General features: G+C 65.9%; 64 protein-coding genes and 2 tRNA genes (2 of these 66 cut by a window edge). 28 read left to right on the top strand and 38 right to left on the bottom strand.

Translation table 11 applies throughout. The features are described from left to right. On the top strand, positions 1-2,959 hold the 3' portion of the coding sequence (pyc, locus tag AC1DWU_RS00620; RefSeq protein ID WP_477148015.1) for a pyruvate carboxylase. The gene continues 482 nt to the left of window position 1, outside the view; the window shows 2,959 of its 3,441 coding nt (coding positions 483-3,441); its start codon lies off the left edge, out of view; it ends in the stop codon at positions 2,957-2,959. Between the two features lies 1 nt (position 2,960). On the opposite strand, the gene AC1DWU_RS00615 is transcribed toward pyc, so the two are convergent. The 3 genes from AC1DWU_RS00615 to AC1DWU_RS00605 form a co-directional block, all read right to left on the bottom strand. After that, positions 2,961-3,380, bottom strand: coding sequence for an EVE domain-containing protein (locus AC1DWU_RS00615; protein WP_477148014.1), 420 nt, complete (start codon positions 3,378-3,380; stop codon positions 2,961-2,963). A gap of 61 nt (positions 3,381-3,441) precedes the next feature. After that, a complete protein-coding gene (locus AC1DWU_RS00610) occupies positions 3,442-3,741 on the bottom strand; it encodes a YkvA family protein (protein WP_477148013.1) in 300 nt (99 codons plus the stop codon). Between the two features lie 69 nt (positions 3,742-3,810). Then, positions 3,811-4,020, bottom strand: a complete 210-nt coding sequence (locus tag AC1DWU_RS00605) for a DUF4287 domain-containing protein (protein ID WP_477148012.1) — start codon at positions 4,018-4,020, stop codon at positions 3,811-3,813. Positions 4,021-4,104: 84 nt separating this feature from the next. Here AC1DWU_RS00605 and ispG point away from each other — a divergent pair, with 84 nt between their 5' ends. The 3 genes from ispG to AC1DWU_RS00590 all read left to right on the top strand — a co-directional run bounded on the left by ispG (position 4,105) and on the right by AC1DWU_RS00590 (position 6,159). Beyond that, on the top strand, positions 4,105-5,346 hold the full coding sequence (ispG, locus tag AC1DWU_RS00600) for a flavodoxin-dependent (E)-4-hydroxy-3-methylbut-2-enyl-diphosphate synthase (protein ID WP_477148011.1): 1,242 nt from the start codon (positions 4,105-4,107) through the stop codon (positions 5,344-5,346). Further along, entirely contained in the window at positions 5,343-5,741 is a 399-nt protein-coding gene (locus AC1DWU_RS00595; protein WP_477148010.1) for an NUDIX domain-containing protein, read from the top strand. The genes ispG and AC1DWU_RS00595 overlap by 4 nt, the downstream gene beginning before the upstream one ends. Before the next feature lie 70 nt (positions 5,742-5,811). Then, positions 5,812-6,159 carry an antibiotic biosynthesis monooxygenase family protein gene (locus AC1DWU_RS00590; RefSeq protein ID WP_477148009.1) on the top strand — a complete coding sequence of 116 codons (348 nt, stop codon included), beginning with the start codon at positions 5,812-5,814 and terminating at the stop codon, positions 6,157-6,159. Here the strand turns inward: AC1DWU_RS00590 and AC1DWU_RS00585 are convergent. Then, positions 6,156-7,061, bottom strand: a complete 906-nt coding sequence (locus AC1DWU_RS00585; RefSeq protein WP_477148008.1) for a polyprenyl synthetase family protein — start codon at positions 7,059-7,061, stop codon at positions 6,156-6,158. The genes AC1DWU_RS00590 and AC1DWU_RS00585 overlap by 4 nt on opposite strands. 254 nt (positions 7,062-7,315) lie before the next feature. Here AC1DWU_RS00585 and rpmF point away from each other — a divergent pair, with 254 nt between their 5' ends. The 3 genes from rpmF (at position 7,316) to AC1DWU_RS00570 (ending at position 9,506) form a co-directional block, all read left to right on the top strand. After that, positions 7,316-7,498, top strand: a complete 183-nt coding sequence (rpmF, locus tag AC1DWU_RS00580; RefSeq protein ID WP_477148007.1) for a 50S ribosomal protein L32 — start codon at positions 7,316-7,318, stop codon at positions 7,496-7,498. Positions 7,499-7,562: 64 nt separating this feature from the next. Then, the gene (fumC, locus tag AC1DWU_RS00575) at positions 7,563-8,957 is read left to right on the top strand and encodes a class II fumarate hydratase (protein ID WP_477148006.1); all 1,395 of its coding nucleotides are present in this window, start codon (positions 7,563-7,565) and stop codon (positions 8,955-8,957) included. Positions 8,958-9,050: 93 nt separating this feature from the next. Beyond that, a complete protein-coding gene (locus AC1DWU_RS00570) occupies positions 9,051-9,506 on the top strand; it encodes a hypothetical protein (RefSeq protein WP_477148005.1) in 456 nt (151 codons plus the stop codon). A 24-nt stretch (positions 9,507-9,530) separates the two neighbouring features. Here the strand turns inward: AC1DWU_RS00570 and AC1DWU_RS00565 are convergent, their stop codons facing one another. Together AC1DWU_RS00565 and gloB are read right to left on the bottom strand one after the other, a co-directional pair. After that, the gene (locus AC1DWU_RS00565; protein ID WP_477148004.1) at positions 9,531-9,788 is read right to left on the bottom strand and encodes a hypothetical protein; all 258 of its coding nucleotides are present in this window, start codon (positions 9,786-9,788) and stop codon (positions 9,531-9,533) included. 241 nt (positions 9,789-10,029) lie between these two features. Continuing rightward, the gene (gene gloB / locus AC1DWU_RS00560) at positions 10,030-10,806 is read right to left on the bottom strand and encodes a hydroxyacylglutathione hydrolase (RefSeq protein WP_477148003.1); all 777 of its coding nucleotides are present in this window, start codon (positions 10,804-10,806) and stop codon (positions 10,030-10,032) included. A 91-nt stretch (positions 10,807-10,897) separates the two neighbouring features. Between gloB and AC1DWU_RS00555 the strand changes: the two genes are divergently transcribed. After that, the gene (locus AC1DWU_RS00555) at positions 10,898-11,641 is read left to right on the top strand and encodes a class I SAM-dependent methyltransferase (protein ID WP_477148002.1); all 744 of its coding nucleotides are present in this window, start codon (positions 10,898-10,900) and stop codon (positions 11,639-11,641) included. Between the two features lie 15 nt (positions 11,642-11,656). On the opposite strand, the gene AC1DWU_RS00550 is transcribed toward AC1DWU_RS00555, so the two are convergent. Further along, a complete protein-coding gene (locus AC1DWU_RS00550; RefSeq protein WP_477148001.1) occupies positions 11,657-11,983 on the bottom strand; it encodes a DUF718 domain-containing protein in 327 nt (108 codons plus the stop codon). Positions 11,984-12,119: 136 nt separating this feature from the next. Here AC1DWU_RS00550 and AC1DWU_RS00545 point away from each other — a divergent pair, with 136 nt between their 5' ends. Together AC1DWU_RS00545 and AC1DWU_RS00540 are read left to right on the top strand one after the other, a co-directional pair. After that, positions 12,120-13,226, top strand: coding sequence for a pyridoxal phosphate-dependent aminotransferase (locus AC1DWU_RS00545; RefSeq protein WP_477148000.1), 1,107 nt, complete (start codon positions 12,120-12,122; stop codon positions 13,224-13,226). Then, a complete protein-coding gene (locus AC1DWU_RS00540; protein ID WP_477147999.1) occupies positions 13,226-14,206 on the top strand; it encodes a prephenate/arogenate dehydrogenase family protein in 981 nt (326 codons plus the stop codon). The genes AC1DWU_RS00545 and AC1DWU_RS00540 overlap by 1 nt, the downstream gene beginning before the upstream one ends. A 46-nt stretch (positions 14,207-14,252) precedes the next feature. Here the strand turns inward: AC1DWU_RS00540 and AC1DWU_RS00535 are convergent, their stop codons facing one another. Beyond that, on the bottom strand, positions 14,253-15,260 hold the full coding sequence (locus tag AC1DWU_RS00535; protein ID WP_477147998.1) for a DUF2125 domain-containing protein: 1,008 nt from the start codon (positions 15,258-15,260) through the stop codon (positions 14,253-14,255). Positions 15,261-15,346: 86 nt separating this feature from the next. Here AC1DWU_RS00535 and AC1DWU_RS00530 point away from each other — a divergent pair, with 86 nt between their 5' ends. Beyond that, a complete protein-coding gene (locus AC1DWU_RS00530) occupies positions 15,347-15,901 on the top strand; it encodes a gamma-glutamylcyclotransferase (RefSeq protein WP_477147997.1) in 555 nt (184 codons plus the stop codon). Positions 15,902-15,963: 62 nt separating this feature from the next. Here AC1DWU_RS00530 and AC1DWU_RS00525 read toward each other — a convergent pair whose 3' ends face one another. The 4 genes from AC1DWU_RS00525 to ftsE all read right to left on the bottom strand — a co-directional run bounded on the left by AC1DWU_RS00525 (position 15,964) and on the right by ftsE (position 18,934). Next, positions 15,964-16,308 (bottom strand): hypothetical protein, encoded by a 345-nt coding sequence (locus tag AC1DWU_RS00525; protein WP_477147996.1) that lies wholly within the window; start codon positions 16,306-16,308, stop codon positions 15,964-15,966. 115 nt (positions 16,309-16,423) lie between these two features. Then, positions 16,424-17,248: a lysophospholipid acyltransferase family protein gene (locus AC1DWU_RS00520; RefSeq protein WP_477147995.1), complete on the bottom strand. Its 825-nt coding sequence runs from the start codon at positions 17,246-17,248 to the stop codon at positions 16,424-16,426. Positions 17,249-17,343: 95 nt separating this feature from the next. Beyond that, positions 17,344-18,285: a cell division protein FtsX gene (locus AC1DWU_RS00515; protein WP_477147994.1), complete on the bottom strand. Its 942-nt coding sequence runs from the start codon at positions 18,283-18,285 to the stop codon at positions 17,344-17,346. Further along, positions 18,275-18,934 (bottom strand): cell division ATP-binding protein FtsE, encoded by a 660-nt coding sequence (gene ftsE, locus AC1DWU_RS00510; protein ID WP_477147993.1) that lies wholly within the window; start codon positions 18,932-18,934, stop codon positions 18,275-18,277. Before ftsE ends, AC1DWU_RS00515 begins: the two co-directional genes overlap by 11 nt. A 170-nt stretch (positions 18,935-19,104) precedes the next feature. Here ftsE and AC1DWU_RS00505 point away from each other — a divergent pair, with 170 nt between their 5' ends. Together AC1DWU_RS00505 and AC1DWU_RS00500 are read left to right on the top strand one after the other, a co-directional pair. Next, positions 19,105-20,049, top strand: a complete 945-nt coding sequence (locus AC1DWU_RS00505) for a zinc-ribbon domain-containing protein (RefSeq protein WP_477147992.1) — start codon at positions 19,105-19,107, stop codon at positions 20,047-20,049. Further along, entirely contained in the window at positions 20,049-20,459 is a 411-nt protein-coding gene (locus tag AC1DWU_RS00500) for a response regulator (protein ID WP_477147991.1), read from the top strand. The genes AC1DWU_RS00505 and AC1DWU_RS00500 overlap by 1 nt, the downstream gene beginning before the upstream one ends. Before the next feature lie 4 nt (positions 20,460-20,463). Here AC1DWU_RS00500 and AC1DWU_RS00495 read toward each other — a convergent pair whose 3' ends face one another. The 4 genes from AC1DWU_RS00495 to argH all read right to left on the bottom strand — a co-directional run bounded on the left by AC1DWU_RS00495 (position 20,464) and on the right by argH (position 25,340). Next, positions 20,464-21,567, bottom strand: a complete 1,104-nt coding sequence (locus tag AC1DWU_RS00495) for a winged helix DNA-binding domain-containing protein (protein ID WP_477147990.1) — start codon at positions 21,565-21,567, stop codon at positions 20,464-20,466. Positions 21,568-21,856: 289 nt separating this feature from the next. Next, positions 21,857-23,113: a diaminopimelate decarboxylase gene (lysA, locus tag AC1DWU_RS00490; protein ID WP_477148495.1), complete on the bottom strand. Its 1,257-nt coding sequence runs from the start codon at positions 23,111-23,113 to the stop codon at positions 21,857-21,859. A 61-nt stretch (positions 23,114-23,174) separates the two neighbouring features. Next, a complete protein-coding gene (locus AC1DWU_RS00485; protein ID WP_477147989.1) occupies positions 23,175-23,888 on the bottom strand; it encodes a gamma-glutamylcyclotransferase in 714 nt (237 codons plus the stop codon). Positions 23,889-23,897: 9 nt separating this feature from the next. After that, a complete protein-coding gene (argH, locus tag AC1DWU_RS00480) occupies positions 23,898-25,340 on the bottom strand; it encodes an argininosuccinate lyase (RefSeq protein WP_477147988.1) in 1,443 nt (480 codons plus the stop codon). 21 nt (positions 25,341-25,361) lie between these two features. Here argH and AC1DWU_RS00475 point away from each other — a divergent pair, with 21 nt between their 5' ends. Continuing rightward, a complete protein-coding gene (locus AC1DWU_RS00475) occupies positions 25,362-26,021 on the top strand; it encodes a TlpA disulfide reductase family protein (RefSeq protein WP_477147987.1) in 660 nt (219 codons plus the stop codon). Between the two features lie 3 nt (positions 26,022-26,024). Beyond that, positions 26,025-26,912 carry a PfkB family carbohydrate kinase gene (locus AC1DWU_RS00470; RefSeq protein ID WP_477147986.1) on the top strand — a complete coding sequence of 296 codons (888 nt, stop codon included), beginning with the start codon at positions 26,025-26,027 and terminating at the stop codon, positions 26,910-26,912. Here AC1DWU_RS00470 and AC1DWU_RS00465 read toward each other — a convergent pair. The 7 genes from AC1DWU_RS00465 to AC1DWU_RS00435 form a co-directional block, all read right to left on the bottom strand. Further along, the gene (locus AC1DWU_RS00465; protein ID WP_477147985.1) at positions 26,909-27,526 is read right to left on the bottom strand and encodes a sugar O-acetyltransferase; all 618 of its coding nucleotides are present in this window, start codon (positions 27,524-27,526) and stop codon (positions 26,909-26,911) included. The two genes, AC1DWU_RS00470 and AC1DWU_RS00465, sit on opposite strands and share 4 nt — an antisense overlap. Before the next feature lie 153 nt (positions 27,527-27,679). Continuing rightward, entirely contained in the window at positions 27,680-27,907 is a 228-nt protein-coding gene (locus AC1DWU_RS00460; RefSeq protein ID WP_477147984.1) for a hypothetical protein, read from the bottom strand. 15 nt (positions 27,908-27,922) lie between these two features. Next, a complete protein-coding gene (locus AC1DWU_RS00455) occupies positions 27,923-28,099 on the bottom strand; it encodes a hypothetical protein (protein WP_477147983.1) in 177 nt (58 codons plus the stop codon). Between the two features lie 147 nt (positions 28,100-28,246). Beyond that, entirely contained in the window at positions 28,247-28,936 is a 690-nt protein-coding gene (locus AC1DWU_RS00450) for a rhomboid family intramembrane serine protease (RefSeq protein WP_477147982.1), read from the bottom strand. Beyond that, positions 28,936-29,532 (bottom strand): cob(I)yrinic acid a,c-diamide adenosyltransferase, encoded by a 597-nt coding sequence (locus AC1DWU_RS00445; protein WP_477147981.1) that lies wholly within the window; start codon positions 29,530-29,532, stop codon positions 28,936-28,938. The genes AC1DWU_RS00450 and AC1DWU_RS00445 overlap by 1 nt, the downstream gene beginning before the upstream one ends. A gap of 88 nt (positions 29,533-29,620) precedes the next feature. Continuing rightward, positions 29,621-29,815 (bottom strand): twin transmembrane helix small protein, encoded by a 195-nt coding sequence (locus tag AC1DWU_RS00440; protein WP_477147980.1) that lies wholly within the window; start codon positions 29,813-29,815, stop codon positions 29,621-29,623. Then, positions 29,812-30,708, bottom strand: coding sequence for a LysR family transcriptional regulator (locus tag AC1DWU_RS00435; RefSeq protein WP_477147979.1), 897 nt, complete (start codon positions 30,706-30,708; stop codon positions 29,812-29,814). Before AC1DWU_RS00435 ends, AC1DWU_RS00440 begins: the two co-directional genes overlap by 4 nt. A 111-nt stretch (positions 30,709-30,819) precedes the next feature. Here AC1DWU_RS00435 and AC1DWU_RS00430 point away from each other — a divergent pair, with 111 nt between their 5' ends. Then, entirely contained in the window at positions 30,820-31,770 is a 951-nt protein-coding gene (locus tag AC1DWU_RS00430; protein ID WP_477147978.1) for an NAD-dependent epimerase/dehydratase family protein, read from the top strand. A gap of 153 nt (positions 31,771-31,923) precedes the next feature. Here the strand turns inward: AC1DWU_RS00430 and gluQRS are convergent, their stop codons facing one another. Beyond that, positions 31,924-32,769, bottom strand: coding sequence for a tRNA glutamyl-Q(34) synthetase GluQRS (gluQRS, locus tag AC1DWU_RS00425; protein ID WP_477147977.1), 846 nt, complete (start codon positions 32,767-32,769; stop codon positions 31,924-31,926). A gap of 30 nt (positions 32,770-32,799) precedes the next feature. Here gluQRS and AC1DWU_RS00420 point away from each other — a divergent pair, with 30 nt between their 5' ends. The 3 genes from AC1DWU_RS00420 to AC1DWU_RS00410 all read left to right on the top strand — a co-directional run bounded on the left by AC1DWU_RS00420 (position 32,800) and on the right by AC1DWU_RS00410 (position 34,741). Beyond that, a complete protein-coding gene (locus AC1DWU_RS00420; protein ID WP_477147976.1) occupies positions 32,800-33,444 on the top strand; it encodes a DNA-3-methyladenine glycosylase family protein in 645 nt (214 codons plus the stop codon). Next, positions 33,444-34,088, top strand: a complete 645-nt coding sequence (locus AC1DWU_RS00415; RefSeq protein ID WP_477147975.1) for an alpha/beta hydrolase — start codon at positions 33,444-33,446, stop codon at positions 34,086-34,088. The genes AC1DWU_RS00420 and AC1DWU_RS00415 overlap by 1 nt, the downstream gene beginning before the upstream one ends. A gap of 95 nt (positions 34,089-34,183) precedes the next feature. Next, positions 34,184-34,741 carry an HNH endonuclease gene (locus tag AC1DWU_RS00410; RefSeq protein WP_477147974.1) on the top strand — a complete coding sequence of 186 codons (558 nt, stop codon included), beginning with the start codon at positions 34,184-34,186 and terminating at the stop codon, positions 34,739-34,741. A gap of 3 nt (positions 34,742-34,744) precedes the next feature. On the opposite strand, the gene AC1DWU_RS00405 is transcribed toward AC1DWU_RS00410, so the two are convergent. Both AC1DWU_RS00405 and AC1DWU_RS00400 read right to left on the bottom strand, forming a co-directional pair. Next, entirely contained in the window at positions 34,745-35,254 is a 510-nt protein-coding gene (locus AC1DWU_RS00405) for a disulfide bond formation protein B (protein WP_477147973.1), read from the bottom strand. An 88-nt stretch (positions 35,255-35,342) separates the two neighbouring features. Beyond that, on the bottom strand, positions 35,343-36,215 hold the full coding sequence (locus AC1DWU_RS00400) for a DUF72 domain-containing protein (protein ID WP_477147972.1): 873 nt from the start codon (positions 36,213-36,215) through the stop codon (positions 35,343-35,345). Positions 36,216-36,322: 107 nt separating this feature from the next. On the opposite strand from AC1DWU_RS00400, the gene AC1DWU_RS00395 reads away from it, so the two are divergent. Beyond that, positions 36,323-36,679: a hypothetical protein gene (locus AC1DWU_RS00395; protein ID WP_477147971.1), complete on the top strand. Its 357-nt coding sequence runs from the start codon at positions 36,323-36,325 to the stop codon at positions 36,677-36,679. A 35-nt stretch (positions 36,680-36,714) separates the two neighbouring features. Here the strand turns inward: AC1DWU_RS00395 and AC1DWU_RS00390 are convergent. The 5 genes from AC1DWU_RS00390 to AC1DWU_RS00370 all read right to left on the bottom strand — a co-directional run bounded on the left by AC1DWU_RS00390 (position 36,715) and on the right by AC1DWU_RS00370 (position 39,327). Then, a tRNA-Leu gene (locus AC1DWU_RS00390) sits at positions 36,715-36,799 on the bottom strand. 96 nt (positions 36,800-36,895) lie between these two features. Beyond that, positions 36,896-37,483, bottom strand: a complete 588-nt coding sequence (locus AC1DWU_RS00385) for a hypothetical protein (protein WP_477147970.1) — start codon at positions 37,481-37,483, stop codon at positions 36,896-36,898. A gap of 47 nt (positions 37,484-37,530) precedes the next feature. Beyond that, a complete protein-coding gene (locus AC1DWU_RS00380; RefSeq protein ID WP_477147969.1) occupies positions 37,531-37,839 on the bottom strand; it encodes an AzlD family protein in 309 nt (102 codons plus the stop codon). Next, entirely contained in the window at positions 37,823-38,494 is a 672-nt protein-coding gene (locus AC1DWU_RS00375) for an AzlC family ABC transporter permease (protein ID WP_477147968.1), read from the bottom strand. The genes AC1DWU_RS00380 and AC1DWU_RS00375 overlap by 17 nt, the downstream gene beginning before the upstream one ends. 131 nt (positions 38,495-38,625) lie before the next feature. Beyond that, complete coding sequence (locus tag AC1DWU_RS00370) at positions 38,626-39,327, bottom strand: SDR family oxidoreductase (RefSeq protein ID WP_477147967.1); 702 nt, start codon at positions 39,325-39,327, stop codon at positions 38,626-38,628. Between the two features lie 313 nt (positions 39,328-39,640). Here AC1DWU_RS00370 and AC1DWU_RS00365 point away from each other — a divergent pair, with 313 nt between their 5' ends. The 3 genes from AC1DWU_RS00365 to AC1DWU_RS00355 all read left to right on the top strand — a co-directional run bounded on the left by AC1DWU_RS00365 (position 39,641) and on the right by AC1DWU_RS00355 (position 42,510). Beyond that, positions 39,641-40,993, top strand: coding sequence for an MATE family efflux transporter (locus AC1DWU_RS00365; protein ID WP_477147966.1), 1,353 nt, complete (start codon positions 39,641-39,643; stop codon positions 40,991-40,993). Between the two features lie 73 nt (positions 40,994-41,066). After that, the gene (locus AC1DWU_RS00360; RefSeq protein WP_477147965.1) at positions 41,067-41,498 is read left to right on the top strand and encodes a MerR family transcriptional regulator; all 432 of its coding nucleotides are present in this window, start codon (positions 41,067-41,069) and stop codon (positions 41,496-41,498) included. 16 nt (positions 41,499-41,514) lie between these two features. Further along, positions 41,515-42,510, top strand: coding sequence for an aldo/keto reductase (locus AC1DWU_RS00355; RefSeq protein ID WP_477148494.1), 996 nt, complete (start codon positions 41,515-41,517; stop codon positions 42,508-42,510). Position 42,511: 1 nt separating this feature from the next. Here AC1DWU_RS00355 and AC1DWU_RS00350 read toward each other — a convergent pair whose 3' ends face one another. Next, the gene (locus AC1DWU_RS00350) at positions 42,512-43,105 is read right to left on the bottom strand and encodes a TetR/AcrR family transcriptional regulator (protein ID WP_477147964.1); all 594 of its coding nucleotides are present in this window, start codon (positions 43,103-43,105) and stop codon (positions 42,512-42,514) included. 107 nt (positions 43,106-43,212) lie between these two features. On the opposite strand from AC1DWU_RS00350, the gene AC1DWU_RS00345 reads away from it, so the two are divergent. Continuing rightward, positions 43,213-43,959: an SDR family NAD(P)-dependent oxidoreductase gene (locus AC1DWU_RS00345; protein ID WP_477147963.1), complete on the top strand. Its 747-nt coding sequence runs from the start codon at positions 43,213-43,215 to the stop codon at positions 43,957-43,959. Here the strand turns inward: AC1DWU_RS00345 and aac(3) are convergent. Both aac(3) and AC1DWU_RS00335 read right to left on the bottom strand, forming a co-directional pair. Beyond that, positions 43,949-44,743 (bottom strand): aminoglycoside 3-N-acetyltransferase, encoded by a 795-nt coding sequence (aac(3), locus tag AC1DWU_RS00340; RefSeq protein ID WP_477147962.1) that lies wholly within the window; start codon positions 44,741-44,743, stop codon positions 43,949-43,951. The genes AC1DWU_RS00345 and aac(3) overlap by 11 nt on opposite strands. Then, the gene (locus AC1DWU_RS00335) at positions 44,740-45,159 is read right to left on the bottom strand and encodes a winged helix-turn-helix transcriptional regulator (RefSeq protein ID WP_477147961.1); all 420 of its coding nucleotides are present in this window, start codon (positions 45,157-45,159) and stop codon (positions 44,740-44,742) included. The genes aac(3) and AC1DWU_RS00335 overlap by 4 nt, the downstream gene beginning before the upstream one ends. Positions 45,160-45,259: 100 nt before the next feature. Here AC1DWU_RS00335 and AC1DWU_RS00330 point away from each other — a divergent pair, with 100 nt between their 5' ends. Continuing rightward, positions 45,260-47,719: a beta-glucosidase H gene (locus AC1DWU_RS00330; RefSeq protein WP_477147960.1), complete on the top strand. Its 2,460-nt coding sequence runs from the start codon at positions 45,260-45,262 to the stop codon at positions 47,717-47,719. Between the two features lie 159 nt (positions 47,720-47,878). Here AC1DWU_RS00330 and AC1DWU_RS00325 read toward each other — a convergent pair whose 3' ends face one another. Continuing rightward, positions 47,879-48,451 (bottom strand): DJ-1/PfpI family protein, encoded by a 573-nt coding sequence (locus tag AC1DWU_RS00325; RefSeq protein ID WP_477147959.1) that lies wholly within the window; start codon positions 48,449-48,451, stop codon positions 47,879-47,881. Between the two features lie 76 nt (positions 48,452-48,527). Here AC1DWU_RS00325 and AC1DWU_RS00320 point away from each other — a divergent pair, with 76 nt between their 5' ends. Together AC1DWU_RS00320 and AC1DWU_RS00315 are read left to right on the top strand one after the other, a co-directional pair. Beyond that, complete coding sequence (locus tag AC1DWU_RS00320) at positions 48,528-49,220, top strand: helix-turn-helix transcriptional regulator (RefSeq protein WP_477147958.1); 693 nt, start codon at positions 48,528-48,530, stop codon at positions 49,218-49,220. Between the two features lie 115 nt (positions 49,221-49,335). Beyond that, the gene (locus AC1DWU_RS00315; protein ID WP_477147957.1) at positions 49,336-50,412 is read left to right on the top strand and encodes a D-alanyl-D-alanine carboxypeptidase family protein; all 1,077 of its coding nucleotides are present in this window, start codon (positions 49,336-49,338) and stop codon (positions 50,410-50,412) included. Positions 50,413-50,420: 8 nt separating this feature from the next. On the opposite strand, the gene AC1DWU_RS00310 is transcribed toward AC1DWU_RS00315, so the two are convergent. The 3 genes from AC1DWU_RS00310 to AC1DWU_RS00300 form a co-directional block, all read right to left on the bottom strand. Further along, on the bottom strand, positions 50,421-50,648 hold the full coding sequence (locus AC1DWU_RS00310; protein ID WP_477147956.1) for a sulfurtransferase TusA family protein: 228 nt from the start codon (positions 50,646-50,648) through the stop codon (positions 50,421-50,423). Beyond that, a complete protein-coding gene (locus AC1DWU_RS00305) occupies positions 50,638-51,117 on the bottom strand; it encodes a CAP domain-containing protein (RefSeq protein WP_477147955.1) in 480 nt (159 codons plus the stop codon). Before AC1DWU_RS00305 ends, AC1DWU_RS00310 begins: the two co-directional genes overlap by 11 nt. A gap of 51 nt (positions 51,118-51,168) precedes the next feature. Next, positions 51,169-51,245 (bottom strand) — tRNA-Arg (locus tag AC1DWU_RS00300). 184 nt (positions 51,246-51,429) lie between these two features. Between AC1DWU_RS00300 and AC1DWU_RS00295 the strand changes: the two genes are divergently transcribed. Further along, a protein-coding gene (locus AC1DWU_RS00295; protein WP_477147954.1) for an alpha-L-fucosidase crosses the window boundary here: on the top strand, positions 51,430-52,035 show its start. The gene runs 702 nt beyond the window's last position; only the first 606 of its 1,308 coding nucleotides appear in the window; its start codon is at positions 51,430-51,432; the stop codon falls past the right edge of the window.

Below are 52,035 nucleotides of genomic sequence, written 5' to 3'. Positions count from 1 at the left end.
GAGCTGGGGCGGCGGTGGCCGCGGCATGCGCCGGATCATGGACGAGTCGACGCTGATCTCCGAGGTCTCGGAGGGTAAGCGCGAGGCGAAGGCGGCGTTCGGCAAGGACGAGATGTATCTCGAAAAGCTGATCGAGCGGGCGCGCCATGTCGAGGTGCAGCTGATCGGCGACGACCACGGCAACCTCGTGCATCTGTTCGAGCGCGATTGCTCGGTGCAGCGGCGCAACCAGAAGGTGGTGGAGCGGGCTCCAGCGCCGTATCTTAGCCAGGAAGTACGCGACGATCTCACCGGCGCTGCGATCCGGCTTGGCAATGCGGCGCGCTATCGCGGCGCCGGCACGGTCGAGTTCCTGCTCGATGCCGATACGAACAAGTTCTACTTCATCGAAGTGAATCCGCGCATCCAGGTGGAGCACACGGTGACCGAAGTGGTCACCGGCATCGACATCGTGAAGGCGCAGATCCGCCTGCTCGAGGGTGCGGTGATCGGCACGCCCGAGTCCGGTGTGCCGCTGCAGCAGGATATCCGGCTCAACGGCAACGCCATCCAGTGCCGCGTCACTACCGAGGATCCGGAGCAGAACTTCATCCCGGACTATGGCCGCATCACTGCCTATCGCGAGGCCACCGGTTTCGGCGTGCGCCTCGATGGCGGTACGGCCTATGCCGGCGCGGTGATCACCCGGTTCTATGATCCGCTGCTCGAAAAGATCACCTGCTGGGCGCCGACCGCCGACGAGGCGATCGCCCGCATGCACCGCGCGCTGCGCGAGTTCCGTATTCGCGGCGTGTCGACCAACCTGGCGTTCCTCGAGAACATCATCACGCATCCGGATTTCGTCGAGAACCGCTACACCACGCGCTTCATCGATACGACGCCGGCGCTGTTCGACTTCAAGCGGCGGCAGGACCGAGCGACGAAGCTCCTCACCTATATCGCCGATGTGACCGTGAACGGGCACCCGGAAGTGCGTGACCGGCCGCGGCCGCCTGCCGACGCGGCGGCGCCGGTGGTGCCGGAGTATGAACCGCTGATCGTCGTCGAAGGCTCGAAGCAGATCCTCGATCGCGATGGGCCGAAGGGGCTGGCGCGGTGGATGAAGGCGCGCACCGAGGTGCTGTTCACCGACACGACGATGCGCGATGCGCACCAGTCGCTGCTGGCGACGCGCATGCGCTCGTTCGACATCACCCGCATCGCGCAGGCCTATAGCCGCGGGCTGCCGAACCTGTTCTCGCTCGAATGCTGGGGCGGGGCGACGTTCGACGTGTCGATGCGCTTCCTCAACGAGGATCCGTGGGAGCGGCTGGCCGCGGTGCGCGAAGGTGCGCCGAACATCCTGACGCAGATGCTGCTGCGCGGCTCGAACGGCGTCGGCTACACCAACTATCCGGATAACGTGGTGAAGTTCTTCGTGCGCGAGGCGGCGAAGGGCGGGGTCGACGTGTTCCGCGTGTTCGATTGCCTCAACTGGGTCGAGAACATGCGCGTCTCGATCGACGCGGTGATTGAGGCCGACAAGGTGGCCGAAGGCGCCATCTGCTACACCGGCGATGTGCTCGACCCGAACCGGGCGAAGTACGACCTCAAGTACTATGTCGGGCTGGCTAAGGAACTGGAAGCTGCCGGCGCGCATGTGCTGGGGCTGAAGGACATGGCGGGGCTGCTGAAGCCGGCTGCCGCGAAGAAGCTGATCGAGACGCTGAAGTCGGAAGTCGGGCTGCCGATCCATCTGCATACGCACGACACGTCGGGCGCGGCTTCCGCGACGATCATGGCGGCGGTGGACGCCGGGGTCGATGCGGTCGATGCGGCGATGGATGCGCTGTCGGGCACCACCTCGCAGCCGACGCTCGGCTCGCTGGTGGCAGCGCTGAAGGATGGGTCGCGCGATCCCAAGCTCGATCAGAAGGTGATCCGCGAGATCTCGTTCTACTGGGAAGCGGTGCGCAACCAGTACCGCGCCTTCGAGAGCGACCTGAAGGGCGGGGCCTCGGAAGTGTACCTGCACGAAATGCCGGGCGGGCAGTTCACCAACCTCAAGGAGCAGGCGCGTTCGCTCGGGCTCGAGAGCCGATGGCATCAGGTGGCGCAGACCTATGCTGACGTGAACCAGATGTTCGGCGACATCGTAAAGGTGACGCCGAGCTCGAAGGTAGTGGGCGACATGGCGCTGGCGATGGTGTCCGCCGGGCTGACCCGGGCGGATGTCGAGGATCCTTCGCGCGATATCGCGTTCCCCGACTCGGTGGTCGGGTTCTTTGCCGGTGATCTCGGCCAGCCGCCGGGCGGCTTCCCGCCGGCCTTGCAGAAGAAGGTGCTGAAGGGCAAGAAGCCGCTCACCGAGCGGCCTGGCTCCTATCTCAAGGACGTCGATCTCGAGACCGAGCGGGCGAAGATCGCCAAGGAAGCCGGCGAGGAGATCGACGACAAGCGCCTCGCCTCGTACCTGATGTACCCCAAGGTGTTCTCGGACTTCCTGAAGACCCAGGACAAGTACGGCCCGACGGCGGCGCTTTCGACGCCGGTCTACTTCTACGGGTTGAAGGAGGGTGAGGAGCTCTTCATCGACATCGAGAAGGGCAAGACGCTGGTCCTCACCTACCAGGGTCGCGCCGAGACCAACGAGAAGGGCGAGGTGCGGGTGTTCTTCGACCTCAACGGTCAGCCGCGCACCATCATCGTGCCGGACCGGCTGAAGGTCGGCGACATCAAGGTCCGCGCCAAGGCGGCATTGGGCGACGCCAAGCAGATCGGCGCGCCGATGCCGGGGGTGATTTCGGGGCTGGGCGTCAAGGTCGGCGACAAGGTGTTTGCCGGCGACGTGCTGCTGTCGATCGAAGCGATGAAGATGGAAACCGCCATCCACGCGGAATCCGACGGCGTCGTCGCCGAGGTGACGGTGAAGCCCGGCGACCAGATCGACGCCAAGGATTTGCTGGTCCGGTTCGAGTAGCTCAGATTTCCGCGCCCATCGCTTTCGCGATGGTGCGGAAATCCGCTTCACTGATTTCGAACAGGCCGAAGCGCATCTGGTAGCCCCAGTTGGCCTTTCCGCGGGAGAACTCGAGCTTGTCGAGCAGTGGCGCGATCGGAGCGTCCTGGCTCTCGGCATAGTCGACGTTGCGGCGCCACGGGGTGAAGTCGCCGCCCATGACGCCCTGGTAGAGCTCTTCGTCCCGCACCCGGCCAATCGTGGTGAAGCTTTGCAGGCGATCCTTGCCGCCGATCGTCTCGGCGGGGGAATAGTAGGCCACGCCGTCGCCGGTGCGGATACGCTGCAGCGGGGCCTTCTTGCCGTGGTTCACCTGCATGAAGCCGTCACGCCCGCGGCGGGCGTGCTCGGCCGAGGCAACTGCGATCCAGTACTTGGTCATGTTCAGTCTCCGTTTCGTGCGGAGACCAATGTCACGGCGGACTGTCAGAAACCGGCAGTGGTCAGCGCCGGCGGTAGTGGCCGTCGATCACCTTGTTGCCCTGGGCGTCGCGATAGACCTTCACCGGCTGCGGTAGCAGGCGGACGATGAACGCGACCAGCATCGGGATAACGACGAAATCGTCGACCCAGCCAAGCAGCGGGATGAAATCGGGGATCAGGTCGATCGGACTCAGGAGGTAAGCCGGGACCAGCAGCATCAGCGCCTTCAGGTGCACCGGCGTGTGCGGCGACAAGAACGCCTGCCACAGAGTTGCGAGTTCCTTGCGGAAGGTGAGGAAGCGAAGGAGGAACCTGTTCATGCTGGGTGACATGGTTCGGACCGGGTCGTGGTTCAAGACCGCTGGTGCATTGTGCCGCAGCTTCTGGCCCTATTTCAGCCCGGCGCGGTCCTTCAGCAGCTTCACGATCGCCATGGCGTGGCCGTGGCCGAGCTTGTAGTCGGCCTTCAGCCAGTCGGTGATCTGGGTCGCCTTGGTTCCCGGCTTGGTAAAACCCTTCTCGGTTGCGAGCTTGATGAATTCGTCGGGGGTTACGCCGGTCTGCTTCTGGATGTTGTCGAGATAGGCCTGAAAGGTCATGAGCGGCTCGCTTCAATCGGTCACGCAATCGTAACATTGCGCCGCCAACGTCAAAGGCCTATTTGCTCGGCAACGAGGTGAGCAATGAGCATTTTCCCGCGCCGGCAGGCGGTTGGCGTCAATGTTGGTGGCGTGATGGTCGGCGGCGGTGCGCCGATCGTCGTGCAGTCGATGACCAACACCGATACCGCCGACATCGATGCGACAGTGAAGCAGGTGGCGCAGCTGTGGCGCGCTGGGTCCGAACTGGTGCGCATCACCGTCGACCGCGACGAAGCGGCGGCGGCGGTGCCGCACATCCGCGACAAGCTGCGGGCGCGCGGCGTCACCGTGCCGCTGATCGGCGATTTCCACTATATCGGCCATAAGCTGCTGACGGATCATCCGGCGGCGGCCGAGGCGCTCGACAAGTACCGGATCAATCCGGGCAATGTCGGCTTCAAGGCGAAGCGCGATACGCAGTTCGCAACGCTGATCGAGCTGGCCATCAGGTACGGCAAGCCGGTACGCATCGGGGTGAACTGGGGTTCGCTCGATGAGGAACTGCTGACCCGGCTGATGGACGAGAACTCGGCTTCGGCGGCGCCGGTTTCGGCAGCGGCGGTGCAGCGCGAGGCGATCATCCAGTCGGCGCTGCTGTCGGCGCAGCGGGCCGAAGAGATCGGGCTGGGGCGCGACCGGATCATCCTGTCCACCAAGGTTTCGGACGTGCAGCACCTGATCGGGGTGTACCAGGATCTGGCGGCACGCTGCGATTATGCGCTGCACCTTGGCCTCACCGAGGCGGGCATGGGCTCGAAGGGCATCGTCGCGTCTTCCGCGGCGATGGGCATCCTGCTGCAGCAGGGGATCGGCGACACGGTGCGCGTCTCGCTCACGCCGGAGCCGGGCGGCGACCGCACGCAGGAAGTGCGGGTGGCGCAGGAACTGCTGCAGACCATGGGCTTTAGGCAGTTCCTGCCAGTGGTCGCGGCCTGCCCGGGCTGCGGGCGCACCACATCGCAGACGTTCCAGGTGCTGGCCAAGGAAATCCAGGATCACCTCAGCTCCTCGATGCCGGAGTGGAAAGAACGGTATCCGGGCGTCGAGGCGCTGTCAGTGGCGGTGATGGGCTGCATCGTCAACGGCCCGGGGGAGAGCAAGCACGCCGATATCGGCATCTCGCTGCCCGGTACCGGCGAAACGCCGGCCGCGCCGGTGTTCATCGAAGGCCAGAAGGTCGCGACGCTGCGCGGTGCGGATGTCGCCGACCAGTTCAAGGTGATGGTGGCGGATTACATCGAGAAGCGGTTCGGCACAGCCGAGAAGGCGACAGCGGCGGAATGATCGAGAAGGCTTGCCCCGTGGTGCTGCGCCAGCGGGGCGGCATCGAGGTTCTGGCGTTTCGTCATCCGCTGGCCGGACTGCAACTGGTCAAGGGGACCATCGAATCCCGAGAGGCGCCGGCTGCCGCGGCGCTGCGCGAACTTGCCGAAGAAGCCGGCATTACCGACGCAAGGATTTCGGGCCGGTACGGTGCGACCCTGCTCGCTACCGATGAATACTGGCACTTCTTCCGCGTGAGCGTTCCTGAACTGCCCGACAGTTGGACCCACCATGCGCCGGACGATGGCGGGTATGACTTCCAGTTCTTCTGGCACCCACTCGGCACACCCGCGGATGATGAGTGGCATCCTAACTTCAGGGCGGCGCTAGCCTATATTCGCGATCTCGCGGCATAGGCAGCCACTGGCTTTCGAAGGCTCACTGACTTGCTAAGGTGAGTGATCGAAACACCGCTGAAGGTTGCCGATGCCGAGCCCAAACCTGCCTGAGCCGCCGTATTACATGGTCAGCTTCGCCTCGCAGCGAACGCCCGGCGATAACGGGCACAGCGAGATGGGCGCCGCAATGCTCGAGATGGCGCGCCGGCAGCCGGGCTTTCTCGGCTTCGAGAGCTGCCGCGACGCCAGCGGCTTCGGCATCCTCAATTCGTTCTGGGCCGACGAGGAGAGTATCCGCAACTGGAAGGCGGTCGCCGAGCACGTCGAGGCGCAGCGGCGCGGGCGGGCCGAATGGTACGCTGGCTACCACATCCGCATCGCGCTGGTGCAGCGGGCCTATGGGTTTGAGGGAGCGGCCGGCAACTCTCAGTCCTAGCGCTCGCGTTCGGCGAAGAAGCGGGCGGTGGCGCGGAGGCCGTCGGCGCGGTGGTCGAAGGGGAGCAGGGCGGTCAGCGCGTCGTGGATGACTTCGCCGAGCTGGCGCTGGGCGGCTTCGACGCCGATGCGGGAGACGATCGTCTGCTTGCCCTTGCCGGCGTCCTTGCCGGTGGCCTTGCCCAGTGTTTCGGTGGAGGCCGTGACGTCGAGGATATCGTCGGCGAGCTGGAAGGCGCGGCCGGCGGCCTCGGCGTAGTCGGTGAGGTGGGCGAGGTCGGTGTCGGAGGCGTTGCCGAGGATGGCGCCGATGCGGACGGCGGCGCGGATCAGGGCGCCGGTTTTCATCGCCTGCATCTGGGCGATGGCGCGTTCGGTCAGGAAGCTCGTTTCGCCCTCGATGTCGCGCATCTGGCCGCCGACCATGCCGCCGGCGCCGGCACCGGCCGCGAGTTCGGCAACGAGGCGGACGCGGATAGCGGGGTCGGGGTGGGCACTATCGCCGGCGAGGAGGCCGAAGGCGTGGGTCAGCAGGGCGTCGCCCGCAAGGATGGCGGTGGCGTCGTCATAGGCCTTGTGGACGGTGGGCTGGCCGCGGCGCAGGTCGTCGTCGTCCATGGCGGGCAGGTCGTCGTGCACCAGCGAGTAGCAGTGGATCATCTCGACGGCGAGGCCGGCGGTTACGGTCGCGGCAGGCGCCACGCCGAAGACGCCGGCGGCTTGGCGGACGAGCAGCGGCCGGAGGCGCTTGCCGCCGTTGAGGCTGCCGTGGCGCATGGCAGCGATGAGGCGCTCGGGCGGGATGCCGGGGGTGGTCAGAGGTTTGGCGGCGAGCAGCGCGTCAAGGGCGCGCTCGGTGTCGGAAGCGGTGCTGGCGAGTTCGTCGGGGAAGGAGTAGGTCACGGGGTGGTCCGAGCCGGGATTGACAGGTTCTTACTCGAAACAACTGAGCGTGTGGACCCCCACCCTTGATCCCTCCCCACAAGGGGGAGGGTGACGACTGAGAGACCCGAGCAATGGAACCCGCAGATGGGCCAATTTCGCCCCTTCCCATCGGGCCAATTGTGCTCTATAGACGCCCCCAATTCCCGACAGACCCTGTCTGTTAGACGCCGGAACGCTTTCGGCGAAACGCTATTGAACCAGGAGTAACAACCATGGCAGTGCCAAAGCGCAAGACCTCGCCGATGAAGCGCGGGTTCCGCCGCTCCGCCGATGCGCTCGCAATTCCGGCTTATGTCGAGGACAAGGATTCGGGCGAGCTCCGTCGTCCGCACCACGTGGATCTGAAGACCGGCATGTATCGCGGCCGGCAGATTCTGCAGCCCAAGAGCTCGTAAGCCTTCGGGCCGGCTCCCGAACTGGGAGCCGGCCGTTTCCATTTGTTTCAGAGGCATCCCGGCTATGGGCACGCGCGTCGAATCGGATTCCATGGGCACGATCAACGTGCCATCGGAAAAGTACTACGGGGCGCAGACCGCCCGCTCGCTGGCGAATTTCGACATCGGCGGCGAGAAGATGCCGACCGAGATCATCCGGGCCTTCGGCATCCTCAAGAAAGCGGCGGCGCTCGCCAACCACAAGCTGGGGCTGATGGACCTGGCGACGCGCGACCTGGTGGTTGCGGCGGCCGATGAAGTGATCGCCGGCAAGCTCGCTGACCATTTCCCGCTGGTGGTGTGGCAGACCGGGTCGGGCACCCAGTCCAACATGAACGTCAACGAGGTGATCTCGAACCGCGCCATCGAGATGGCCGGCGGTACGATGGGCTCGAAGAAGCCCGTGCACCCGAACGATCACGTCAACATGAGCCAGTCCTCGAACGACACCTATCCGACGGCGATGCACATCGCGGCGGTCGAGGCGATCGAGAACTACTTGGTCGACCGTGTGATGCTGCTGCGCAATACGCTCGACGCCAAGGCCAACGAGTTTATGGGCGTAGTCAAGATCGGCCGCACGCATCTGCAGGACGCGACGCCGCTGACGCTCGGGCAGGAGATTTCCGGCTGGGTGGCGCAGCTCGACCTGGCGCTGAAGGCGATCCGCGCGACGCTACCGCAGCTTTATGAGCTGGCGTTGGGCGGCACGGCGGTGGGCACCGGGCTCAATGCGCATCCGAAGTATGGCGAGACGGTTGCGGCGGAAATCGCGGCGCTGACCGGGCAGCCGTTCATCACGGCGCCGAACAAGTTCGCGGTGATGGCCGGGCACGATGCGTTCGTCGGCTCGTCCGGCGCGCTGAAGCAGCTGGCGGTGGCGCTGATGAAGATCGCCAACGACGTGCGCTGGCTGGCTTCCGGGCCGCGCTCGGGCCTTGGCGAGATCACCATTCCCGAGAACGAGCCGGGCTCGTCGATCATGCCGGGCAAGGTCAACCCGACGCAGGCCGAGGCGACCACGATGGTCGCGGTGCAGGTGATGGGCAATGATACGGCGATCGGCATTGCGGCGAGCCAGGGCAATTTCGAGCTCAACGTGTTCAAGCCGGTGATCGCGTACAATTTCCTGCAGTCGGTACGGCTGCTGGCCGATGCATCGAAGAGCTTCAACGACCACTGCGCGGTGGGGATCGAGCCCGATCGCGACCGGATCAAGCAGCTGGTCGACCAGTCGCTGATGCTGGTGACGGCGCTTAACCGCAAGATCGGCTACGACAATGCGGCCAAGATCGCTAAGCACGCGCACAAGAAGCGCTCGACGCTGCGCGAGAGCGCGATCGAGCTGGGGCTGCTCACTGGCGAGGAGTTCGACGCGGAGGTGAAGCCCGAGCAAATGGTCGGCCCGCTAAAGGTCTGATGATTCTGCCATCGGTGCGAAATCGTACCGCAGGGCTGGCGGTGGGGGCCCGGCTTTGGCATTGTTCCCCGCACAACTTTCGCGGAGCGCGCCATGTCCGACAACACTGTATTCATCCCGCAGGGTGGTCGCGCCGCGCGTCACGGCGCGTTTATTCCGCCGCTGCTGCTGATCCCGCTGATCGCCTACAACTTCTTTGCCTTCCTTTTCATGGGCGGCAGTCCAGTCGGCTGGAGCCAGCAGCTCCTGACCATTCCGATGGTATCGGGCGTGCAGTGGTCGCTGACGGCGGGCGACCTGATGCTGGTCGTCGGGTTGATCTGCCTGTTCTTCGAGGTGCTGAAATCCACCAATACCGGGCGCAACTCGGTGGTCGAGCATATGCTCTCGGTGGTGGTGTTCGTGATCTTCCTCGTCGAGTTCCTGCTCGTCGGGGCGGCCGCCAGCTCGGTGTTCTTCATCCTGATGATGATGGCGATCGTCGACGTTGTGGCGGGCTTCACTGTCTCGATCACCGGCGCGGGCCGGGACGTCTCGATGGGCGGCTGAGGCCCACCCAACTGCCCAGCCGCGTCAGGTAACGATGGTCGTCCGGTAGCCCGCGGGCATGCGCCGGACGGCGATCTTACTGCCATTGGCATAAGCGTCGACGGCCTGCCCCACCGGGGCGCGACGGCGTTCGCGCTGCGGCGCGAGGTGCTGGCGTTCGGCGATCAGCTGGCTGAGGAAGTCGGCATGGGCGGGCGTGTGAACCAGTGTCAGCCGTCCACGCGGGGCGTCGAGCGCCACCGGTAGCCTGAAGACCTTCTTATCCGTCCCGTTTTCGTCCATCGCCTCGGCCTGGTTGTGCCGATCCGGAGCGACTGTTTCATTCTGGGACAGCCTGATCCGGACCTATGCGAGTAACGTCGCAATGGCCATGCCAGGTTGCAATGTTTCGTTAGGACTTTCCCGTCTTATGCGAAGTGAGGGTTAACCGCGTGGGGTGTCGGCGCGTACCGGCTTTCCCCACCTCGACGGAGGTCAAACCCTCGAAGGCGGGGGTGATTGGAGGCCGGTTTTGGGCGGCCAGCTACCCTTTGAACTCGTCCTTTGCCTTGCGCAGAGCGCCAAACACCTTGGCGGGCTCGGCGCCCGGCGCGAAGCCCATGGCCTGGGCGAGCACCGGCTGATCGGCGCGGAGGAAGGGGTTGCTCGCTTTCTCCATGCCGAGCGTCACCGGGATGGTGTACTTGCCGGCCTCGACCATGCGCTTGACCTCGGCGGCACGGATGTTGAGCGCCGGGTTCTTGGGGTCGACGCTCAGGGCGAACGCGGCATTTGCCGCAGTGTATTCGTGGCCCGGATAGACCAGGGTGTCGTCGGGCAGGGCCCGGAGCTCCTCGAGCCCTGCCCACATCGGACCCGGCTTGCCCTCGAACATGCGGCCGACGCCGAGCGAGAACAGCGCATCGGCGGAGAACAGGTGCCGGCCGACCGGATCGTAGTAGGCGATATGACCAAGTGTGTGGCCGGGCGTCTCGATGACGATGAAGTCGGTTTCGCCTAGGGATATGGTATCGCTGGCCGAGACCAGCACCTCGAGGCCAAGGATCTTCGAGGCCTCGGCCTTGGGACCGACGACGCGCACCCCATATTCACGTTTTAGGACGGGAATGCCTTCGACGTGGTCAGTGTGGTGGTGGGTGATGAACAGATCGGTCAGTTTCCAGCCGCGGCGCTGCAGCGCCTCCTTGATGGCCTTGGCGTCGGGCGCGTCGATGGCGGCGGTGCGGCCGCTGGCGACATCGTGGACGAGGTAGCCGAAATTGTCGGTGCGGCAGAGAAAGGTGTCGATCAGCAAGGGCACGTTGGGGAGTCTCCGGCTAGAGCTGCGGCCGCGTGGGTGGCAAGCGGCAACGAAGCATGACAGAAACTAGAGAAGGTTTTCGGACAACGCCATGACCTCACACGTCGAGCGGCTGATCGGCTTCTACAAGTCGCCCCTGGGAAAGATCTCCCGCGCCCTGCTGCGCGAGGAGGTGTTGCGCTTTGCCGGCAATGTGCGCGGGCTGCGCGTGCTCGGGCTGGGCTTTGCGACGCCCTACATGCGGTTCACGCTGGAAAAGGCCGAGCGCGTGATCGCGGTGATGCCGGCCCGCCAGGGCGCCTCGGCCTGGCCACGCGAGGGCCCTTCGCACACCGTGCTCTGCGATCCGCTAGAACTGCCGCTCACCGATGCGGCGGTGGACCTGATCGTTGCCGTGCATGCGTTCGAGCATGTCAGCGACACCGAAGAGCTGATGCGTGAGCTGTGGCGGGTGTCGGCGCCCAATGCGCGGTTGATCGTGGTGGTGCCGAAGCGCCGCGGCACCTGGTCGTCGATCGACACCACGCCGTTTGGCGACGGGCACCCGTTCTCGCGCGGCCAATTGGAGCGGCTGCTGCGCGACCACAGCTTCGTGCCGGAGCAGTGGCGCGATGCGCTGTACGTGCCGCCGTCGCAGCACTCGTTGGTGCTGAAGTCGACCCGCTTCTTCGAGCGGGCCGGGCGGATGTTCGGGCCGACCTTTGCCGGCGTCCATTGCGTGCTGGCGCGCAAGGAACTGTTCCCGGCCGTGCCACGGCGCAAGAAGGCCGAGCGGCTGATCAGAGTGCCGGCGATGGCCCCGCAGGCGGCGATGGAGATGCCGAAGGAGCGGTAACTCCAACGCCGCTCGCTACATGGCGCTTTCGGCGCTGACTTGCGGCCTGAGGTGCAACGATACTTCGCCCGACCAGGGCTCGGTGACGCCGCGGCCGCCGCCGAGATCTTCGAGCAGCGAACGTTGGCGGTCGAGGCTGGCGATCATTTCGGGGCGGGCCCGCACCAGGTCAGACATCTCGGTCCATTCGCCGACGACGATGAAGTCGCGCTCGCCGGTCTTGACGATCCAGAAGTTGCGCAGCCCCGTCATCTTCAAGTTTTCGAAGTCTCGGTTGATGGCAAGGAATTCCTCCTCGCGGCCGGGTTTCACCCGCATATGCACGATGTTCATTGCCGTCATCGGATCCTCCTCCGTTTGCGACCGATCATGCGCCAGTCACCTTAGCAGATGCGCGGGCGGGGCGGGCCGGGATTCCTTTGCAACCCCGAGCGCCATCCCCTATGGTCCGGCCGATTTTCGACCCGGCCCCAAAGACATGACCGACACGCCCAAACGCCCCGTTCCGCAACCCGGCATCCTCAAGATCGCGCCCTACGTTCCGGGCCGCTCCGACACGCCGGCCGGGGTCAGGCTGGTGAAGCTTTCCGCCAACGAGTCCCCGTTGGGCGCCAGCCCCAAGGCGATCGCCGCGGTGCGCGAGGCGGCTGGGCGTATCGAGATCTATCCGGAAGGCACATCGCGTGACCTCCGGACGGCGCTGGGCGAAGTGCACGGGTTGTCGCCGGATCGGATCGTCTGCGGCTTCGGCTCGGACGACATCCTGCATCTGTTGGCGCAGGTCTATCTCGGCGAGGGCGACGAGGCGGTGATGAGCCAATACGGCTTCAACGTCTACCCGATCATCACCCGGGGGGCGTCGGCCGAGATCATCATGGTGCCCGAGAGGGACTATCGGGCCGATGTCGACGCGCTGCTCGCCGCGGTAACGCCGCGTACCCGCATGCTGTTCCTCGCCAACCCGAACAACCCGACCGGCACGTACCTGCCGGTAGCGGAGGTGGAGCGGCTGCAGCGCGGGCTTCGGCCGGACATCCTGTTCGTCCTCGACAGCGCCTATGCCGAATACGTGACGGCCGAGGACTACTCGGTCGGCATCGACCTGGTGAACGCATCGGACAATGTCGTGATGGTGCGCACCTTCTCGAAGATGGGCATTGCCGGCGAGCGGGTGGGCTGGATGTATGGCCCCGATCATATCGTCGACGCGGTGAACCGCATTCGCGGGCCGTTCAACGTGTCGCTCTCCGGCCAGGCCGCGGCCGCCGCCGCGGCGCGCGACGTCGAGTTCACGGCAAAGCTGCGCGAGCACAATGCGCGCTGGCGCGGCTGGCTCACCGGGGCGCTGTCGTCGAATGCCATCCGGGTGCCGCCGAGCCAGGGCAACTTCATTCTTGCGCTGTTCGAGGACGTGGCGACGTCAAAGGCGGCGTTCGCTGCGCTGCGCGACAAGGGGTTGCTGGTGCGCGAAATGCACGGCTATGGCATACCCGAGGGCCTGCGCATCTCGATCGGGCTCGAGGAGCACATGCGCGCCGTGGTGGAAATTCTGAAGGCGTTCGGGGCGCCGGGGGCAAGCAACTGATGTTCGAAAAACTCACGCTCATCGGCATCGGCCTCATCGGCTCGTCCATCGCCCGGGCGGTGAAGCTCAAGGGGCTGGCGAAGACCATTGCTATCACCACGCGCAAGTCCGAGACGCTCGAGGAAGCGCGCTCGCTGGGGCTGGGCGACATCTACACGCTCGATGCCGCCGAGGCGGTCGAGGGCGCGGACCTCGTCATCCTCTGCACGCCGGTCGGGGTTTATGCCGATGTGATGAAGCAGATCAGCGGGAAGCTGGCGCCGGGCGCCATCCTCTCCGATGTCGGCTCGGTGAAGGGCCAGGTGATGAAGGCGCTGGAGCCGATGGTTCCGGCGGGCGTGCATTTTATCCCGGGGCATCCGATTGCCGGTACCGAGCATTCCGGTCCATCGGCCGGTTTCCCGGACCTGTTCGTCGGGCGCTGGTGCGTGCTGACGCCGAAGCCGGAAGTCGACCCGGTGGCGGTCGACCGATTGGTGTCGTTTTGGGGCGCGCTCGGCTCGAATGTCGAGGTGATGGATGCCGCGCACCACGACCTGGTGCTGGCGATCACCAGCCACGTGCCGCACCTCATCGCCTACAATATTGTCGGCACGGTCGCCGATCTGGAAGCGGCAACGCAGTCAGAGGTGATCAAGTTCTCGGCCTCGGGATTTAGAGATTTTACCCGCATCGCCGCCAGTGACCCCGTCATGTGGCGCGACGTGTTCCTCACCAATCGCGAAGCGGTGCTGGAGATGCTCGGGCGGTTCCTCGAGGATCTCTCGAGCCTGCAGCGCATGGTGCGGGTTGGCGACGGCGAAGGGATGCAGCAGCTGTTCACCCGCACCCGCGCCATCCGTCGCTCGATCATCACGGCGGGCCAGGAAACGGCGGCCCCCGACTTCGGCCGTCCGCACGGCACGCCCGAGGCGGTGGTGCCGCCGGTTGATGTGCCCGACGTCATGGTGCGCGAGCACGGCGGCGGCGAGGACGCATAGGCGCGATTCCTCACGACCCACCGTGCGTGGTGCCAGCTCTGGAGCCCTAGAACAGCGGCAGCAACTGTGCGAACGGCACGGCTAGCAGCTTTACCTGGCCGTCGGTGATGGTGAGGCTGTTGCGGAAGGTGCCGTCGGCATTGGGCGCACCTCGCAGCATGGCGAGCTGGATCGCCGGTAGGAACTGGGCGAAGCGATCGAGCACGCCCTTGGTGACGTAGTTGATCTGGCCCTCGGGGTAGCCGCCGCCATTGAGCTTCAACTCGCCGGTGATCTCGAAGCGCTCGTCGGGCGTCGGCTGGCTGCCGGTCAGTTTGGTGAGGGTCAGCGCCCCGCCGGCCGCCTGCCAGCGGCGGAGCGCGTCGGGCTCGCCGAAGGCGCGGAAGTCATCGGGCAGGCCGGTGAGTTCGGCTTCGAGGCTTGTGTCGGCGGCGGCGACCTGCAGGCCGGGCAGGTCTAGCGCGGTGGTAGTGAGGTAGCCGCGAAGGGCCGAGGTGCCCGCTGTCTTGTCGTGCAATTCGGGCACGTCGATCAGGTGCGCTTCGAGGTGTTTGCTGCGCGCCTCGACGACCTCGCTGGCGACCGTATCGGTCAGCGTCAGATCATCGGCGACCAGCGAGAAGCGGGCGATGCGCCAGCCTTCGCCGCTCAGGCCGCGCATGAGGTCGGTGGAGGTGAGGCGGAGGCTGCCTTCCATGGCGCCGAAATCCAGCCGGCGCTGGCTGCCGGAGAAGGCATCGGCGAGCGCGAATGGGGCCTTGGCGGAAAAGATGACGTGTGCTGGGGCGTAGACGAGCACTGAGGCTTTGAGGCCAGCAAAGGTGGCGGTGAGATCCTGGTCGACGAGGGTGGCGTCGAGGCATTCTGCATCGAAACGGAAGGGGAAGCCTGAGACGTCGAAGGTGCCGCAAGTCAGCTTTGGCGCGGTTTCGCCGTCGCCCTCGGCGAGCAGCTTCACCTGCCGCGTCGCTTCGCCGGCGGCCCAGAACCAGCCGGCGGTCCACAGCCCCACCACGACGACCACGGCGATGGCGAGCCACATGAACTTCCGCAACGTCAGGTCTCCCATAGCGGCGCACCGATTGCGCGGCGCGGACCGTATCGGTAGGAACGTGACCGCGGCAAGGCGGATGGGCTCACGTGCAGCAGATTTCAACCCATTGGGTGTTCGGCTACGGCTCGCTGATCTGGCGGCCGGGCTTTGCGTTCATCCGGCAGGTGCCGGCGCTGCTGCGCGGGGTGCACCGGCGGCTCTGTGTCTACTCATATCGGCATCGCGGCACCGAGGCGCAGCCGGGGCTGGTGTTCGGGCTGATGCCGGGCGGCTCCTGCCGCGGTATGGCCTTCGAAGTGGCCGGCGAGCAGTGGGGTGAGGTACACGCCTATCTCAGCGAGCGCGAGATGGATCGGGGTGTCTATCGCGAGGCGACGCGGCAGATCGAGTTGGCGGACGGCGGGCTGGTGCCGTCGCTGGCGTTCCTCGCCGATACGCGGCACCTGCAATACGCGGGCAAGCTTGCCATCGCCGAGCAGGTGCGGATCGTGCGGGCCGGGGTGGGCGAGTCGGGGGCTAACCCGGAATATGTGCTGGAGACGGCGCGGAAGCTGCATGAGCTGGGGATCACCGACCGGTACTTGGACGAGGTGGTGGCGGTGTTGAACGGGACTGATCTGCCGGTGGTGGCGGGGGCTTAGCCGCTGGACGGGCGGTGATCGCCTTCTCTCACAAGGGGAGAAGGCACCGACTGAGGGATCGTTTAGGCTGCGCTCAGCCCAATCACCGGTTCAGCGCCCTCGAGGTCCCACACCACGGTGAGGCGCTCGATCGCGTCGGTGCTGGTTTCGACGTGGAAGACGCGGTCGGCGCAGTCCATGGCGAGGCGGAAGCGGGCTCGGCTGACATGGTCCTCGACGAGATCGGCGGCGCCGCCGGCCCACATCACGTGATGGCCGAGCGCGATCAGGTAGAGTTCGTCGCCCTTGAAGCTGAAATCCTCGAGTCGCAGCGGCTCGAGCGCATAGAAGCGGCCCGAGCGGCCGCGCCAGTTCACCGGGTGCGCGGTGGCGTTCCGAAGCAGCGTACGATCGAGTGTAGGCACCATGCCCCCGGCTCCTTCGATACCCGGCGAAAGAGAACGAATGTAGAACAAATTTGAGCTAAATGTCAAGCACCGCCCTGCATGACACCTACAGCTATGGGCTGCGTCGCCGATTCCGTCAAGATGTAGTGGTTTCGAGCGGCCCGGGCGCTATCCCTTGCTTCAGGTTCTCAAGCTTCTCGCGCAGCTCGGGGCTGATCGGGCGGCTGAGGCCTTCGTCATATGCGCGGAGGATCAGCCGGTTGGTTTCGCCCTCGATGGCCCCGATCAGGCGGCCGCGAAACTCCTCAACGGGCAGACCCGGCGGGATGGCCGGGAGGAACCGCGCCCGGGCGGTGCCGGGCCAGAGCAGCAGGCTGTTGCGGCCCCAGAACAGGCCGGAGTTGAGGGCCACCGGCACCACCGGGATGTTGAGGCCTTCGTACAGCCGGACGACGCCGTAGCGATAGTCGTGCGGCTCGAGCGGCGCCTTCCGGGTGCCCTCGGGGAAGATGATGATGCGGGCACCGTTGGCGAGCGACTTGCGGGCGTCGTCGAGCATCATCGGGATGGCGTCGCCGCCCTTCGAGCGATCAACGCGGATGGTGTCGAAGGCCATCGCTGCCTGGCCGAAGAACGGGATGTCCATCAGCTCCTTCTTGGCGATGAAGGCGGGGCGGCGGGCGCCGGGGAGCAGGGCGAAGATGTCCCAGTCGCTCATGTGCTTGCTGGCAATGATGCAGGGGCCGGCGGGGATGTTCTCCAGGCCCTCGACGTCGGTCTTGATACCGGCGAGGAGGCGCAGGGCCAGGATGTGCGAGTGGATCCAGTAGAGCGCCAGGGTCCAGCCGAACCTGGTGCGGCCCCAGATGACGGCGCTGCCGCCGACGAGAATCGCGAGCACCACGGTCTGCAGGTAGAAAACTGCGTAGAACAGCAGCGAGCGAAGCGCCTGGCCGAGCAAAGAAAGTCCTCCCCGTTTTGTGCGGCAGGGTGCCTGCTGGCCCGCCGGAGGACAATGATAATTCGGTAGGTGGGTCGCGGGGATAAAGGCCCCCGTCAGGACGTCTTCTGCAGGAAGCGCCGCACCGTCAGCCGCGAGGTGATGGCCGTCAGCGCCGCAATGACGGGCACCACGGCGAGGATGCCGAACATGCCGTCGATGCCGAGCGCGAAGCGGCCGAACAGGATGCCGAGCTGCTGGCCCGCCTCCTGCGGTACCATCGAGCCGGCGGCGACGCCGACCAAGAGGAAGAACAGCAGGGCGCCGAGGCCGCCAAAAATGCCGCCGCGGAAGCCGATGGTGAGGAAGCGGCCCTGGAACTCGCCGGCGATGAAGTTGTTCGAGGCGCCGATGAAGTGCAGCACGTCGACGATTTCTCGGTTCGAGGCCATGGTGCCGCGCGTCGCGAAGACAATGGCGAGCACGGTGGCGACCACGATCAGCGTCAGTACCAGGAGGCCCGAGGCGACGATGGTGCCGGCCATGACGTTGAGCTGCTGACGCCAGGCGGCGTGGGTATCGAGGCTCGCGCCCTTCACCGCCACAAGGTCGCGTTCGAGCTTGCTGACGTCAGCCTCGGCGGGATCGGCGAGTTGCACGACGACCAGCCGCGGAATGTCGATGGCGGTGAGATCGAGGCCGGCGCCGAGCCAGGGCTCGAGCAGCTTCTGGCTTTCCTCGAGCGTCAAGGCCCGGGCCGCAGCGACGCCGGGGGTGGCCTCGGCTAGCGCGACCGCGGTGCGGAGGTTCGATTCCATCACCTCGCCCTCGACGGGGCGGATCTGGATAGTCATTTCGCGGCCAACGTCCGACGACCAGGCGATGGCGGATTTCTGCACCAGCACCACGCCGCCGAGCGTTACGCCCGACAGGAACGTCATGATGGCGATCAGCAGGACCAGGGTGCGACCGGCCACCGAGCGCTCGGGCACGATGGCTGCGGCGCGCTCGCGGTTCTCGATGCCGATGAAGCGGGGGAGCTTGAGCTCAATCGCCAAAGACGATCTCCCCTTCATTGAGGATCATGCGCGGGAAGGGGAAAGCGTCGAGCAGCGGCAGTTCGTGGGTGGCGAGGATGATGGTCGTCCCCATCTTGTTGAGTTCGGCGAAGAGCCGCACCAGCCGCAGCGACAGGTCGGGGTCGACGTTGCCGGTGGGCTCATCGGCGAGAAGAATGTCGGGGCGGCCGATTACGGCGCGGGCAATGGCGGCGCGCTGCTTCTCGCCACCCGACAGCACGGCCGGCAGCGCATCGAGGCGCTCGCCGAGGCCGACCCATTCGAGCAGCTCGGTGACATTGGCGCGGTAGCTCGACTCGGGTTCACCGAGGACGCGCAGCGGCAGCGCCACGTTCTCGAAGGTGGTGAGATGGTCGAGCAGGCGGAATTCCTGGAACACGATGCCGATGTGGCGACGCATTTGCAGGAGCGCGTCCTGGTCAAGCGAGGAGGTATCCTTGCCGAACAGGGTGACCCGGCCGCGGGTGGGGCGGAGTGACAAGAGCAGCAGTTTCAGCAGCGACGTCTTGCCGGACCCGGAGGGGCCGGTGAGGAAGTGGAACGTGCCGGGTTCGATGCGGAAGTTGAGATCGCGCAGGATCTCTGGCCCCTGCCCATAGCGCAGGCCGACATTGGAGAACTCGATCACCGGGCCATCCGCTCCGAATCAGTTGAGAGGCATCATAACAGCGGCGTCCCGCCGGGGCGGCGTTCTCACCCACAATTCAGCCCAAATCTTGGTGGGCCGAGACGAATGCCGCGGCAGTTTCGCAGTGCGGGTTTGAGGAAACTTAACCCCGCCCGGCTAGCTTCCAATTCATGCGCTCGCCCCAGCCCTTAACGGTCGTCATCGCCTGTCCGCATTGCGGCACGCGTTACCAGGTGCCGCCCGAAACGCTCGGGAGCACCGGCCGCAAAGTCAGCTGCGCGCACTGTGGCAAGGCCTGGCTCGCAGAAGCGGGCCCGCCGATGCCGATCGAGGAGGACCGCCTGTTCTCGCCCAGCGAGGAGGCGGCGCTCGACCGCGAGTTCACGGCCGTCGAACAGCGTGCCGCCATCGCCGAAATCCCCGGCTCGCTCCGCGGCATGATGCCGGACGGCGCACCGCCGCCGGAGGTGGTCCGCTCGATCGCTGAGATCAAGGCCGCCATTGCTCCGAAGCCGGTCGAGACGCCGCCTGAGCCGACGCCGTCCCCCACCGCCGCCGAGCGCGCCGCCAACGGCAAGCTGGCGAAGCGCCAGCGGGCCGCGGCGCGCCGTCTTCCCGCAGCCAAGCTGTTTCGGGTCATCCGCATTTCGGCGGTGCTGCTGCTGGTTGCGGTGGTGGCCGGCGGGCTGCTGTTCCGGACCGAGATCGTCAAGCTCGCGCCAGCGATGGCAGGAGTCTACTCGGCGCTCGGGCTCGGGGTGAACGTGGTCGGGCTGGAGTTCTCGGACGTATCGACATTGATGAGCAAGCGCGGCGACAGCGACGTGATCAGCGTCACCGCCACCATCCGCGGGGTGGAGCCGCGCCGCGTCGTGGTGCCGCCGGTGGTGGTGAGCCTGCTCGATGCCGAGGGCGCGTCGATCTACCAGTGGAGCGTCACACCGCCGGCGCCCGATGTGGAGCCGGGCGAGGCCGTACAGTTTTCTGCCGAGCTTGCCGCGCCGCCCAAGGGGGCTACGCAATTGCGACTCGGTTTTGCCACCGGCCGCCAGTCTGTCGGGACTGCTGCCGAAGCCACTACTGCCCAAGAGATTTCTCAAGAGACCGTACACTGATGGCCAGAATCCTGCTTGCCGAAGACGATGATGGAGTGCGTGCTTTCGTGTCGCGTGCCCTCGCCCATGTGGGCCACGAAGTGGTCGAAGCCGAGGATGGCGGGCTCGCCTCCGAGGTGATGCAGGAGGAGATGGGGCGGTTCGACCTGCTGCTCTCCGACATCAAGATGCCGGTAATGGACGGCATCGCCCTGGCGCTCAACGTCGCAGCGGCCTGGCCCGAAGTGACCATCGTGCTGATGACCGGCTTTGCCGACCAGCGCGAACGGGCGCATGGGCTCGACCAGTTGATCTACGATGTGATCCCCAAGCCGTTCACGCTGGCGCAGGTGCTGGAGAAGGTGGACGACGCACTCGCGGGCCGGCCGCCGGAAATCGTGTCACTGGCCCGTCAAGCGATGATGGGGTGAGCGGCTAAGCCGCTACCTCCAGCACCCGGACGTCGAAGGTCCCGGCCTTCTCCTCCATGAAACGCAGGAACTTCTGGCCCTCGCGCTCGACGTCGGCGACGTCGCGCTTGGTGAGTTTGTGAAAGGGCGACACGGTCAGCACCGCGGCGCCCTTTTTGCTTTCGATTGCCCAGTTGGCCGAGATGATGCCGTCGACCAGCACGGTGGGCTTTGCGTCGCGCAGGAAGTCACCACGCTTCTCGTCGTTTTTGGCCAGCATTCGACGGCGGTTGTCGTAGCCGAGGAAGGCGTTGTCGTAGAGCGGCATGAAGCGAACTGGCGCCGGGGTATCGGCGTCGGGTCGGGGCGCATCGGGCAGGTCGAAGAGTTCGCGGCCATCGGGGGCGGTGAAGGTGGTGAGTTCGCCGCGGATCGCCTCGAAGATCTCGCCCAGCTTGGTGAGGCCGCACCAGCTCTGCATGTCGTTGACGCTGGCCGGACCGTAGGCGGCGAGGTAGCGGCGGACGAGGCTGGTGAGATCGAGGGCGCTGGTGGTCGGTGGCAGGTACTTTGGCGCGCGCATCAGCAGCGGGGCGTGGCCGGAACCCCAGATGCGGGTGGGCGGCACCTGCACCAAGGTCTCGCGCACCTGCAGCAGCACGGTCATCGCCAGCGGCTCGGCAGTGGGAAAGCGGTCCTGCAGCGCCTTGCCGACAGCGCCGGCGGTCATCGGCTCGCGGTCGATCACCTCGATGGCGGCGGCGAGGACCTTTTCCTGGTCGTTGTCGCCGAAGCGGCGGCGGAAGTTCGATTGCCACATGCGCTCGAGCACGGGGTGGATCAACTCGCGCATGCCGATCAAGTCGGGCAGCGAGTGGAGGTGGAGCGTGCCGCGCATGGTGGTGGCGCGGGCGAGGCGCTTGTCGACGATCAGCGCGGTGAGGGCTTCGTGGGTGAAGCCGTTGAGCCGCGACCAGAGCCCGATATAGGGATCGTGAGTCTGCTGCGCCTGCTGCCCGAGCAGCCACTCGACGGCCTCGATGATGCCGATATCGCTGCGCTCGAGCAACATCTGCCGGGCGAGGGTGGCGCGGTTCAGCTGGCGGTCGGTAAGCGGTTGGCTGCTCATTTGACGTCTCCATTCTGGCACGACACGACAATGGATGCAGCCTGCTGACAGGGTTTGTCAGCAATGGCGGACGAGCGGAAACGTACTTTCACACACGATGTTATCCCGGCCTGCACCGGATAACGCCGTGGGTATGGAGTCATCCGGTCAAGCGAACAGGTCCGACAGCCCTGTGGGCTTCGGAGTTTTCAGAGACCCTTCCCCCTCATCGAGGAAGACGAAGCGGGACCGGCGAGGCGTTTGCCCCGCAGCGGTAGTCCGCAGATAGAGGGCGGTGGGTGGGGTGGCCTCAGACCCAGCTGGGGACGCTGTCGAGCGCGATCAGTTCCTCGATCGACTTGCGCGGGCGGATGACGTGCCACTTGCTGCCGTCGACCAGCACTTCGGGCACCAGCGGGCGCGAGTTGTAGGTCGAGGCCATTACCGCGCCATAGGCGCCGGCCGACATCACGGCGAGCAGGTCGCCTTCCTTGACGCCTTCCATCTTGCGGTCCTGGGCGATGAAATCGCCGGTCTCGCAGACAGGGCCGACCACGTCGGCGGTGATCTGCGGCAGGTTGGAATGGACCACCGGCTGGATGTCGTGATGCGCCTCATAGAGGGTTGGGCGGATCAGGTCGTTCATCGCGGCATCGACGATGACGAAGGTCTTGCCGCCTTCCTTCACGTACTCGACCTTGGTGACGAGGATGCCGGCATTGCCGACGATCAGCCGGCCGGGCTCCAGCACCAGCGAGACACCGAGCGGGCCGATGTGCTTGCGCACGATCTCGGCATAGGCGGGCGGTGCCGGCGGAGCGTCCTCGTCGTGGTGATAGGGGATGCCGAGGCCGCCGCCGACATCGGCGTGGCGGATGTCGTGGCCGGCGGCCTTCAGGTCACGCACCAGTTCTGCGAGCAGCGCGAAGGCGTTGTCGAACGGCGTCATGTCGGTAATCTGGCTGCCGATATGCATGTCGACGCCGACGGCACGGACGCCGGGCAGCGCCGCGATGCGGGCATAGACCTCGCGGGCGCGGGCGAAGGGGATGCCGAACTTGTTCTCGGCCTTGCCGGTCGAGATCTTCTTGTGGGTGCCGGCATCGACATCGGGGTTGATGCGTACCGAGACCGGCGCGGTCATGCCCATGGACACGGCGACATCGCTCAGCCGCTCGAGCTCGGGCTCGCTTTCGAGGTTGAAGCACTTGATGCCGACTTCCAGCGCCCGGCGCATCTCGGCGAAGGTCTTGCCGACGCCGGAGAAGACGATGCGGTTGGGCGGCACGCCCGCTGCGACGGCGCGCTCGAGCTCGCCGCCGGAGACCACGTCGGCGCCGGCGCCTTCGCTGGCGATGAGCTTGATCACCGCCTGGTTCGAGTTGGCCTTCATGGCATAGGCGACGAGGGTGTCGATGCCCGTGAAGGCCTCGCGCATCACCCGTACGTGGCGGCGGAGCGTCGCGGCCGAATAGACGTAGAACGGCGTGCCCACCTTGCCGGCGAGTGCGGTCAGGTCGACGTCCTCGGCATAGAGCCGGTCGTCGCGATACTGGAAATGATGCACCAAGGTCGTTCGCCCCAAAAATCTGCGGCAAGCTCTAGGCGAATAGGGCCGAAAACGGAAGTCAGACTTCTCTATGGGCCGGATAGTGATGGTCTATGCGCTCGGCCACCAGTTGCTGCAGGGCCCAGAGGTTGCGGTCGTGAATGCCGTACTCCTCGAGCTTGGTCACGGTCGACAGCACGTACTCGGCCATCGAGCCTTTCCAGCCATGGGCCTGAGCCAGTCGGTCGGCACGCTCCGCCAGGGTGAGGCCGCCGACATAGCGCGTGCTTTTGCGGTTGATGGCAAAGGCCAGGGCGGTGAGCGGACCCTCGGCGGTCGTGACCTTGATCCAGCGGCCGGGGAAGGCATTGGGCACCATGCTCATTTCGCGGCGCACCAGCTTGTCCATGTTGGCCTTGATGGTCCCCGCGGGGATGCGGTAGGCGACGCTGCGGCAGCTGCCGCCGCGATCGAGGCACATCATCAGGCCCGGCTGTTTGGGGTTGCCTCGCCAGCGCTGGTCGAACAGGCAAAAGCTGCGATGCCAGCCACTGGCGACGGCGATGCGCTGCTGGTCGTACTCGGTGGCAGGGTTCCAGATCAGGGAGCTGAGGGCGAAGATCCAGAAGTCACCCTGGGGCGCCGAGTCCATGATGCGCGCGACTTCGGCCTCATAGTCGGCTTCGGTCGCTGGGCGGGTGCCCGGGTAGGTCGGCTGACCCGGATCCTCGATCACCGGGATGCGGGCGACATGGTCGGCGGTGAGGTGCAGGGCACGGGGTTTGCGCGGCATGGCCGAAGCCTACTCCACCCCGCCGTCGCCGTGACCGCCGGATTTCTTCACGCTGACCGGCTCGGACTTCACGCCGGTGAGGATTTCCTTCCAGCGGGCGGCCTGGGCCGCGACGTTCTCCGGCGCCGTGCCGCCGTAGCTCTTCCTCGCGGCGACCGAGCTTTCGACGCTCAGCACCTTGTGGATGCGGCTGTCGATGCGGTGGTCGATGAACTTGAAGTCCTCGATGGTGAGGCCGTCGAGCGTCATGCCCTTCTGCTCGGCCAGCGCGACGATCTGGCCGGTGATGTGGTGGGCTTCGCGGAACGGGATGTTGGCCTGCTTCACCAGCCAATCGGCGATGTCGGTGGCGGTGGAGAAGCCGGCGTTGGCCGAGGCGCGCATCTTCTCGCGGTTGGCCTTCAGGTCTTCAACCATGCCGGTCATCGCGGCGAGCGAGAGCGACAGCGAGTCGAGCGCGTCGAAGGCGACTTCCTTGTCTTCCTGCATGTCCTTGGAATAGGCGAGCGGCAGGCCCTTCATGACGATCATCAGCGAGGTCAACGCACCCATGATGCGGCCGACCTTGGCGCGGATCAGCTCGGCTGCGTCGGGATTCCGCTTCTGCGGCATGATCGACGAGCCGGTGGTGAACTTGTCGCTGAGCTTGACGAAGCCGAACTGCGACGACGACCAGATCACCAGTTCCTCGGCGAAGCGGGAAAGGTGCATGGCGCAGAGGCTCGCTGCCGACAGCGTCTCGAGGATGAAGTCGCGGTCGGAAACGGCGTCCAGCGAGTTGGCGGTCGGGCGGTCGAAGCCGAGGGCCTTGGCGGTCATGTCGCGATCGATCGGGTAGGGGGTGCCGGCGAGCGCGGCGGAGCCGAGCGGGCTTTCGTTGAGGCGCCTGCGGGCATCCTCGAAGCGGCCGTAGTCGCGGCCGAGCATTTCGACATAGGCGAGCAGGTGATGGCCGAAGGTCACCGGCTGGGCGTTCTGCAGGTGGGTGAAGCCGGGCATGATGGTCGCGACCTCTTCCTCGGCGTGCTTCACGAGCGCCAGCTGGAGCGTCTTCACCTGCGCCAGCAGCGTGTCGATGGCGTCGCGGACATAGAGGCGGAAATCGGTTGCCACCTGGTCGTTGCGCGAGCGGGCGGTGTGGAGGCGTCCGGCGGCGTCGCCGATCACTTCCTTCAGCCGGCTCTCGACGTTCATATGGATGTCCTCGAGCGAGCGCGAGAACGTGAACTTGTTTGTCTCGATCTCGTCGAGCACGGTCTTTAGGCCGGTGATGATCGCGTCGCGATCCGCCTGGGTCAGGATGCCCACTTCCGCCAGCATGGTGGCGTGTGCGATAGAGCCGGCGATGTCCTGTCTGAACAGTCGCTGATCGAAGCCGATGGAGGCGTTGATCTCTTCCATGATGGCGTCGGGCCCGGTCGCAAAACGGCCGCCCCACATGCGATTGCTCATCTCAACTCCAACGGTAGATTCATGACCGACCAAAGCCCCGCTCCGACCCGCAGACTGCAGCCCAAGCGGGTGCTGCTGATTGCCTTGGCCAGCGCGGCGGTAGCACTAGTCCTTACCCTCGTCATTGGCAACTTCATGCCGGCGCAGGCGACGCAGTGCGATCCGCAGGTGGTGAAGGGCCGGAAGATCGACGCCGCCGCAGTCGGCGCGCTGGCGGCGCTTACCGGCACCGGCGAGGGGCGCGGCTATGCCGACATGGGGTTCAAGGACGCGGCTGGCGCGCCCACCACGATCGCCAGCTTTGCAGGCAAGAAGCTGCTGGTGAATTTCTGGGCCAGTTGGTGCGTGCCGTGCCGGGCCGAAATGCCGGCGCTCGCTGCCCTGGCGACCAAGTACAATTCGGACAGCTTCATGGTGCTGCCGATTAACCTAGATGTCGGCGAGAGCGGGCTCGAGAAGGCGAAGAAATTCCTCGCCGACGAGGGGCTCACGAACCTGCCGCTCTATGCCGACTCGACCTTCGATGCGTTCAAGCGGCTGCAGCAGCAGGCGGTGGCGATCGGGCTGCCGGCGACGCTGCTGCTCGACGAGAAGGGGTGCGAGCTGGCGGTGCTGCAGGGCCCGGCAGAGTGGGATACGCCCGACGGGCACAACGTTATCGACACGCTGATCGGCGCCTGACGCATGGGCAAGATCCTCTGTGTCGGTGCCCTGACGATGGACACCATTTTCCGGCTGGAGCAGTTGCCGGCCGGGCCGGGCAAGGTCATTCCGCTCGATGCGGTGGAGGTGGCCGAAGGCATGGCGGCGGCGCAGGCGGCGAGCATCGTGCGGCTCGGCGGTGAGGCGGCGCTCTGGGCTTCGGCTGGCGACGATGCGACGGGCGATCGGCTGATCAAGCAGATTTCGGACGAGGGTGTCGATTGTTCGCGGGTGCGGCGGGTTGCTGGCTCGCGCTCCGGCTTCTCGTCGATCTTCATGGATCGCACCGGCTCGACGATGATCGTGCCGCGCTACGATCCGACGCTGATGGCGCCGCCTGATGCGGCGCCGAGGCTCGGTGGCATTGACGCGGTGATGACCGATGTGCGCTGGCCCGGCGCGGCTGCGCTGGCATTGGCGGCGGCGAAAGCCGCCGGCATTCCGGCGATCCTCGATGCCGACATGGCGGCGCGCGAGGTGCTGGACGGATTGCTGCCGCTGGCGACGCATGTGGTGGCGTCGGAGAGTGCGGCGAAGCTGGTGACCGGGGCGGCGGCGGCGGAGCAGGCGGCGGGGTGGCTGGCGATGAGCCATAAGGGCTTCGTCGCGGTGACCGCCGGGGCTTATGGTTGTTGGTGGACCGAGGGCGGCGGCATCCGTCATTCGCCGGCGCCGAAGATCGAGGCGATCGACACGCTGGCGGCCGGCGATGTGTTTCACGCCGGATTCGCGGTGGGCCTGCTGGAAGGCTGGCCGATGCGCAACATCATCGCCTTTGCCTCGGCGGCGGCAGCGATCAAGTGCACGCGGTTCGGCGGCCGGCTCGGCGCGCCGTCGCGCGCCGAGGTCGAGGCGTTTCTCGTCCGTTAGGCTGCGTTGGCGGTTTGCCGGATCGGCTTGGCGTCGGCCTTGCGGATCACCCGGCATGGGTTGCCGGCGGCCAGTACGCCCGCGGGGATGTCGCGCGTTACGACGCTGCCGGCGCCGATCGTCGTGCCATCGCCGATGGTGACGCCGCCGACGATGATGGTGCCGGCGCCGATCCAGCAGTGCTTGCCGATGGTGATCGGCTTGTTGATGCACTGGGCACCGATCAGCTTGCCGGTCTTGGGATCGCGGCGCTCGCGCTCGTGCGGATCGACGGGGTGGCCGGCGGTGAGGAACATGACGCGGGGGGCGATGGCGGTGCCGTCGCCGATGCGCACTTCGGCGCCATCGAGGAACACGCATTCGAAGTTGATGAACACGCCGTCGCCGATGTGGATGTGCTTGCCGTACTCCCAGGTGATAGGGCTCAGCACGAAGCTTTCGCCGAAGCTACCGAGCTGATCGCGGAACATCGCGGTGCGGTTGGGCATGTCCCAGCTGGGGACGGCGTTGAGACGATCGAGCTTCTTTTTGGCCTCGACCTGCATCTCGATCAGGTTCCAATCCGGCCCCTCGTAGAGCTCGCCGGATACCATCTTCTCGTAGCCCGTCTTCATGGGGCCGAACTCCTCTTCAGCGTTCCCCCCGCTGAAGTGTTCGCTTTTGCCGTCGCCGCGACTGCCGCGCAACGGCATTTTTGCTGAATCATATGATGAGTTGGCGCTGGTGTTCAGCGAGTGTTCAGGGATCGGGCGTCGCGGCCGGACGGCTCAGACCTGCTTGTCGATGATGCGGCCGACGAACTCGTCGGAGCGTCGCTCCATGTCGCTGAGGGCGCGTTCGAGGTCGGCGCCGGTGCTTTGCGAGCCTTCGTTCACCTGCTTGAGCAGCAGCTGGTGCTCGAGATCGGCGCGCTTCTTGGCGACGAGCACCTGGGCGACGCCGAGCGTGTCGGCCTCTCGGAAGGCCATGCGATAGATCGACGTATCGAGGTTCATCACCCCTCCGGCTGGTCAGGCTACTTTGTCGACCTTCGTCCCCTGGCCGGGCGGCGGAGCGGAACGCGCCACGGCATCGACCATCTGGATCAGCGACATCTCCATCTCGTGCGACTTCTTCAGCACGGCCATGGCGATCGATTGCTGCGTCCCTGCGGAGCGCGCGGCAAGCAGTTGCGATGTCAGATCCATGTTCATCCCCGGGGTTTTATGACCGGGGCGTAAACGAAACCTTCCCTCGATTGTGCCGGAATGGCGCGATCGTGAATCAATCGTTTACGGATCAGCGGCCGCCGAACAGCAGCCGCTGCCCACTTTGACCTTGTCTATGCGTGTTCGCTAGCGACCGCCGAACAGCGTGACGTCGCGTCGCTTCAGCGGCACGCAGAGGGCCGCGCCCGCGATCAGGCCACCGATATGGGCCGACCAGGCCACCGGGCTGGTGTCGCCGACGACCAGATAGAACACCTGAACCACGGCCCAGGCGCCGAGCATCCACAGCGCCGGCAAGGGCAGGGGGATTGGGATAGCCAGCCCTAGCAGCACGTACACCCGGGCGTGCGGGTAGAGGACGATGTAGGCGCCCATCACCCCGGCCACGGCGCCCGAAGCTCCGATCAGCCAGGTGTAGGTGCCCATGGCGAAGAGGATGTAGGCGAGGCCCGAGAGCGCGGCGCAGGCAAGATAGAAGAGCGCAAACTTCACGTGGCCCAGCGCGTCCTCGATATTGTCGCCGAACACCCAGAGGAACAGCATGTTGCTGCCCAGGTGCAGCCAGTCGGCGTGGAAGAACGCGTAGGTGACGAGCGAGAAGCCGTCGGGCAGGAAGGGCAGCCGATCGGGGGCATTGGGCTGCAGGAAATAGGCCGGCACCGCGGCGTAGCTCAGCGCGAACTCGTCGAAGGCCAGTCCGCTGCCATGGGCGAGCTGGATCAGGAACACCAGCACGTTGAGCCCGATGATCCCGTAATTGACGTAGGCAAATTTGATGTGCCGGACCGGATTGCGGTCGTGAAGCGGGATGAACATCAGCCGCGCGAGGACGGATCGGCGCTGTACTTTCCTGGCGTCCACAGCACGTCGGTCTCGCCGTTGGCGTTCGCCACCCGCGCCATGACGAACATCAGGTCGGAGAGGCGGTTGAGATAGACGAGTACGGCGTTGTTGACGTCCGGCTCGGCGGCGATCAGCTCGACCACCAGCCGCTCGGCGCGGCGGGTTACGGTGCGCGCGAGGTGCAGCGCCACCGCGAGTGGCGTGCCGCCGGGGAGGACAAAGCTGGTCAGCGGCTTCAGCGCTTCGTTGTAGTGGTCGATCTGCTGCTCGATCCACGCGGCCTGGGCCGTTGTGATCCGCAGCGATGGCGGCGCGCCGGCCGGATCGGCGCCAGGCGTCGCGAGATCGGAGCCGAGGTCGAACAGGTCGTTCTGGATGTGGGCGAGCAGCCGGTCGAGCTTGGGCATCGAGCCGGTATTGAGGCGCGCCATGCCGATGAAGCTGTTGGCCTCGTCAACGGTGCCGAAACACTCGACGCGGAGGTCGGCCTTGGAACGGCGCGGACCGCGCACCAGCCCCGTGGTGCCGTCGTCGCCGGTGCGGGTGTAAATCTTGTTGATCTTGACCATGTCGTTCCGCCGCGAGTCAGAGGCGTGAAGCTAGCGCAGGCGGTGTGTCAGGGCGAAGCTATTTTCAGCGTGGCTTTCCGGCGCTCCTTTAGCTACCCCGCCCGAAGAAGAACAGCGCCGCGAGGATCACCACGATGGCCACTGCCTGCGCGATAACGCGGGCGCGCATCAGTTTCTGGCTGAGATTGGGGTCGCCGCCACGGAACATGTTCCACAGCCCCATGCCGAGGATGATGGCGACCGCGGCGAGCGCGACGATGGTGATAATGCCGGTGATGTTCATTGCGGGGTCCCTGCGAGGAAGCGGCTGAGGCCCTCGCCCAGTCGGTCATAGATGGCACGAATGCGACGGCTGGTGAACAGTTCGCGGTGGGTGGTCAACCACACTTCGAGCGGTGGCGGGCGGAAATCGGGCAGGAGCGGCACCATGCCGCGTGTCTGCTCGACGATCACCTGCTGCGCAAAGCCGATACCGAGACCGGCCTTCATCAGCTCCCAGATGTTGGTCTGGCTGTCGGTGCGGACGATGAAGTCGTTGCGGCTGAGCTCGAACCCCATGCGGCGGGCGGCGCTGGTCAACAGGTCCGAGCGATCGAAGCCGATGAGGTCGTGCTCGATCAGCTGTTCGGGGCGCTCGGGGCTGCCGCGCCTGGTGATGTAGCTCTCGTGGGCGCAGGTGATGATCGGACTCTCGCCGAGCTTTTTGGTGATCAGCTCGAGCTGGGTGGGGCGAAACATACGGACCGCGATGTCGGCCTCCCGCAGCAGCAGGTTCTCCGCCGAGTCCGACGGCACGAGCTCGATCGCCACCTGCGGGAAGGCTTCGCGCAAATCGCGCAGGAACGGCGGCAGCACGTAATGGCACATTACTGTGCTCGAGGTTATGCGGACCGAACCGGTCAGCGCGGCGCTGGCTCCCTCAGCGATCAACGTCGCTTCGGCCAGCGCCTGTTGCGCGGCGAGCACCGGCTCGTAGAGCTTCAGCGCGGTGTCGGTGGCGCGGAGGCCAGTGAGGGTGCGCTCGAACAGGCTCATGCCGAGTGCTTGCTCAAGTGCCTCGACGTGGCGGCCGAGAGTGGGCTGGCTGAGGCCGAGGGCACGAGCGGCAGCCGAGAGCGAGCCGCGTTCGACGACCGCGCCGAAGCTGCGCCACAACGACCAGTCTGGATCGGGCATCGTTCAAGGCCTCCGTGCCATTCAATTATGTATGGCAAGCGAACGATCTTGTCCAATTCATCAACGCGGGTGTTGTGCCTACCTTGTTCATCACCAGCAAGGAGCAAGCAAATGATTGCGCAGAAAGTCATCGTCCTCGGGATCAACGGGCATGTTGGCCACCACATCGCCAAGGCGTTCGTCGCCGCAGGGTGGGAGGTTTCCGGGTTCGGCCGCTCGAACAAGCAACCAATCGCCGGCGTCCGCTTCATCAAGGGGGATGCAGAGGATCTCCAGGCGATGCGGGCGGCGATCGGCGAGATCGACGTCGTCGTCAACGCGCTGAACCTGCCCTACCACCAGTGGGACCAGGGCCGGATGGAAGCGCAGAACCAGCGGGTGATCGCGGCACTGGGTGCCAGCAGGAAGACGCTGCTGTTCCCGGGCAATATCTACAATTACGCCGCCACCGACCGGCTGGTGACGCCGGACCTCAAGCAGCACCCGCAGACGCCGCGTGGCGAGATCCGGGTGCGGGTCGAGGCGATGTACGAGGCGGCGGCGAAGCGCGGCGACATCCAGGCGATCATCCTTCGCGCCGGCGATTTCTACGGGCCGGAGAGCACGTTCGACTGGTTCGATCTCGCCATGCTGCGCGAGGCCAAGAAGGGCAAATTCGCCATGATGGGCGTGCCTGGCGTCGGCCACTCCTGGGCCTATCTGCCGGACCTGGGCCGGGCCTTCGAGAAGCTCGCCTGGCACCGCAAGGAGTTCGGCACCTTCGAGAATTTCCACTTTGCAGGCAACTACGTTACGCCGGAGCAGATGGCCGAGGCCGCGGTCGCCGCGGCTCCGGTGAAGCTCAAGGTCGGCGTGTTCCCGCGGGTGCTGTTCAATGTGGTCGGCCTGGTCGATCCGCTGATGCGGGCAGTCAGCAAGATGGCCTACCTGTGGGAGAACCAAATGGAGCTCAGGGATGCTCGGCTGGACGCGATCCTCGGCCCGGACTTCGCGACGCCGTTCGGCGAAGCAGTCGCTGAGACCGTGGCGCCGTTCTTCAAGGAGGAGAAGCTGGCGGCTTGAGGTCGGTCCGGTACGGGCCGACCCCCACCCCTGTCCCCTCCCCCTCAACAGGGGGAGGGAGACGCCTATTGAGGTGCTGATGTTTTGATCTCCCTCCCCATTCTTAGGGGGAGGGGACAGGGGTGGGGGTCGGCTAGCTCCGGGTCAGCCGGCCTAGAACCCCAGCTCCCGCCGAACATCCTCCGGCGTCCGGCCCGCCTCGCGAAGGCTCCGCAGCGATGTGGAGCCTTTCGATTTTGCGAGCTTCTTGCCCTCGTCGTCGAGGATCAGCTTGTGGAAGGTGTAGATCGGCGAGCGCAGTCCGAGCAGCATCTGCAGCAGCACGTGGATATCGGTCGAGGCCTCCATATCGCGGCCTCGGGTGACATGGGTGACGCCCTGCGCGTCGTCGTCGATCACCACGCTCAGGTGATAGCTGGTCGGGGTGCCCTTGCGCTGCAGCACGACATCGCCCCAGCGCTCGGGCCGGGCGTAGCGGATCTGCGGGCGATCGATCGGGGTCGGCGCGGCGACGGTGTAGGGCAGGATGCCGGTTAGCGCCATTGCCTCGTCGGTCTTCAGCCGCCATTGCACCTCGCGGCCCTCGGCGAAGCGCTGGCTGACCTCGTCGTGCGACAGGTGCCGGCAGGTGCCCGGATAGAGCGGCGCGCCGTCGGGGTCGACGCCGGCCGACACGGCGGCCATCTCCGTGCGTGAGCAGAAGCAGGGGTAGAGCAGGTCGCGGCGCTTCAGGCGGTCGGCCTGGGCCGCGTACTCATCGAAGCGCTCGGACTGGCGCATCACCGGCGTTTCCCACTCGAGGCCGAGCCAATGCAGGTCCTCGAAGATCGCGGCGGTGAATTCCGGCTTGCTTCGGGTTATGTCGGTGTCTTCGATGCGGACGAGAAACCGGCCACCGAGGTTCTCGGCCCATAGCGCCGTGAACAGCGCCGAATAGGCGTGCCCCAGATGCAGCAAACCGTTGGGGCTGGGGGCGAAGCGGAGGACGGGTTTGAGCATGGCAAAGTGCTAGCACGTAAGGATATTTCTTTGACAGACCGTCTCGATACGCCGGAGGCATTGCAGCGCAACCTCGGCGCCCTCATCCAGCTCGATCCTCGCCTTGCCGCCATTGCCGACAGGGCTGGGTCGTTCGAGATTCGCCGCTCGCCCGGCGGCTTCGAGGGGCTGGCGCGGATCGTCACCGGACAGCAGGTGTCGACTGCCAGCGCCGATGCGATCTGGTCGCGGTTCGCGCTGCTTGAGGGGGCGCTCGATCCGGTGGGGTATCTAAAGCTCAGCGAGGAGGCGGTTCGAGGCGCGGGGCAATCCGGTGGCAAGTATCGGACACTGCGGGGGTTGGCGGAGGCGATCGCCGCGGGCAGCGTCGACTTCGCGCATCTGGCCGAGCTGCCGGCCGACGACGCCATAGCCGCGCTCACCAAGCTCAAGGGCATCGGGCCGTGGACCGCCGAGATCTACCTGATGTTCTCGGCTGCCCACCCGGACATCTTTCCGGCCGGTGACGTGGCCTTGCAGCGGGCGGCGGAGTGGGCGTTCGGGCTTGACGGCAAGCCGCCGGTGAAGGACTTGATCGACATGGCGCGGCGCTGGTCGCCGCACCGCTCCACTGCCGCATTGCTGTTGTGGCGCTACTACCGCGCCGTGCGGAACAAGGAAGGATTGTCGATCTGATGGCCAAGCTCTCCGGCCCGATGCTGCCGCCAAAGAGCGGTGGCGCCCCCAAGCAGGCGGTGATCCTGCTGCACGGCTATGGCGCCGATGGCAGCGACCTGATCGGGCTCGGCCATCACTGGGGCCCGCTGCTGCCGGATGCGCTGTTCATCGCGCCGAACGCGCCGACGCCGTGCGCCGGCAACCCGTTCGGCTTCGAGTGGTTTCCACTCAGCGTCGATCGCATCGCCGGCCGCATCGAGGGCGCGAAGAACGCCGCGCCTGTCATCATCGAGTTCCTTACCGACCTTTGGACGCAAACCGACATCAAGCCCGCCGACACATTCCTCATCGGCTTCTCGCAGGGGGCGATGATGGCGCTGCATATCGGCACGGCGTTGCCGCAGCCGGTTCGCGGTATCGTGTCGTTCTCCGGGGCGTTCGTTCCGGCCGAGAGCTTTCCCGCTGCCGACAAGCCGCCGGTGGCGCTGATCCATGGCGACATCGACCAGGTGGTCGATCCGGCGCTCAGCCGGCAGGCGGCGACCGAACTGACGGCGGCGGGCTACGATGTCGGGCTCCACATTTCGGCCGGCACGGCGCATGGAATTGCCCCCGACGGGCTGGATTTCGCCACGTCCTTCATGCTCGCGCAAAGCACCTGAATCGACTGATCGAATCGCGCTTCACAGCGCTGTCACAGTCGGCATAGAATATTGCTGATCATGACTGGCCGCGATTCCCGATCAGGGGGCGACAAGTGACGGTACATGTGTCGCTTGAGAATAGCCCCGCTCTGGTGCTGAATGCCGATTACAGGCCACTCAGCTACTATCCCTTGTCGCTTTGGTCCTGGCAGGACGCGGTCAAGGCGATCTTTCTTGATCGTGTCCACGTCGTCTCCAACTATGACCGGGTGATCAAGTCTCCGAGCTTCGAGATGCTGCTGCCCAGCGTCGTCTCGCTCAAGGACTACGTGCGCCCGGCGCGGCACCCCGCGTTCACCCGCTTCAACGTTTTCCTGCGCGACAAATTCCAATGCCAGTATTGCGGCACGCGCGATGACCTAACCTTCGACCACGTGATCCCGCGCTCGAAGGGCGGCCGCACGACCTGGGAGAACGTGGTCGCCGCCTGTGCGCCGTGCAACTTGCGCAAGGCCAACAGGCTGCCGCGCGAGATCAAGATGTTCCCGATGCAGGAGCCGTTCCAGCCGACCGTGCACGACCTGCACAATAACGGCCGCGCCTTCCCGCCCAACCACCTGCACCAGAGTTGGCTGGACTATCTCTACTGGGACATCGAGCTGGAGCCGTAAGGCTCAGGCGGCCTTCCGGCCCTTCGACAGCATTGCGCCGACCAGCATGGCGATTACCGCCACGAGGATCAACGCGTTGTAGCCGGCAAGGGTAATGCCGAACATGCTGAACTGGATCTTGTCGCAGGGGACGACCTTGGCGGCGTTGATGTTCGTCAGGTCCGAGAAGCTGACGTCGACGCCGGTGCCGGTGCAGGCTGTGGGGCCGGGCCAGAAGCCGTATTCCACGCCGGCATGGTAGGTCGCCATGTAGAGGCCCCAGCCGAGGACGGCAATGACGATGCCCATCGCGGTGTAGAAGACCACCCGCGGCAAGCGGTGCCACAGGATAAGGATCAGCGCCAGCAGCGGCAGGCCCCAATAGTAGGCGAGGCGCTGCTCGAGGCAGAGCTCGCACGGGACAAGCCCGCCGAACAGCTGCGAGCCCCAGGCGCCGGCGATGGTGGCGAGCGCGAGGACGAAGGCGATCGTCGCCAGAAGGCGTGGACGATCCTGAGTGAGGCTAGTGGTCACGATGACGCTCCGGTGCGGATGCGCGCCATATTCTGGGGAGCGCGCCGCAAGTCAACTTAAGCCGGGTCACGAGATCGTCACTCACGTTTCAGTCCCCTGCCGGGCCCTTGAGGCCGAGCGTGGCCATCACCGCACGGGCGTTGTCCGGGGCGTGCTCCTTGTCGGTCGAAACGAAGAACGCGAACACGTCGCGCGGCGGGGGGCTTGCCTCGGCGCCGGTCACGTAGGAACCGTCGGCGACCGGCTTGCCCTCGGACCACGCCTTGAGCCAGCCGGCCCGGGTATCGCGCTCGGCGAGCGAATAGCTCTCTTTCCCCGGTGCGCCCTGCAGGCGCGCGTAGGAGAAGTCGGCGGTCTGGTCGATATAGGGCCAGTCCTCGGTGTCGGCGACGACGAGCGCGACGTTGTGGGCACGCAATTGCGCGATGAACCGCGGATCGGCGAAGCTCTTGTGCCGCACCTCGATCGCGTGGCGTACCTTGCCGATGCCGGTGGCATCGAGGAAGGGTGGGTTCTTCAGCCCATCGGCCTTGGCAGCCAGCGCCAGCAGTGCGTCCGGGCTACGAGGCAGGAGCGCGAGGAACGCCTCCATGCGCGCCGCGTCGTAGGTAACGTTGCCCGGCAGTTGCCAGCAGAACGGTCCAAGCTTTGCGCCAAGCGCCATCACGCCCGAGGCGAAGAAGTTGGCCAGCGGCTGCTCGACGTCCTTCAGCCGCTTGATGTGGGTCACCAACTGGTGGCCTTTGACGCTGAACATGAAGCTGTCAGGGGTCTGGCCGGCCCAGTTCTCGAAGCTCGCGGCTTTCTGGTGCGAATAGAAGGTGGCGTTGATCTCGATGTTGCCCAGGCGCGCGCTCGAATATGCGAGCTCGTCCTTCTGCTTCAGGCCGTCTGGATAAAAGCTCTTGCGCCACGGCTCGAACACCCAACCGGCGGTGCCGAGCCTGATCGTTCCAGCCATCGAATCCTCCGTGACAAAGTGATCGCCACTCTGCGTCGCCCCCGATTGTCAGTCCAGAGCGGCCGGCCCTAGTGTACGCGCCGAGCGTACAAACCGAGGGACATGAAATGGGTCGGATACTTCTACTGGCGGGCATGGTGATGGCATTTGCAGGCCCGGCCCTGGCGCAGGATATCGGCGGCAACTACGCGGTCGAGGGCACCAATCTCAACGGCTCGAGCTATGGCGGCACCGCGAAGATCGTCCTCACTAGTGACACGACCTGCGAGATCTACTGGACCACAGGTCCGTCGACGTCGCAGGGCATCTGCATGCGCAACGGCAACGCGTTCTCGGCCGGTTATGTCATGGGCGAGGCGATCGGGCTGGTGATCTACCAGGTGATGGATGACGGCTCGATGCAGGGGCTGTGGACCATTGCCGGGCAGCCCTGCACAGGCACCGAGAACCTGACGCCGCAATAGCCAGCGGAGCGGCGGCTCACGTCAGAAAAGATGATTGGTGCCCCCGGTCGGACTCGAACCGACAAGCCTCGCGGCGGCGGATTTTGAGTCCGCTGCGTCTACCAATTCCACCACAGGGGCAACGGCATGCCCGTACCATTGTGCCGTTTGCCGTGCAACCCTCAGGCTTCGACAGCCGCAAGCATCCGGCCGAGCATTGCAGGACCTGCTGTCGCGTCAGACGATTGGTGGGACGTAGGGATAGTCGTCGGCGCGGCGGGGTGGGCGGGGTTCGGCTTCGTCGAAGCCGGTCCAGCCTTCGGCTTCCAGCGCCTGGCGCTCGATTGAGGGATCGACGCCTTCGGCGTAGCGCAGGATCGCGGCGGCCGGGCCGGCGTGGGCTTCGTCGACGCGGGCGCTGACGATGGCGCCCCCGCGCTTGACGTTTTCGGCCAATACGTGGGCTTCGGTCTCCGAGACACCGGCGCTGGTCAGCGCGCCGACGAGGCCGCCGGTCGCGGCTCCAACCCCAGCGCCGGCGATGGCGCCGACGGCGGTGGCGAACAGCCAGCCGGCGGCGACCACGGGGCCGAGGCCGGGAATGGCGATGATGCCGAGGCCGGCGAGCAGGCCGCCGGCTGCGCCGAGTCCGGCGCCGACTTCGGCGCCGGTGGTGGCGCCTTCGCCGACGTCGTCCGGTTCATAGTCGGGCGGGGTGTTGGCGACAAAGCTGATGTCGGTGTGGGAGATGCCGGCTTCGTGCAGGGCATGCACGGCGGCGGCGGCGTGCTCGTAGCTGTCGAACTGTCCGATGATCGTGTGCATGTGACCTCCTTGTTGTCGCTACAACGAGCAAGAAGGCTTGGCGTTCCTCAGCCGCCCAATGCGAGCCGAGCGAGGAATACCGCGCCCACCCCCGCCACCATGGCGACGAAGAGGCTGCGGCTGAGCACATAGGCCACGAGCGTCACTGCTGCGGCGATGCCCTCGGCGGGGCCGCCGCCGGCAATGGCGGGCGCCACGAGTGAGGCCAGCACGGCGGCCGGGATGTGCTTCATCCAGCTCGCGACGAAGCCGGTGCGGGGCAGGCGGTCAGCCAGCAGCAGTCCACCGGCGCGGATCGCGAAGGTCACCGCCGTCATCCCCAGAATGGTGATCAGGGCCTCAAGCGAGATCGACATTGGTCCTGCCTTTGCGTGTTTCAACGATCGCGCCCGCGAGGCTGCCGAGCAGGCCGCCGATGATGATGTACCAGTTGCCCGGGATCAGTTTCGCCGAGACGATGGCGGCGAGCGCGGCCACCAGCCAGGGGATCAGATCGCCCTTGCCCTTCCACATGCCGAGCAGCAGCGCGAGAAAGGTGGCAGTGAAGGCGAAATCGAGCCCGTACTTCGTCGGGTCGTCGATGACAGAGCCGAGGAGGCGGCCGGCCAGCGTCGAGCCGACCCAGGCGATCCACGAGCAGAAGCCCGAACCGATCAGGAAGGCCACCGAACCGCGTCCCTTAGCGACCTCGCCCATGGTCATGGCCCAGTTCTCGTCGGCAACCAGATAGACCGAGAAGATGGCGCGGAGCGGCGAGAAATGGGTGGTCAGCGGTCGCAGCGTTGCCGTCATCAGCAGCATGCGGAGATTGACGATAGCGGTGGTGATGACGATGGCGAGGATGGGCAGATTGCCGGGCGTCCAACTATCGAGGGCGACGAACTGGCTGGCGCCGGCGAACACCAGCCCGCTCATCAGCAGTACCTCGAGCACGCTCATTCCCGCCTGGCCGGCGAGCACGCCCCACACCACGCCATAGGCGGCGATGGAGATGGCAACAGGAAAGAACATGCGGACGCCGAGCCAGAAGTGCGCGGGTCCGCTGTGGGGGGCGGGTGCATGCATGAGCGGAAACTACCTCAGATCGAGCGCTGCGCGCGATGACATCTGGTGATTGTCTCCATTTATCGCGGTGATGCCGGTTAGAGCGCGCGGGTCATGCCGCCATCGACGAGGAGGCTCTGGCCGGTGACGTAGGACGCGTCGTCGGAGAGGAGGAAGGCCACGACCTTGGCCAGTTCCTGTAGCTCGCCGTAGCGGCCGACGGGGATCTTCTGGCGGCGTGCTTCGACGGTGTCGTAGTTGTCGAGAAAGCCGGGCAGCACGGCGTTCATGCGGATGCCGTTGGGGCCGTAGCGGTCGGCGTAGAGCTTGGTCCAAGTCTGGAGGGCGGGCCGTAAAGCAGACGACATGGGCATCGCGAGGTCGGGAGATTTGCCGGCAAAGCTCGAAATGTTCACCGCTGAGCCATGGTTATTTGCCAGGAAGTGAGGGGTCACGAGGCGCATCAGGCGGACCGGGTTGAGGACGATCATATCGAAGCCGTCCTGCCAGGCATCGTCGGCCATGGTGCCGATGTCGCCGGTCGGGACGTGGCCGGCATTGTTCACCACGGCGTCGATACGGCCGTGGGTGTCGAGCGTGGTGGTGACGAGGCGCTCGATGTCCGCGGGCTCGGTGAGCGAGCCGCGGACTGCGGTGGCGGAGAGTTCGGCCGCAACAGCTTCGACCTGCTCGGAACGGGCGAACAGTACCAGCTCGTAGTTGCGGGACGCGAGCTCGCGGGCGATGGCGGCGCCGATGCCCTGGCCGGCTCCGGTGACGATGGCGACGGGTTTGATCATGGGCGGCACGCTACACGAGGCGCAGCACTTCGGTGATGAGAGTTGTTGATCGCATCTATTCGCCCTGGTGATCGGGGACCAGCGCGGCGATGACGCGCCGGGTGCTGGCCGGCTTGAAGCGCCCGGGCGTTGACCGGCAGGCGGGGCGGGTCTAGACAATCGCCCGTGCGTTCATACCCCATCGTGCTCCGACCCGCCTGCATCTTCAGCTGAGATGTGAAGTGGCCCGCCTCGCGACCCGGTCGACAGACCGGCCGCTGGTCATTTGGGGCCCAACGCCGTCGCATACTTTGTGGGTTTCGGAGTTAATTCGATGAACAATCTCTCTAGGCCGCTCTGGCAGCGGTTCCTCGTCTTCCTCGTTCCGCTGATGGCCAGCAACATCCTGCAGTCGCTGTCGGGGACGATCAACAACATCTATATCGGGCAGATGATCGGGGTGGAGGCGCTGGCCGCCGTCTCGGTGTTCTTCCCGATCATGATCTTCCTCATCTCGTTCGTGATCGGGCTCGCCTCGGGCGCCTCGATCCTGATCGGGCAGGCGTGGGGCGCCAAGAATATCCTCAAGATCAAGGAAGTGACGGGCACGACGCTGACCGTCGGCTTCCTGATGGGGCTCGTCGTCGCGGTGTTCGGCGGGTTCTTCGCGCAGAACCTGATGGAGCTGCTGGGCGCGCCGGCCGATATCGTGGCGCAGGCGACCGCCTATGGCCGGATCGTGCTCATCGGCATGCCGGGTTTCTTCATCTTCCTCCTCATCACCTCGATGCTGCGAGGTGTCGGGGACACGGTGACGCCACTGCTGACGCTGATCTTTTCGATCGGCGTGGGGCTGGTGGTGACGCCGGCGCTGATCCAGGGCTGGTTCGGCCTGCCGCAGATCGGCGTCCTGGCGGCTGCGGTGGCGTTCATCGCCGGCTTCGTCGTGGTGCTGATCTTCCTCTACTTCTACCTCAATGCCCGGAAGAGCCCGATGGCGCCGGACGCCGAGCTGTTCCGGCACCTGAAGGTGGATTTCAAGCTCCTGGGGCTGATCCTCAAGCTCGGCATTCCTGCCGGCGTCTCCATGGTGGTGTCGTCGATGTCGGCCATTGTCATCGTCGGCATCATCAACCGCTTCGGCTCCAGCGCCACGGCGGCCTATGGCGCGGTCAACCAGGTGATGAGCTATGTGCAGTTCCCGGCCATGTCGATCGGCATCGCCGCCTCGATCTTCGCCGCACAGGCGATCGGGGCGCGGCGCTTCGACGACGTGGAGAAGGTGACGCGCACGGCGTTGCTGATGAACCTCATCGTCACCGGCGCGCTGGTGCTGATTGCGTACCTGTTCTCGCAGCATCTGGTGCGGCTGTTCATCACCGACGAGGAAGTAGTGCAGGTTGCCGAGCGGCTGCTGCATATTGTGCTGTGGAGCTGCCTCGTCTTCGGCTGGGGCTCGGTGTTCTCGGCAGTGATGCGCGCCTCGGGCGACGTGTGGATCCCGATGGCGCTGTCGCTGGCGGCGATCATCCTCGTCGAGGTGCCGGCGGCGCTGACGCTCAGCCACTTCTTCGGGCTCGATGGCGTGTGGTGGGGCTATTGCCTCAGCTTCACGGCGCTGCTCACTTTCCAGGCCACCTACTATTTCGGCTGGTGGCGGAAAAAGGAAATCACGGCGCTGGTCTAGCCACATTCATGCCCCTTGACTTAGAGCGCGCTCGAACTCCTAGCCTTGGGCGCGTCGTGGCAAGGAAGGCATCATGAAGATCGGTGAACTGGCCAAGCGTTCGGGACTTACGGCTCATACGATCCGCTACTATGAGCGGATCGGATTGCTGCCCTACGCTGACCGCAACCAATCGAGGCAACGCGACTACGACGCGTCGATCCTCACCTGGATCGAGTTTCTCGGCCGCCTGAAGGCGACCGGGATGCCGATCCGGGACATGCTGCACTATGCAGGCCTCCGCGAGCGCGGCGCGCCTACGGAAACGGAGCGCCGCGAGATGCTGGAAACGCATCGCGAGCGCGTCCGCGCCCGCCTCGTGGAACTCACCGATTGCCTTGCCGTCCTCGACACCAAGATCGCCGGCTATGCGGGCACGACCAAGAGGATGAAGGAATATGACGCAGTACTCCCAGAGCGCCGAGAACGGCCTACAACTACGCGCCGGGCAAGCGCCGGGCGGTGACAGTGGAGCCATCGACATGAAGTCGCGAAAACTCGGCCCGCATCTCACCGTCTCGGCTGTAGGGCTCGGCTGCATGGGGATGAGCCATGCCTATGGCGGGCAGGATGAGGCCGACGCGATCCGCACGCTGCACCGAGCGGTGGAACTTGGCGTGACGTTCTTCGATACGGCCGAGGTCTATGGCCCGTACGAGAACGAGATCCTTGTCGGCAAGGCGCTGAAGCCATTTGGGGACAAGGTGGTGATCGCCACCAAGTTCGGCTTCCGCATCGACCCGGCCAAGACCGGTACGGATGCCATGGCGGGGGTCGATGGGCGGCCCGAGCATGCGCGTGAAGTGGCCGAAGCCTCGTTGAAGCGGCTCGGGGTCGAGGCGATCGACCTGTTCTACCTCCACCGCCTCGACCCGCAGGTGCCGATCGAGGACACGGTCGGCGCCATGGCGGAGCTGGTCCGTGAGGGCAAGGTGCGGGCGCTGGGCCTGTCGGAGGTGGGTGCCGATATCATCCGCCGGGCGCATGCCGTCCATCCTATCTCGGCGCTGCAGAGCGAATACTCGCTGTGGACCCGCGATCCGGAGGGCGACATTCTCGACGCCTGCCGTGAGCTTGGGATCGGCTTCGTGCCGTTCAGCCCGCTCGGTCGCGGCTTCCTCACCGGCAAGATCCAGAAGCCGGAGGATTTCGGCGACGGCGATTTCCGGCGCACACTGCCCCGCTTCAGCGAAGAGAACATGGCCACCAATGCCGCGCTGGTGAAGGTGCTGGAGGAGATGGCGGCGGACAAGGGTGTGACGGCGGCTCAGCTGGCGCTCGCCTGGGTCATCGGCCAAGGCGATTTCATCGTCCCCATCCCCGGCGCGCGGCGGATCGCGCATCTCGAGCAGAACGTCGCTGCGGCCGGCATCGTGCTGTCGGCGGATGAGCTCAGGACGCTGGGTGAACTGCTGTCGCCGGAGAAGTTCGCCGGCAAGCGATATGGCGATAGCGGCGCGTGGGTGGCCAAACGGTAGGCTAGGGCGCGGGCCGGGCCAGCACGTCCCAGGCGGCCATGGCGCCGTCGATGACACGATCGAGGGCGGCGCCACCGGCGCCGTCTCGCGCCTGGAGGGCCAGGCCGTTCAGTACCGTGGTGTAGAACTGCGCCATGCCATCGGCATCGGCGCCCTCCGGCACATCGCCATCGATCATGCCCTTCCTGATCCGCGCTGCGAACGAGCCCGTCGAGGCGTTGCGCAGCATCGCCAGGTGCGCCCGCACTTCGGCATTCTGCGGCGGGCCGACTGCGGCCGCGAGCACGATCATGCAGCCACTGGGGATACTGGGATCGGCGTAGGTCTCGGCGTTGCTGCGCAGCAGGGACTCAATCGCGCCACGTGCCGTGGGCACGTCGCCGAGGGTCGGCCCGTAGGTTCGCATGTAAAGGTCGAGCGCCTCGTAGAACAGTTGCTCCTTGTGCCCGAAAGCGGCGTAGAGGCTCGGCTTGCCGATGCCCAGCGCCTCGGCCAGGTCGCCGACCGAGGTGCCCTCATAGCCGCGCTCCCAGAACAGGCGCATCGCCTGGTCCAGGGCGGCATCTCGATCGAACTCGCGGGGGCGGCCTGCCAAAATCGGGTTTCCGGATGATTGTCTACCGATCAGTATAAAATTCTTGACGCTGCATCGCAACCGTCATAGCCAATTGTGTACCGATCGGTAGAAAATGGAGATCCGATATGACTGACCTCGAACTGTCCGGCCGCGTGGCCCTCGTTACCGGCGGCAGCCGCGGCATCGGCGCGGCGACTGTGCTGGCGCTGGCCAAACAGGGCGCCGACGTCGCCTTCACTTTCCAGCGCAACGGCGAGAAGGCCGGCGAGATCGAGCAGCAGGTGACCGCGCTCGGCCGACGTGTGCTCGCGATGCAGGTCGATTCGGCCGATCCGGACGCGGTGATCGCCGCGGTGGAGCGCACCGTCGAGGCATTCGGGCGGATCGACATTCTCGTCAACAATGCCGGCACCGGCACAGGCGGGCCGTTCGGCGATGTCACGGTCGAGACCTTCGACCGGCTGTTCGCGATTCACGCCCGCGCCCCGTTCTTCGCCGCGCAGGCGGCGGCAAAGCACATGGGGGCGGGCGGGCGGATCATCTCGATCGGCACCAACATGGCGAGCCGCGTCGCCGGTCCGGGGCTCAGCCTCTATGTCGCCAGCAAATCGGCGCTGGGCGGCATGACGCGGGCGCTGGCGCGCGAGCTGGGCCCGCAGGGGATCACCGTCAACACTGTCGATCCGGGCTCGACCGACACCGACATGAACCCGGCCGATGGCCCGATGGCGCCGTCGCAGATGGGGCTCAATGCGCTCGGTCGCTTCGGGGTCGTCGAGGATATCGCCGCAGCAGTGGTGCATCTTGCCGGCCCGGGTGGGCGAAGCATCACCGGGACGTCGATCCTCGTCGACAGCGGCTTCAACGCTTAGCGGTTCGCCCCCAGCGTTCGAGCCAATCGACTGCGAACGCCACGATCTCATCGGCGGGGACGAGCACCGAGCTTGCCTCGCCGATCTTGCCGCGCTTGCCACGGCCGGTGGCCAAGAACTCCACGACGATTCCGGCGAAGTAGTCTTCGGCCAAGCCGTAGGGCGGCTCGGAGGTGTCGAACTCTTCGAACCAGCGCCAGACTTTCTCGCCATCGACGAGGATCGGCGCCTCGTAGCGAAGGATGCGCTTGTTGGGGAAATCGGCCAGGTGCTCGGCGTGGTGCAGCAGCGTCATGGTGTCGAGCGGCGCGCCGAGCATTAGCACCTTGCCCTTGGCCTCGACCAGTTTGCCTAGCGGCGACCGCGGGCCATAGCCATAGTCGAGCGCGTGGTCGGCAGTGAACCATTCGGCCTCGCCGCCGATCGCCGCCATTGAAGCGCCGGGGCTCGCGCTGCGCAGCGCGCCTGGCGTGGTGCGGATCAGTTCAGGCCAGAAGCCGTTGTCGCGGATCGAGCGTGAGCGCAACGGATCGAATGCCGGGATATGCTCGCGCATCGCCGGATCGTCGCGGATCTCGTCCTCGAGTTGCCAGTCGGCATAGCCGAGTACGGTCCCGGCAGGCCCGATGACGTCCCGCATCGCGTCGAGGATATCGTCGGGGCCGCCCACGATCTTGCCGACTTTGCGCAACGCGGCGTGCACGAGCACAGCGTCGCCATCGGCGAGGCCGATGGCTCTCAGGTCCTCAGCGAGGCTCGAACGGGTCGAGACCCGGCTGCTCACCTAGCGGCGCCGGCGTAGCGCCGCTCCGGCGGGAGCTGCTCGGTGGCGCCTTCATGTATCGCGTCATATTCGTGGCGGGCGCTCTGCACCTCGCCCTGGTGCTCGGCCGCCCAGTTCCACAGCGCGTCGAGCGGCTCGGTGAGGGTGCGGCCGAGATTGGTCAGCTGATATTCGACGCGCGGCGGGATCTCCGGGAACACCGTGCGGGTGACGAGGCCGTCGCGCTCGAGATTGCGCAACGTCAGGGTCAGCATGCGCTGCGAAATGCCGCCGATGGCATGGCGCAACTCGTTGAAACGCATGGTCTTGCGCGTCAAGTAGCCGACAATCATGACGCTCCACTTGTCGCCGATGCGATTGAGGATATCGCCCATGGCGTTGCAGGTTTCGACTTTTTCCGGGGAACCGAGGGCCATCGGAGTGCCTTCCAGTTGAAATTGTTGGTTACCAATATAGACGCAGTTACCGTTTGTGCCTAGGGGTAGGCCCGGATGTAGCCTAGTGCGGGAGAAGCGTATGTCGTCACGGATCGAAACCCTGGCCGATGAACTGACGCTGGAGGAGCAGGTGAGCCTGCTCTCGGGCGAAGATTTCTGGTCGCTGCCGGCAATTGAGCGGCTGGGCATCGGCAAGCTGCGGGTCACCGACGGGCCGAACGGCGCCCGCGGTGGCGGTTCGCTGATCGGCGGGGTGAAATCGGCGGCGTTCCCGGTGGGGATCGCGCTTGGCGCCAGCTGGAATGTACGGCTGCTCAATGAGATCGGCACTGCGCTGGCCGATGAAGTGAAGTCGAAGGGCGCGCACGTCAGCCTCGCGCCGACGGTGAACCTCCATCGCTCGGTCAGCAACGGGCGCAATTTCGAGTGCTACTCGGAAGATCCGATCCTCACCGCCAGCCTTGCGGTCGGCTATATCGAGGGCCTGCAGGGGCAGGGCGTGTCGGCAACGATCAAGCACTTCGTCGGCAACGAATCCGAGATCGAGCGCACCACGATCAGTTCCGAGATCGACGAGCGGGCGTTGCGCGAACTCTACCTCGTGCCGTTCGAGTGGGCGGTGAAGAAGGCCGGAACCTGGGGCATCATGAGCTCGTACAACAAGCTCAACGGCACCTACACCAGCGAGAACCCGTGGCTGCTCGACCAGGTGCTGCGCAAGGAGTGGCACTACGACGGCATCGTGATGTCGGACTGGTTCGGCTCGCACTCGACCGCCCCGACGGTCAATGCCGGGCTCAACCTCGAGATGCCTGGCCCGGCGCGCGATCGCGGGGCGAAGCTGGTGGCTGCGGTGGAAGCGGGCGAGGTATCTCGCGAGACGTTGCGGAGCCGCGTGCTCGATATTCTCAGGCTGATGGAGCGCACGGGTGCGCTCGACGATCACAGCGAATGGGTAGAACGGGCCGACGATCGCGCCGAGCATCGGGCGCTGATCCGGCGCGCCGGTGCCGAGGGCGCGGTGCTGCTGAAGAACGAACGCGACGTGCTGCCGCTGACCGGCGAGGGCAAGATCGCGGTGATCGGGCCCAATGCCAAGGTGGCGCAGATCATGGGCGGCGGCAGCGCGCAGCTCAACCCGCACTACCGGGTGTCGCCATGGGACGGACTGGTCGCGGCGATGGGCGAGGATCGCCTGAGCTACGCCGCGGGCGCGGGTAACAACCGCTTCGAGCCGCTCCTTCGCGGGGCGCTCGCGGTCGACTACTTCGCCAGCGAGGACCTGAGCGGCACGGCGGTGTTTTCCGAGACGCTGGAGGAGGCCCAGACCTTCTGGATTGGCCGGGTGGCCGACGGCAAGGTCGATCCGCTGCATTTCTCGGCGCGGCTGACGGGGACGTTCACGCCCGAGGCCAGCGGCGAGCATCGCGTCGGCATCTACAGCGCCGGGTTCTCGCGCGTCTTCGTCGACGGCAAACTGGTGGCCGATGCATGGACCAACTGGAGCAAGGGCCGCACCTTCTTCGAAGAGGGCTGCGACGAGGTGGTGGGCACCATCCGGCTCGAAGCCGGCCGTTCCTATGATGTGGTGATCGAGTTTGCCGCCAAGGCTTTCGCGACGCTGGGGCTTGCCGCCTTCGCCGCGGGCATCGGTTTGCCGCTTGGGGACGAGGCCATTGCTGAAGCCGTCGCCGCGGCGCGCGATGCCGAAACGGCGCTGGTGTTCGTCGGCCGCAATGGCGAGTGGGACACCGAGGGCAGCGATCTCGGCTCCATCGTGTTGCCGGGCCGGCAGGATGAACTGATCGCGGCGGTGGCGGCGGTGAACCCGCGCACGGTGGTGGTGCTGCAGACCGGCGGGCCGGTCGAGATGCCATGGCTTGGCGACATCGCAGCGGTGCTCGAGGCCTGGTATCCGGGGCAGGAGGCGGGCAATGCCATCGCCGATGTGCTGACCGGCGCTGCAGAGCCCGGTGGCCGGCTGCCGCAGAGCTTCCCGGTCAAGTGGGCGGACAATCCGACCAACTCGCAGGATCGCGAGATCTATCCCGGCCTCGACGGCAAGGTGCGTTACGAGGAAGGCGTGTTCATCGGCTATCGTCATTACGACCGCCACGGCATCGCGCCGCTGTTCCCGTTTGGGTTCGGGCTGGGGTACACGAGCTTCGCGGTGTCGGATCTGGAAGTGGATGCGAGCCGGTTTGAGGCCGCCGGCAAGGTGAGCGTCTCGGTGACGGTGACGAACACCGGCCGCCGTGCCGGCTCGGAGGTGGTACAGGTCTATGTGTCGGCGCCCGACGCGTCGGTGCCGCGGCCGGAGAAGGAACTGAAGGCGTTCGAGAAGGTGCACCTCGGCCCCGGCGAGCGGCAGCGGGTGACGCTGGAACTCGATGACCGGGCCTTCGCGTACTATCGGACCGAGGCGCAGCACTGGCTGGTCGAGCCGGGGCGGTACGTGGTTCGGGTGGCGCGGAACGCTGGAGATGCGGGGCTGTCGGCAGAGGTCGTGCGGCAGGACAGGATGTTGCTGCCTGTGTGATCGACGCAACGGTGGCGTGGGCCGACCCCCACCCCTGTCCCCTCCCCCTAAGAATGGGGAGGGAGATTCTCACACTGATATCGAGACTATCGTCTCCCTCCCCCTGTTGAGGGGGAGGGGACAGGGGTGGGGGTCGGTTCGCGCCAGCCCCCGGTTCCCTCACGCCGCCTTGCCATACTGTGCGGCGTGCATGCCGACATAGTATTGCAGGTTGTCGTCCGCCAATCCCAACCCGTCCATCACCGCGACCATGAAGCTCACCGGCGACACGCCCGCCGCGGTTACCACCTTGCCGTCGCTCACCGCCGCCGGGGTGTCGCGGTACAGCGCCTTGCCCTTGTAGCCGGTGGCATCGAGATAGCCGTCGCCGTTGCTGGTGTGGCGGATGTGGTCGAGCAGCCCGGCCTTGGCGCCGGCCACCGTGCCGTCGCAGATCAGCCCGATCAGCTTGCCCTCAGCCTTGGCGGCAGTGAGCAGCGGCGCCATATCCGGAGCCTCGGGCGTCTGCCAGATCGCGCCGCCGCAGACGATGATCGCGTCGTAGTCGGCCACGTCGACCGCCTCGAGCGCCAGTTGCGGGTTGACCGTCATGTTGCCCGATGAGGTCACGGGCTTGCCGCCGGGGGTCGCGTACTTGGTTTCCACCTTGTAGAAGCTGTGCGCCACGGCGTTGAGCAGCGTGGTCTCCCAATCGGCGAAGCCTTCGGTGAGGATGGTCAAGATGGTGGTCATGTCGTCTCTCCTTGTTCGATGCGAGAAGGCTAACGCCACGCGGCACCGGTTTTTGTCAGCAGCGGTCGGAAACTGAATGGCTAAGCGGTCCGAACGGTTGCTCAACCTGATGCAGGCGCTGCGCCGCCGGCGCCGTCCGGTGACGGGCGCGGTGCTGGCCGAGGAGATGGGCGTGTCGCTGCGCTCGGTCTATCGCGACATCGAGACGCTGAAGTCGATGGGCGCGGCGATCGACGGCGAGGCCGGAGTGGGCTTCCAGCTCCGCGCCGAGCACTTCCTGCCGCCGCTGATGTTCACCGACGAGGAGGTCGAAGCGCTGGTGCTTGGCCTGCGTGGGTTGATCTACGGTCCCGACAGCGAGATGGCGGCGACGGCGCGTGATGCCTCAAGTAAGATCGAGGCGGTGCTGCCGCCCACCAAGCGCGACGAGATGCTGTCGGTCGGGCTGTTCGTCATTCCACCGCGCGAGGTGGACGAGGCCAACCCGCTGGCGCGCCTGCGCCGGGCCCTGCGCGAGGAGAAGCAGGTCTGGCTCGGCTATCGCGACAAGAGCGGCGCGACCAGCGAGCGCACGGTCTATCCAGTGGCGCTGGGCTACTTCGAAGGGCACCAGACGCTGGTCGCCTGGTGCACACTGCGCAATGACTTCCGCAACTTTCGCGTCGACGGCATGACGGCGCTCGAACTCCTCGACGCCGGACTACCGGAACCGCGCCGAACCCTGTTCCATCGCTGGTCCAGCGCCCGAAATCTGCCGGATTTGACCTAGATGGGAAGCCGCCTTGCTTCAAAATCATTTGAGCAGCAGCCGGCGGCAGTTGAGCGGCGCAGAGCGCGTTGCTAGAACCCTGCCGACGCCGGGACCATTGCACTTCGGAGGCGCCTTGCTCGCGCAGTTTCGCCGGCGCATCGTCGCCAGCCTGTTGATCATCCTCGCCGTCCTCGGGACCACTCCCGCATGGGCCACTCCGCTGCTGCTCGTCGACGCCGACACCTTCGAGGTGCTGTACGCCGAGGATGCCGGCGTGCCGTGGCACCCGGCCTCGCTGACCAAGCTGATGACCGCCTATGTGGCCTTCGCCGCCATCAAGGCGGGCAAGGTGACGCTCGACACCAAGGTGAAGATCTCGAAGAACGCCTGGAACCAGGCGCCGAGCAAATCCGGGCTGAAGGTCGGCTCCTCGGTGACGATGAAGGACGCGCTCTATATCCTCGTGGTCAAGTCGGCCAACGATATGGCAGTGGCCGTCGCCGAGACCGTCTCGGGCTCGGTGCCGGCGTTCGTCGAGGAGATGAATGGCATGGCGGAGGCCATGGGCCTGTCCGCCACCCACTTCGTCAATCCGCATGGGCTGCACAACGAAGGCCAGGTGACCTCGGCGCGCGATCTCGCCATCCTGGCGCTGATCATCCGGCGCGATTTCCCGGAATATCTGCCGATGTTCGGCACCGAAGCGGTGCGGCTGGGCAAGGCCAAGCTCGAATCCAACAACGGCCTGCTGGAACATTTCGCCGGCACCACCGGCATGAAGACCGGCTATGTCTGTTCCTCGGGCCTCAATATCGTGGCGACGGTGGAGCGCGGCGGCCGCTCGATGCTGGCGGTGGTGCTGGGCGGCTCGTCGGCGCGTGAGCGCAACGAGATGACGGCCGAACTGTTCCTGCGCGGCTTGTCCGGCGCGATCACCGGCACCGGGCAGAACGTCGTGCAGCTCAAGAACATCGCCTCGCCGCCGGTGGACATGCGGGCGCAGATTTGCGGCAAGAAAGCCAAGGCTTACGTGGCGGAGCGCCAGGCGGCGTTCCCGATGGGGCTGAAGGGCCATCCGAGCTATCTCACCGACGAGATCGACGGTGTGGTCTACTCCGCGACTGATCTCGGCATAATGGTCGACGACGTGCCGCTGCCGCGCCCGCGTCCGGCATGGGCCCCGGCAGCCGTGGCACTGGCCGACGACTGAGCGAACGCTCAGCCCTTCACGATCTCGAAGCGCATGACTTCGGCCTCGCTGCTCACCGAGCAGGCGTGGCCGTTCTGCCTGCAGAACAGCGGGATATCGATCTTTGCCATCGGATCGGTGGCGAGCAAGACGAACGAAGCGCCCGTCGGCAGCTGCGACAGGCGCTTTTCCATTTTCAGCACTGGCAGCGGGCATTTCAGCCCGCGGCAGTCGATGGTCTCGATGTCAGTCGTCAAGCACCAGCACCCAGTAGACGCCGTGCGTCGAGTTCGGGTCGTAGGCGACGCCGAGGCCGGCGCGCTTGGCGGTCGGATCGGCGATCGCCCCCGCATCGGCCGGCACGGCGCGCCAGCCGGAGAAGACTTCTGCGAAGGTGGTGTAGCCGGCGCTGAGCCGCATCACCACGGCGCCGGGCGGTAGAGCCGGCTGTGCGCCGCTCTTGGCGTAGTTGGTGGCCAGCGTCTGCGCCGTGCCGTCGAGCACGGTGTCGCCGCGCACATCGGCCGCGCCCTGGGCGCGACGGAAATCGTTGAGCAGGAACAGTGCCTCGACCCGGTTGAGCTTGGCGCCCGGCTGGTTCATCGGCGCGGAAAGGCCCGGCGACAGCTGACCGCCGCCGCCACCCATCGAACAGGCCGCGAGACCCGCGGCGAGCACCGCGGCAAGCGCGATGCGGGGGAGGGTGGTGTGACCCTTCGTGATCATGGCGTCGGACTCCTTGCACGGCCGGAGAAGTCCGGCATGGCCTCATGCAGCTGGTGACCCCGATGAGATTCGAACTCATGGCCTCAGGATTAGGAATCCTGCGCTCTATCCTGCTGAGCTACGGGGTCGCCGCTTGCCACATAGCAAATGCCGGGCGCGGTGCAAACCACCGTTCCGGCGGAACAGGTGGGCACGGCACATTCCTCCCCATGCGCCAGCCGCTGGTGGGGCCGTTCGTCGCGTCTTGAAAGCGGTTGCAGGCGTGCTACTCACGCCCGGCCTGCGATGGCCGCAGGGTTTCAGGATGCACCGATGAGCGACAAGATTTCTGCCGAACTGTTTCTGGCCGACGAGAAGAAGGCGTGGTTCAAGCACGATCGGTTCGGCATGTTCATCCATTGGGGCATCTACGCGCTCGCGGCCCGGCACGAGTGGGTGAAGAACCGCGAGGAAATCGACGACGCGGGCTACCAGAAGTACTTCGAGAACTTCGATCCCGATCTCTACGATCCGAAGGAATGGTCGCGCCGGGCCCGTGAGGCGGGGATGAAATACGTGGTGCTGACAGCCAAGCACCATGATGGGTTCTGCCTGTGGGACAGCCAGGCGACCGACTACAAGGCGACCAACACGCCCTATGGCAAGGATCTGCTCAAGCCGTTCGTCGAGGCGTTCCGGGCCGAAGGGTTGAAGATCGGCTTCTACTACTCGCTGCCCGACTGGCACCATCCCGACTTCACCATCGACATGTACCATCCGCTGCGCAACCGCGAGGATGCGGCCGAGCTGAACGCCGGCCGCGACATGACGCGCTATGCCGCCTATCTGCGCCAGCAGGTCACGGAGTTGCTCACCGGTTACGGCAAGATCGACATCATCTGGTTCGACTTCAGCTATCCGGGCCGCACCTACAAGGGC

This window comes from Devosia sp. P2_G7 (assembly GCF_056403495.1).
Note: the sequence above shows the minus strand (reverse complement) of the source record. Positions and strands in the feature narration are given on the sequence as shown.

What these genes read in the sequence shown, in the direction of transcription:
- AC1DWU_RS00615 (WP_477148014.1), bottom strand. Translation starts at nt 3,380, where the DNA reads ATGACCAAGTACTGGATCGCAGTTGCCTCGGCCGAGCACGCCCGCCGC.
- AC1DWU_RS00610 (WP_477148013.1), bottom strand. Translation starts at nt 3,741, where the DNA reads ATGAACAGGTTCCTCCTTCGCTTCCTCACCTTCCGCAAGGAACTCGCA.
- AC1DWU_RS00605 (WP_477148012.1), bottom strand. Translation starts at nt 4,020, where the DNA reads ATGACCTTTCAGGCCTATCTCGACAACATCCAGAAGCAGACCGGCGTA.
- ispG (WP_477148011.1), top strand. Translation starts at nt 4,105, where the DNA reads ATGAGCATTTTCCCGCGCCGGCAGGCGGTTGGCGTCAATGTTGGTGGC.
- AC1DWU_RS00595 (WP_477148010.1), top strand. Translation starts at nt 5,343, where the DNA reads ATGATCGAGAAGGCTTGCCCCGTGGTGCTGCGCCAGCGGGGCGGCATC.
- AC1DWU_RS00590 (WP_477148009.1), top strand. Translation starts at nt 5,812, where the DNA reads ATGCCGAGCCCAAACCTGCCTGAGCCGCCGTATTACATGGTCAGCTTC.
- rpmF (WP_477148007.1), top strand. Translation starts at nt 7,316, where the DNA reads ATGGCAGTGCCAAAGCGCAAGACCTCGCCGATGAAGCGCGGGTTCCGC.
- fumC (WP_477148006.1), top strand. Translation starts at nt 7,563, where the DNA reads ATGGGCACGCGCGTCGAATCGGATTCCATGGGCACGATCAACGTGCCA.
- AC1DWU_RS00570 (WP_477148005.1), top strand. Translation starts at nt 9,051, where the DNA reads ATGTCCGACAACACTGTATTCATCCCGCAGGGTGGTCGCGCCGCGCGT.
- AC1DWU_RS00565 (WP_477148004.1), bottom strand. Translation starts at nt 9,788, where the DNA reads ATGGACGAAAACGGGACGGATAAGAAGGTCTTCAGGCTACCGGTGGCG.
- AC1DWU_RS00555 (WP_477148002.1), top strand. Translation starts at nt 10,898, where the DNA reads ATGACCTCACACGTCGAGCGGCTGATCGGCTTCTACAAGTCGCCCCTG.
- AC1DWU_RS00550 (WP_477148001.1), bottom strand. Translation starts at nt 11,983, where the DNA reads ATGACGGCAATGAACATCGTGCATATGCGGGTGAAACCCGGCCGCGAG.
- AC1DWU_RS00545 (WP_477148000.1), top strand. Translation starts at nt 12,120, where the DNA reads ATGACCGACACGCCCAAACGCCCCGTTCCGCAACCCGGCATCCTCAAG.
- AC1DWU_RS00540 (WP_477147999.1), top strand. Translation starts at nt 13,226, where the DNA reads ATGTTCGAAAAACTCACGCTCATCGGCATCGGCCTCATCGGCTCGTCC.
- AC1DWU_RS00525 (WP_477147996.1), bottom strand. Translation starts at nt 16,308, where the DNA reads ATGGTGCCTACACTCGATCGTACGCTGCTTCGGAACGCCACCGCGCAC.
- AC1DWU_RS00505 (WP_477147992.1), top strand. Translation starts at nt 19,105, where the DNA reads ATGCGCTCGCCCCAGCCCTTAACGGTCGTCATCGCCTGTCCGCATTGC.
- AC1DWU_RS00500 (WP_477147991.1), top strand. Translation starts at nt 20,049, where the DNA reads ATGGCCAGAATCCTGCTTGCCGAAGACGATGATGGAGTGCGTGCTTTC.
- AC1DWU_RS00495 (WP_477147990.1), bottom strand. Translation starts at nt 21,567, where the DNA reads ATGAGCAGCCAACCGCTTACCGACCGCCAGCTGAACCGCGCCACCCTC.
- AC1DWU_RS00485 (WP_477147989.1), bottom strand. Translation starts at nt 23,888, where the DNA reads ATGCCGCGCAAACCCCGTGCCCTGCACCTCACCGCCGACCATGTCGCC.
- argH (WP_477147988.1), bottom strand. Translation starts at nt 25,340, where the DNA reads ATGAGCAATCGCATGTGGGGCGGCCGTTTTGCGACCGGGCCCGACGCC.
- AC1DWU_RS00475 (WP_477147987.1), top strand. Translation starts at nt 25,362, where the DNA reads ATGACCGACCAAAGCCCCGCTCCGACCCGCAGACTGCAGCCCAAGCGG.
- AC1DWU_RS00470 (WP_477147986.1), top strand. Translation starts at nt 26,025, where the DNA reads ATGGGCAAGATCCTCTGTGTCGGTGCCCTGACGATGGACACCATTTTC.
- AC1DWU_RS00465 (WP_477147985.1), bottom strand. Translation starts at nt 27,526, where the DNA reads ATGAAGACGGGCTACGAGAAGATGGTATCCGGCGAGCTCTACGAGGGG.
- AC1DWU_RS00460 (WP_477147984.1), bottom strand. Translation starts at nt 27,907, where the DNA reads ATGAACCTCGATACGTCGATCTATCGCATGGCCTTCCGAGAGGCCGAC.
- AC1DWU_RS00455 (WP_477147983.1), bottom strand. Translation starts at nt 28,099, where the DNA reads ATGGATCTGACATCGCAACTGCTTGCCGCGCGCTCCGCAGGGACGCAG.
- AC1DWU_RS00450 (WP_477147982.1), bottom strand. Translation starts at nt 28,936, where the DNA reads ATGTTCATCCCGCTTCACGACCGCAATCCGGTCCGGCACATCAAATTT.
- AC1DWU_RS00445 (WP_477147981.1), bottom strand. Translation starts at nt 29,532, where the DNA reads ATGGTCAAGATCAACAAGATTTACACCCGCACCGGCGACGACGGCACC.
- AC1DWU_RS00440 (WP_477147980.1), bottom strand. Translation starts at nt 29,815, where the DNA reads ATGAACATCACCGGCATTATCACCATCGTCGCGCTCGCCGCGGTCGCC.
- AC1DWU_RS00435 (WP_477147979.1), bottom strand. Translation starts at nt 30,708, where the DNA reads ATGCCCGATCCAGACTGGTCGTTGTGGCGCAGCTTCGGCGCGGTCGTC.
- AC1DWU_RS00430 (WP_477147978.1), top strand. Translation starts at nt 30,820, where the DNA reads ATGATTGCGCAGAAAGTCATCGTCCTCGGGATCAACGGGCATGTTGGC.
- gluQRS (WP_477147977.1), bottom strand. Translation starts at nt 32,769, where the DNA reads ATGCTCAAACCCGTCCTCCGCTTCGCCCCCAGCCCCAACGGTTTGCTG.
- AC1DWU_RS00415 (WP_477147975.1), top strand. Translation starts at nt 33,444, where the DNA reads ATGGCCAAGCTCTCCGGCCCGATGCTGCCGCCAAAGAGCGGTGGCGCC.
- AC1DWU_RS00400 (WP_477147972.1), bottom strand. Translation starts at nt 36,215, where the DNA reads ATGGCTGGAACGATCAGGCTCGGCACCGCCGGTTGGGTGTTCGAGCCG.
- AC1DWU_RS00395 (WP_477147971.1), top strand. Translation starts at nt 36,323, where the DNA reads ATGGGTCGGATACTTCTACTGGCGGGCATGGTGATGGCATTTGCAGGC.
- AC1DWU_RS00385 (WP_477147970.1), bottom strand. Translation starts at nt 37,483, where the DNA reads ATGCACACGATCATCGGACAGTTCGACAGCTACGAGCACGCCGCCGCC.
- AC1DWU_RS00380 (WP_477147969.1), bottom strand. Translation starts at nt 37,839, where the DNA reads ATGTCGATCTCGCTTGAGGCCCTGATCACCATTCTGGGGATGACGGCG.
- AC1DWU_RS00375 (WP_477147968.1), bottom strand. Translation starts at nt 38,494, where the DNA reads ATGTTCTTTCCTGTTGCCATCTCCATCGCCGCCTATGGCGTGGTGTGG.
- AC1DWU_RS00370 (WP_477147967.1), bottom strand. Translation starts at nt 39,327, where the DNA reads ATGATCAAACCCGTCGCCATCGTCACCGGAGCCGGCCAGGGCATCGGC.
- AC1DWU_RS00365 (WP_477147966.1), top strand. Translation starts at nt 39,641, where the DNA reads ATGAACAATCTCTCTAGGCCGCTCTGGCAGCGGTTCCTCGTCTTCCTC.
- AC1DWU_RS00360 (WP_477147965.1), top strand. Translation starts at nt 41,067, where the DNA reads ATGAAGATCGGTGAACTGGCCAAGCGTTCGGGACTTACGGCTCATACG.
- AC1DWU_RS00355 (WP_477148494.1), top strand. Translation starts at nt 41,515, where the DNA reads ATGAAGTCGCGAAAACTCGGCCCGCATCTCACCGTCTCGGCTGTAGGG.
- AC1DWU_RS00345 (WP_477147963.1), top strand. Translation starts at nt 43,213, where the DNA reads ATGACTGACCTCGAACTGTCCGGCCGCGTGGCCCTCGTTACCGGCGGC.
- AC1DWU_RS00335 (WP_477147961.1), bottom strand. Translation starts at nt 45,159, where the DNA reads ATGGCCCTCGGTTCCCCGGAAAAAGTCGAAACCTGCAACGCCATGGGC.
- AC1DWU_RS00330 (WP_477147960.1), top strand. Translation starts at nt 45,260, where the DNA reads ATGTCGTCACGGATCGAAACCCTGGCCGATGAACTGACGCTGGAGGAG.
- AC1DWU_RS00325 (WP_477147959.1), bottom strand. Translation starts at nt 48,451, where the DNA reads ATGACCACCATCTTGACCATCCTCACCGAAGGCTTCGCCGATTGGGAG.
- AC1DWU_RS00320 (WP_477147958.1), top strand. Translation starts at nt 48,528, where the DNA reads ATGGCTAAGCGGTCCGAACGGTTGCTCAACCTGATGCAGGCGCTGCGC.
- AC1DWU_RS00305 (WP_477147955.1), bottom strand. Translation starts at nt 51,117, where the DNA reads ATGATCACGAAGGGTCACACCACCCTCCCCCGCATCGCGCTTGCCGCG.